General features: G+C 69.0%; 55 protein-coding genes and 7 pseudogenes (2 of these 62 cut by a window edge). 36 read left to right on the top strand and 26 right to left on the bottom strand.

What is annotated here, in order from left to right; translation table 11 throughout:
- Positions 1-154, top strand: partial view of an SDR family NAD(P)-dependent oxidoreductase gene (locus QF035_RS01355; RefSeq protein WP_307517579.1) — the 3' portion only. It extends 605 nt beyond the left edge of the window; 154 of the gene's 759 nt are visible here — the last part of the coding sequence; its start codon lies beyond the left edge, outside the window; its stop codon occupies positions 152-154.
- Positions 155-201: 47 nt separating this feature from the next.
- On the opposite strand, the gene QF035_RS01350 is transcribed toward QF035_RS01355, so the two are convergent.
- Both QF035_RS01350 and QF035_RS55585 read right to left on the bottom strand, forming a co-directional pair.
- On the bottom strand, positions 202-474 hold the full coding sequence (locus QF035_RS01350) for a Tn3 family transposase (protein WP_307517578.1): 273 nt from the start codon (positions 472-474) through the stop codon (positions 202-204).
- Positions 475-479: 5 nt separating this feature from the next.
- Positions 480-1,900: pseudogene (locus tag QF035_RS55585) on the bottom strand (DUF4158 domain-containing protein); the annotation flags it as partial.
- A 147-nt stretch (positions 1,901-2,047) separates the two neighbouring features.
- Between QF035_RS55585 and QF035_RS55580 the strand changes: the two are divergent.
- The 4 genes and pseudogenes from QF035_RS55580 to QF035_RS01325 all read left to right on the top strand — a co-directional run.
- Positions 2,048-2,233, top strand: a pseudogene (locus tag QF035_RS55580) (tyrosine-type recombinase/integrase); the annotation flags it as partial.
- Positions 2,230-3,669: a hypothetical protein gene (locus QF035_RS01335; RefSeq protein ID WP_307517574.1), complete on the top strand. Its 1,440-nt coding sequence runs from the start codon at positions 2,230-2,232 to the stop codon at positions 3,667-3,669. The pseudogene QF035_RS55580 and the gene QF035_RS01335, both read left to right, overlap by 4 nt.
- Positions 3,666-4,538 (top strand): tyrosine-type recombinase/integrase, encoded by an 873-nt coding sequence (locus tag QF035_RS01330; protein WP_307517572.1) that lies wholly within the window; start codon positions 3,666-3,668, stop codon positions 4,536-4,538. The genes QF035_RS01335 and QF035_RS01330 overlap by 4 nt, the downstream gene beginning before the upstream one ends.
- A gap of 4 nt (positions 4,539-4,542) precedes the next feature.
- Positions 4,543-4,677, top strand: coding sequence for a hypothetical protein (locus QF035_RS01325; protein ID WP_307517571.1), 135 nt, complete (start codon positions 4,543-4,545; stop codon positions 4,675-4,677).
- On the opposite strand, the gene QF035_RS01320 is transcribed toward QF035_RS01325, so the two are convergent.
- Positions 4,674-5,090, bottom strand: coding sequence for a hypothetical protein (locus tag QF035_RS01320; protein ID WP_307517569.1), 417 nt, complete (start codon positions 5,088-5,090; stop codon positions 4,674-4,676). The genes QF035_RS01325 and QF035_RS01320 overlap by 4 nt on opposite strands.
- A 321-nt stretch (positions 5,091-5,411) precedes the next feature.
- On the bottom strand, positions 5,412-6,254 hold the full coding sequence (locus QF035_RS01315; RefSeq protein ID WP_307517567.1) for a DUF6461 domain-containing protein: 843 nt from the start codon (positions 6,252-6,254) through the stop codon (positions 5,412-5,414).
- Positions 6,255-6,932: 678 nt separating this feature from the next.
- Here QF035_RS01315 and QF035_RS01310 point away from each other — a divergent pair.
- Together QF035_RS01310 and QF035_RS01305 are read left to right on the top strand one after the other, a co-directional pair.
- Positions 6,933-7,589, top strand: coding sequence for a M15 family metallopeptidase (locus QF035_RS01310; RefSeq protein ID WP_307517566.1), 657 nt, complete (start codon positions 6,933-6,935; stop codon positions 7,587-7,589).
- Positions 7,590-7,665: 76 nt separating this feature from the next.
- A complete protein-coding gene (locus QF035_RS01305; protein WP_307517565.1) occupies positions 7,666-8,205 on the top strand; it encodes a GNAT family N-acetyltransferase in 540 nt (179 codons plus the stop codon).
- 424 nt (positions 8,206-8,629) lie between these two features.
- Here QF035_RS01305 and QF035_RS01300 read toward each other — a convergent pair whose 3' ends face one another.
- Together QF035_RS01300 and QF035_RS01295 are read right to left on the bottom strand one after the other, a co-directional pair.
- Positions 8,630-9,562 carry a hypothetical protein gene (locus QF035_RS01300; protein WP_307517563.1) on the bottom strand — a complete coding sequence of 311 codons (933 nt, stop codon included), beginning with the start codon at positions 9,560-9,562 and terminating at the stop codon, positions 8,630-8,632.
- 168 nt (positions 9,563-9,730) lie between these two features.
- On the bottom strand, positions 9,731-10,363 hold the full coding sequence (locus tag QF035_RS01295; protein ID WP_307517561.1) for a class I SAM-dependent methyltransferase: 633 nt from the start codon (positions 10,361-10,363) through the stop codon (positions 9,731-9,733).
- Between the two features lie 443 nt (positions 10,364-10,806).
- On the opposite strand from QF035_RS01295, the gene QF035_RS55575 reads away from it, so the two are divergent.
- Positions 10,807-11,085: an alpha-L-rhamnosidase C-terminal domain-containing protein gene (locus tag QF035_RS55575; RefSeq protein WP_373466594.1), complete on the top strand. Its 279-nt coding sequence runs from the start codon at positions 10,807-10,809 to the stop codon at positions 11,083-11,085.
- Between the two features lie 136 nt (positions 11,086-11,221).
- On the opposite strand, the gene QF035_RS01280 is transcribed toward QF035_RS55575, so the two are convergent.
- From QF035_RS01280 to QF035_RS01265, 5 genes and pseudogenes are all read right to left on the bottom strand, one after another.
- A complete protein-coding gene (locus QF035_RS01280; protein WP_307517560.1) occupies positions 11,222-12,436 on the bottom strand; it encodes an MFS transporter in 1,215 nt (404 codons plus the stop codon).
- A gap of 37 nt (positions 12,437-12,473) precedes the next feature.
- A complete protein-coding gene (locus QF035_RS01275) occupies positions 12,474-13,469 on the bottom strand; it encodes an LLM class flavin-dependent oxidoreductase (RefSeq protein WP_307517559.1) in 996 nt (331 codons plus the stop codon).
- A 167-nt stretch (positions 13,470-13,636) separates the two neighbouring features.
- Positions 13,637-13,867, bottom strand: a pseudogene (locus QF035_RS55570) (aldehyde dehydrogenase family protein); the annotation flags it as partial.
- A 571-nt stretch (positions 13,868-14,438) separates the two neighbouring features.
- Positions 14,439-15,371 carry an SDR family NAD(P)-dependent oxidoreductase gene (locus QF035_RS01270; RefSeq protein WP_307517557.1) on the bottom strand — a complete coding sequence of 311 codons (933 nt, stop codon included), beginning with the start codon at positions 15,369-15,371 and terminating at the stop codon, positions 14,439-14,441.
- A gap of 73 nt (positions 15,372-15,444) precedes the next feature.
- Complete coding sequence (locus QF035_RS01265) at positions 15,445-16,332, bottom strand: SDR family NAD(P)-dependent oxidoreductase (protein WP_307517555.1); 888 nt, start codon at positions 16,330-16,332, stop codon at positions 15,445-15,447.
- A gap of 70 nt (positions 16,333-16,402) precedes the next feature.
- Between QF035_RS01265 and QF035_RS01260 the strand changes: the two genes are divergently transcribed.
- Positions 16,403-17,335 carry a LysR family transcriptional regulator gene (locus tag QF035_RS01260; protein ID WP_307517554.1) on the top strand — a complete coding sequence of 311 codons (933 nt, stop codon included), beginning with the start codon at positions 16,403-16,405 and terminating at the stop codon, positions 17,333-17,335.
- 420 nt (positions 17,336-17,755) lie between these two features.
- A complete protein-coding gene (locus QF035_RS01255; protein ID WP_307517553.1) occupies positions 17,756-20,233 on the top strand; it encodes a WD40 repeat domain-containing protein in 2,478 nt (825 codons plus the stop codon).
- 972 nt (positions 20,234-21,205) lie between these two features.
- Here QF035_RS01255 and QF035_RS01250 read toward each other — a convergent pair.
- Both QF035_RS01250 and QF035_RS01245 read right to left on the bottom strand, forming a co-directional pair.
- Positions 21,206-22,051, bottom strand: a complete 846-nt coding sequence (locus QF035_RS01250; RefSeq protein WP_307517552.1) for a MerR family transcriptional regulator — start codon at positions 22,049-22,051, stop codon at positions 21,206-21,208.
- Between the two features lie 471 nt (positions 22,052-22,522).
- Positions 22,523-23,059, bottom strand: coding sequence for a TetR/AcrR family transcriptional regulator (locus QF035_RS01245; RefSeq protein ID WP_307517551.1), 537 nt, complete (start codon positions 23,057-23,059; stop codon positions 22,523-22,525).
- A gap of 75 nt (positions 23,060-23,134) precedes the next feature.
- On the opposite strand from QF035_RS01245, the pseudogene QF035_RS01240 reads away from it, so the two are divergent.
- The 3 genes and pseudogenes from QF035_RS01240 to QF035_RS01230 all read left to right on the top strand — a co-directional run bounded on the left by QF035_RS01240 (position 23,135) and on the right by QF035_RS01230 (position 25,935).
- Positions 23,135-24,186, top strand: a pseudogene (locus QF035_RS01240) (aldo/keto reductase).
- Entirely contained in the window at positions 24,183-24,902 is a 720-nt protein-coding gene (locus QF035_RS01235; protein WP_307517550.1) for a DUF998 domain-containing protein, read from the top strand. Before QF035_RS01240 ends, QF035_RS01235 begins: the two are co-directional and overlap by 4 nt.
- Positions 24,903-24,912: 10 nt before the next feature.
- Positions 24,913-25,935, top strand: coding sequence for an NAD-dependent epimerase/dehydratase family protein (locus QF035_RS01230; protein ID WP_307517549.1), 1,023 nt, complete (start codon positions 24,913-24,915; stop codon positions 25,933-25,935).
- Between the two features lie 291 nt (positions 25,936-26,226).
- Here QF035_RS01230 and QF035_RS01225 read toward each other — a convergent pair whose 3' ends face one another.
- A complete protein-coding gene (locus QF035_RS01225; RefSeq protein WP_444968425.1) occupies positions 26,227-28,707 on the bottom strand; it encodes a Helicase associated domain protein in 2,481 nt (826 codons plus the stop codon).
- Positions 28,708-28,970: 263 nt separating this feature from the next.
- Between QF035_RS01225 and QF035_RS01220 the strand changes: the two genes are divergently transcribed.
- From QF035_RS01220 to QF035_RS01210, 3 genes are all read left to right on the top strand, one after another.
- On the top strand, positions 28,971-29,279 hold the full coding sequence (locus tag QF035_RS01220; protein ID WP_307517547.1) for a helix-turn-helix domain-containing protein: 309 nt from the start codon (positions 28,971-28,973) through the stop codon (positions 29,277-29,279).
- Positions 29,279-30,859, top strand: coding sequence for a helix-turn-helix domain-containing protein (locus QF035_RS01215; protein WP_307517546.1), 1,581 nt, complete (start codon positions 29,279-29,281; stop codon positions 30,857-30,859). Before QF035_RS01220 ends, QF035_RS01215 begins: the two co-directional genes overlap by 1 nt.
- 104 nt (positions 30,860-30,963) lie before the next feature.
- Positions 30,964-31,536, top strand: a complete 573-nt coding sequence (locus QF035_RS01210) for a transcriptional regulator (RefSeq protein ID WP_307517545.1) — start codon at positions 30,964-30,966, stop codon at positions 31,534-31,536.
- A gap of 760 nt (positions 31,537-32,296) precedes the next feature.
- Here the strand turns inward: QF035_RS01210 and QF035_RS01200 are convergent.
- The 3 genes and pseudogenes from QF035_RS01200 to QF035_RS01190 form a co-directional block, all read right to left on the bottom strand.
- Positions 32,297-32,840 (bottom strand): annotated as a pseudogene (locus QF035_RS01200) (DUF72 domain-containing protein).
- A 330-nt stretch (positions 32,841-33,170) separates the two neighbouring features.
- On the bottom strand, positions 33,171-33,497 hold the full coding sequence (locus tag QF035_RS01195; protein ID WP_307517542.1) for a hypothetical protein: 327 nt from the start codon (positions 33,495-33,497) through the stop codon (positions 33,171-33,173).
- Positions 33,494-34,126, bottom strand: coding sequence for a diguanylate cyclase (locus tag QF035_RS01190; protein WP_307517541.1), 633 nt, complete (start codon positions 34,124-34,126; stop codon positions 33,494-33,496). Before QF035_RS01190 ends, QF035_RS01195 begins: the two co-directional genes overlap by 4 nt.
- 211 nt (positions 34,127-34,337) lie before the next feature.
- Between QF035_RS01190 and QF035_RS01185 the strand changes: the two genes are divergently transcribed.
- From QF035_RS01185 to QF035_RS01170, 4 genes are all read left to right on the top strand, one after another.
- Positions 34,338-34,820: a hypothetical protein gene (locus tag QF035_RS01185; protein ID WP_307517540.1), complete on the top strand. Its 483-nt coding sequence runs from the start codon at positions 34,338-34,340 to the stop codon at positions 34,818-34,820.
- Between the two features lie 107 nt (positions 34,821-34,927).
- A complete protein-coding gene (locus QF035_RS01180; protein ID WP_307517538.1) occupies positions 34,928-35,254 on the top strand; it encodes a plasmid stabilization protein in 327 nt (108 codons plus the stop codon).
- 40 nt (positions 35,255-35,294) lie between these two features.
- A complete protein-coding gene (locus QF035_RS01175) occupies positions 35,295-36,479 on the top strand; it encodes a zinc-dependent alcohol dehydrogenase (RefSeq protein WP_307517537.1) in 1,185 nt (394 codons plus the stop codon).
- A gap of 66 nt (positions 36,480-36,545) precedes the next feature.
- The gene (locus QF035_RS01170; protein ID WP_307517536.1) at positions 36,546-37,535 is read left to right on the top strand and encodes an SDR family NAD(P)-dependent oxidoreductase; all 990 of its coding nucleotides are present in this window, start codon (positions 36,546-36,548) and stop codon (positions 37,533-37,535) included.
- A 644-nt stretch (positions 37,536-38,179) separates the two neighbouring features.
- Here QF035_RS01170 and QF035_RS55565 read toward each other — a convergent pair.
- Genes QF035_RS55565 through QF035_RS01160 form a run of 3 tightly spaced genes read right to left on the bottom strand, consistent with a single transcriptional unit; the run spans position 38,180 to position 39,194 of the window.
- Complete coding sequence (locus QF035_RS55565) at positions 38,180-38,404, bottom strand: CBS domain-containing protein (protein WP_373466912.1); 225 nt, start codon at positions 38,402-38,404, stop codon at positions 38,180-38,182.
- Complete coding sequence (locus QF035_RS01165; protein ID WP_307517535.1) at positions 38,347-38,562, bottom strand: hypothetical protein; 216 nt, start codon at positions 38,560-38,562, stop codon at positions 38,347-38,349. The genes QF035_RS55565 and QF035_RS01165 overlap by 58 nt, the downstream gene beginning before the upstream one ends.
- The gene (locus QF035_RS01160; RefSeq protein ID WP_307517533.1) at positions 38,559-39,194 is read right to left on the bottom strand and encodes an ANTAR domain-containing protein; all 636 of its coding nucleotides are present in this window, start codon (positions 39,192-39,194) and stop codon (positions 38,559-38,561) included. Before QF035_RS01160 ends, QF035_RS01165 begins: the two co-directional genes overlap by 4 nt.
- Before the next feature lie 646 nt (positions 39,195-39,840).
- Here QF035_RS01160 and QF035_RS01155 point away from each other — a divergent pair.
- The 4 genes from QF035_RS01155 to QF035_RS01145 all read left to right on the top strand — a co-directional run bounded on the left by QF035_RS01155 (position 39,841) and on the right by QF035_RS01145 (position 41,012).
- Positions 39,841-39,999 carry a hypothetical protein gene (locus QF035_RS01155; RefSeq protein WP_307517531.1) on the top strand — a complete coding sequence of 53 codons (159 nt, stop codon included), beginning with the start codon at positions 39,841-39,843 and terminating at the stop codon, positions 39,997-39,999.
- A 69-nt stretch (positions 40,000-40,068) separates the two neighbouring features.
- A complete protein-coding gene (locus tag QF035_RS55560) occupies positions 40,069-40,599 on the top strand; it encodes a GAF domain-containing protein (protein ID WP_373466593.1) in 531 nt (176 codons plus the stop codon).
- Between the two features lie 39 nt (positions 40,600-40,638).
- The gene (locus QF035_RS01150; RefSeq protein ID WP_307517530.1) at positions 40,639-40,776 is read left to right on the top strand and encodes a hypothetical protein; all 138 of its coding nucleotides are present in this window, start codon (positions 40,639-40,641) and stop codon (positions 40,774-40,776) included.
- Complete coding sequence (locus QF035_RS01145) at positions 40,758-41,012, top strand: hypothetical protein (protein WP_307517529.1); 255 nt, start codon at positions 40,758-40,760, stop codon at positions 41,010-41,012. The genes QF035_RS01150 and QF035_RS01145 overlap by 19 nt, the downstream gene beginning before the upstream one ends.
- Here the strand turns inward: QF035_RS01145 and QF035_RS01140 are convergent.
- Positions 41,002-42,534, bottom strand: a complete 1,533-nt coding sequence (locus QF035_RS01140) for an ISKra4 family transposase (protein WP_307517527.1) — start codon at positions 42,532-42,534, stop codon at positions 41,002-41,004. The genes QF035_RS01145 and QF035_RS01140 overlap by 11 nt on opposite strands.
- Positions 42,535-42,579: 45 nt before the next feature.
- On the bottom strand, positions 42,580-43,134 hold the full coding sequence (locus QF035_RS01135) for a hypothetical protein (RefSeq protein WP_307517526.1): 555 nt from the start codon (positions 43,132-43,134) through the stop codon (positions 42,580-42,582).
- Between the two features lie 63 nt (positions 43,135-43,197).
- On the opposite strand from QF035_RS01135, the pseudogene QF035_RS01130 reads away from it, so the two are divergent.
- Positions 43,198-43,647 (top strand): annotated as a pseudogene (locus QF035_RS01130) (GAF domain-containing protein); the annotation flags it as partial.
- A 72-nt stretch (positions 43,648-43,719) separates the two neighbouring features.
- Here the strand turns inward: QF035_RS01130 and QF035_RS01125 are convergent.
- Both QF035_RS01125 and QF035_RS01120 read right to left on the bottom strand, forming a co-directional pair.
- Positions 43,720-43,992, bottom strand: coding sequence for a DUF4190 domain-containing protein (locus QF035_RS01125; protein WP_307517525.1), 273 nt, complete (start codon positions 43,990-43,992; stop codon positions 43,720-43,722).
- Positions 43,993-43,996: 4 nt separating this feature from the next.
- Complete coding sequence (locus QF035_RS01120) at positions 43,997-44,161, bottom strand: hypothetical protein (RefSeq protein ID WP_307517524.1); 165 nt, start codon at positions 44,159-44,161, stop codon at positions 43,997-43,999.
- 111 nt (positions 44,162-44,272) lie between these two features.
- On the opposite strand from QF035_RS01120, the gene QF035_RS01115 reads away from it, so the two are divergent.
- The 3 genes from QF035_RS01115 to QF035_RS01105 all read left to right on the top strand — a co-directional run bounded on the left by QF035_RS01115 (position 44,273) and on the right by QF035_RS01105 (position 45,970).
- Complete coding sequence (locus QF035_RS01115; protein WP_373466592.1) at positions 44,273-44,455, top strand: hypothetical protein; 183 nt, start codon at positions 44,273-44,275, stop codon at positions 44,453-44,455.
- A gap of 325 nt (positions 44,456-44,780) precedes the next feature.
- Positions 44,781-45,818, top strand: a complete 1,038-nt coding sequence (locus tag QF035_RS01110) for a hypothetical protein (protein ID WP_307517523.1) — start codon at positions 44,781-44,783, stop codon at positions 45,816-45,818.
- Positions 45,818-45,970, top strand: a complete 153-nt coding sequence (locus QF035_RS01105; RefSeq protein ID WP_307517522.1) for a hypothetical protein — start codon at positions 45,818-45,820, stop codon at positions 45,968-45,970. Before QF035_RS01110 ends, QF035_RS01105 begins: the two co-directional genes overlap by 1 nt.
- 11 nt (positions 45,971-45,981) lie before the next feature.
- Here the strand turns inward: QF035_RS01105 and QF035_RS01100 are convergent, their stop codons facing one another.
- Positions 45,982-46,290 (bottom strand): hypothetical protein, encoded by a 309-nt coding sequence (locus QF035_RS01100; RefSeq protein WP_307517520.1) that lies wholly within the window; start codon positions 46,288-46,290, stop codon positions 45,982-45,984.
- Positions 46,291-46,397: 107 nt separating this feature from the next.
- On the opposite strand from QF035_RS01100, the gene QF035_RS01095 reads away from it, so the two are divergent.
- The 6 genes from QF035_RS01095 to QF035_RS01070 all read left to right on the top strand — a co-directional run bounded on the left by QF035_RS01095 (position 46,398) and on the right by QF035_RS01070 (position 52,712).
- Positions 46,398-46,643 carry a hypothetical protein gene (locus QF035_RS01095; protein ID WP_307517518.1) on the top strand — a complete coding sequence of 82 codons (246 nt, stop codon included), beginning with the start codon at positions 46,398-46,400 and terminating at the stop codon, positions 46,641-46,643.
- A gap of 363 nt (positions 46,644-47,006) precedes the next feature.
- Positions 47,007-48,131: a helix-turn-helix domain-containing protein gene (locus QF035_RS01090; protein ID WP_307517516.1), complete on the top strand. Its 1,125-nt coding sequence runs from the start codon at positions 47,007-47,009 to the stop codon at positions 48,129-48,131.
- A gap of 906 nt (positions 48,132-49,037) precedes the next feature.
- Positions 49,038-50,096, top strand: coding sequence for a hypothetical protein (locus QF035_RS01085; RefSeq protein ID WP_307517514.1), 1,059 nt, complete (start codon positions 49,038-49,040; stop codon positions 50,094-50,096).
- Positions 50,097-50,325: 229 nt separating this feature from the next.
- On the top strand, positions 50,326-51,567 hold the full coding sequence (locus QF035_RS01080) for a helix-turn-helix domain-containing protein (RefSeq protein ID WP_307517512.1): 1,242 nt from the start codon (positions 50,326-50,328) through the stop codon (positions 51,565-51,567).
- A 240-nt stretch (positions 51,568-51,807) separates the two neighbouring features.
- Positions 51,808-52,227 (top strand): ATP-binding protein, encoded by a 420-nt coding sequence (locus QF035_RS01075; RefSeq protein ID WP_307517511.1) that lies wholly within the window; start codon positions 51,808-51,810, stop codon positions 52,225-52,227.
- A 68-nt stretch (positions 52,228-52,295) separates the two neighbouring features.
- Positions 52,296-52,712, top strand: a complete 417-nt coding sequence (locus tag QF035_RS01070; protein ID WP_307517509.1) for a hypothetical protein — start codon at positions 52,296-52,298, stop codon at positions 52,710-52,712.
- On the opposite strand, the gene QF035_RS01065 is transcribed toward QF035_RS01070, so the two are convergent.
- Complete coding sequence (locus tag QF035_RS01065) at positions 52,684-53,037, bottom strand: hypothetical protein (protein ID WP_307517508.1); 354 nt, start codon at positions 53,035-53,037, stop codon at positions 52,684-52,686. The genes QF035_RS01070 and QF035_RS01065 overlap by 29 nt on opposite strands.
- A 549-nt stretch (positions 53,038-53,586) precedes the next feature.
- Between QF035_RS01065 and QF035_RS01060 the strand changes: the two genes are divergently transcribed.
- Both QF035_RS01060 and QF035_RS01055 read left to right on the top strand, forming a co-directional pair.
- On the top strand, positions 53,587-54,231 hold the full coding sequence (locus tag QF035_RS01060) for a hypothetical protein (RefSeq protein WP_307517507.1): 645 nt from the start codon (positions 53,587-53,589) through the stop codon (positions 54,229-54,231).
- A 146-nt stretch (positions 54,232-54,377) separates the two neighbouring features.
- Positions 54,378-55,150, top strand: a pseudogene (locus QF035_RS01055) (IS5 family transposase); it runs 54 nt beyond the window's last position.

Genomic DNA, 55,150 nt, shown 5'->3' with positions numbered 1-55,150 from the left:
CGCCGAGATGCGCCAGGTTCTGGCCGGACAGACCGCGCTCGGCCGCGTCGGCAACCCTGAGGAGATCGGCGACGCCATCGCCACGCTGGCCTCCGAGGGTCTGCGCTGGGTCACCGCCCAGCGAATCGAGGTCTCCGGCGGCGCCCTCCTCTGAGCGACCGGGCGACGGCCTCTAGAGACGCAGGCAGCGACGGCCCCGATTCACGCCCAGCCGGTCTCGTCCTCGTCCAGCTCCGGCGCATCGGGGTCCCGAAGCGGGCGCAGGACGCCGGCGGCGGGGGTCGAGTCGGTGAAGCTGTAGCGGCCGAACAGGTTCAGGTTGCGGTGTTTGAGCGGGGAGAGCCGGGCGGTGTCCTCCTCGCGGAGTTCGTGTCCCTCAGCCTGGAGCTGGGGGACTGCGGCGTCGATGTAGCGCGTCATCCAGAGCACGATGGCGTTGAGGACCAGACCGAGCGCGCCGAGCTGGTCCTCCATGCCGTCAGTACGTCCTCGCACACGGCCTCCCACTCCGGGCCCTCCAGCAGGCGCGCCCGCGGGTTGGACCAGCGGAGCGACGGAGCGGCGAACACATCGCGGTAGTTCAGCGCCCGGTGCAGCTGCCCCAGCACGCACACCACGTACGCGTCCCGGTCCACCGCGCCCTGCGGCAGGTCGGGGTTGGCGTAGACCGCCTTGCGCCAGACCGGCGGCACCAGCTCGTCGTCGACCTCGCGCGGCAGCAACGGCTTCACCCTCACTTTCCGCCGGGCCAGCGCCGGAAGCGCCCGGACCCCGGCGAGGACCCGTTTGCCGCCACTGGCCGCGGACAGCGCCTTCGACTCGCCCAGCAGGGCGAGGAACGGCTTCACCGTGTTGTACCGGGTCACCAGCGCGGCCCGCCTCGTGACCCCGGCCGCGTCCTCGTCCTCGGGCACCATCGAGACCACCGTGGCCGCCGCGGTCATCACGGCGGCGCGCGGGGCGGCCTCCTCCAGCACCGCCCACAGCGCGGCCACGTCCACATCCGTGCCGTGCTCCTCGACCAGCTCCAGCTCCTCGAACAGCACCTTCGCCGCCCGCGCGAGCATGCGCGACGCTTTCTCCAGCTGCGGCAGTGTGGACAGCCGTTCCTTCTCCCGTCTTCCGCTTCGCCGTGTTCAGCAGCCGGGAGGCCATGAGGACCTAGAACCGGTCCAGAGCCTCGTCGATCGCCTTCGCCTCCAGGTGCCGCATCACCGCGGTGAGCATCGCCGTGCGCTTCGGCTCCGCCGCCCGCTCCAGCAACGCCGCCTTCCCCCCCCAACGCGTACCGGGCCAGCGCCGCCATCCGGTTCGGCGGGATCTGCGACAGCTTCAGCCGCCCGAGCTGGAACGCACCGACCTCGTCCACCCGCTCCAGCGCGCGGGCGAACGCCGTACCCGTCGTCCGCGTCGGCGGCCGGCGCAGCCGCTCCAGCTCCGACAACCGGGAGCCCTCCGGCGTCTTCAACGTCTCCACCAGATCACCGGGCAGCGACGCATCCGCGCGGCGAGCGGCTCCCGCGACGGTGGCATGCAGCCGCTTGTCCGCGCCCGCCCTCACCTCCGACACCTGCCGGGCCAGCACGCTCACTCCCGGCACCAGCACCCGGTTGCGGCGCAGTCACCCCACCGCGTTGTCGAACAGCGCCTTCGGCCCCTCGGCGTGCGTCCACACCCGCCCGTGCAGGAACGTACGGAACCGCCGCGACCGCTCCGGATTCTCGTACTCGTGGTACTCGTAGGCGTCCCGGATCTCCCACGCGTGCTCGTACGCCGTCTTCGGCCGCTCGGTGTACCGCTTAACCACCGACGGGTCCTCGATGCCGAGCTACGCGGCCAAGTGCTCGACCACCGGCCACGGCGCGTGAAGCGGGTCGTCCGGGAGGAACCGGCCGATGTAACACGGACTACCTGTTCGCCGAGTACCGCGAGCTGGACTGCGACTACGTGTTCGTGAACCTGTGAAGCGGAACCATCGGCACGCCAATGGGGTACTGGGCGGCGATGAGCCTGGTGAAGCGGCTACGACGGCGCACAGGGGGTCGACTTTCACCCCCATCTGTTCCGGCACACTCACGCGACCGCGCTGCTGCGGGCGGGCGTGCGGCTGGAAGTGGCGAGTGAGTTGCTCACGCACCGCTCGGTCCACACCACGGCGGACACCTACAGCCACCTGAACACGGATGACTTGGCCGAAGAGCTGGACCGCGTCGGCTTCAGGGGCTCGTGGTGAGCGCCGACGGCCGCCTGGCCGCCGTCGTCCCGTTCCCTGGAGACCTGAGGGCCGCAGCCCTGCTTGGTGTGGTGCGGCCGGAGTTCCGAGTCGAGCGTTTCGTGCCACCAGCCGGGCACTTTCTGGCGCCGACTCCCTGCGTGATCGCCCCGTGCTTGAGGAAGAACGTCTCGCACGGGTTGTGCGCCGCGCACGACGCGGCCTGGCGGAAGGCCGGTCGGCCCGAGCGGGAGGCGTGGATCGCGGACCCAGCGAACTGGCCGGCCGGGCTGAGCCCGGACGTGGCACTGTGCCTGGTCAGCGGATGCCGGTACTCCGGCGGACTTTCGGGCCTGTGTGACCTGCACCTGGCCGACCTCAACGGCCTGCACTCGCGGGGCCAGCGCATCAGCGTCCGACAGTACGCCGCCGCCGCGCCGGCCCTCTCCCGTCCGTCCGTGAGACGGTGCGGGTTTCCGAACTGCGGCTACGAGATCAGCCGCAGCGGTTTGCGCGACGGGCACCACTACCGCTGGACGAAGGTCGGGCGGCCGCCGCTGGCCGCCGAGCTGACGCTCCGCAACGTCCCCAGCTTCTCCGTCGCGGGCCTGCCGCCGCTGGCGGAGCTGGAGTTCCAGTACCTGCTCCAGCTCCGCACGGACCAGCGACACTCCAAGGTGGTCCCCAGTTCCTGGGTCCGCGCGGTCAACACCGTCATCGCCGAGGGCGTCTCCTCAGTGCGGGACCATCCCGCCCACCACTGGCGTTGCCTGTCGCTGAACTACACCACCGTCCCGCAGCTCTTCACCGATCTGCTGGAGGCCCTCGGCGCCCTCGACGGACCAGCGGAGGAGTGGGACAGGGACGTGTGGCGCCCCGAGCGGCTCGGCTACAGCATCGAGGAGCGCCAGCGCGTCGCCCCGCTGGACTTCACCGGCATCACCCAGCCCTGGCTGAGGCAGACGGTCAAGCGATACCTGCGGCTGCGGCTCGCGCGCACGGAACTGCGGTCGGCCGCGCGCAACCTCCACGACTTCGTGCTCTTCTCCCGGTTCCTCGCGGAGGCCCGCCCCGACCGGCAGAACGACCCAGCTGCGCTGGACCGGCCGTTGCTGGAGTCCTATATCGGCTGGGTCGGCCGCAGGACGGTGGAGCAGAAGGGACCGTACTTTGGCCAGCCCGTGGCCCCGGGGAGTCGCAGCCGCCTGCTGTCGGCGGTCTCCACGATGCTCGAAAACGTGGCGCCGCTACGACTGGCAGCCTGCGCTGCCCGCCGACGCCCGGATCCACCGGGACGAATACCCGCGGTCGCGCGGGCTGAAGGCCAACTTCATCGACGAGCACGTGATGGAGCAGATCGAGTCCGAGGAGAATCTGGCCCTGCTGGACCCCGAGACACGCGCACTGGTGCTGATCTGCCGACGAGGGCCTGCGCATCAGCGAATCCCTCACCTTGAAGGCCGACTGCCTCAAGAAGACCCCGTCGGGCCGCTGGGCCCTGGTCCACTACAAGAGCAAGGACAAGAGCTTCCGGGCCATCCCCGCCTCCCGCGTAGTGGTGGACGCGATCAGGGAACAGCACGGCCGGGTCCGGGAACGGTTCGGCGGCGCCTGCCAGTGGCTGTTCCCCAAGGTCAGCGGGAACCCGGACGGAAAGTATCCGATGCCCTACGGCACCGTCGACACCCGATTCGACGCCTGGCTGAAGCGGATTCGCCTCATCGACTCCAACGGCGACGCCGCCGCGGTCAGCTGGCATCAGTTCCGGCACACGCTGGGCACCAGAATGGCGAATGCGGGCGTGTCCGGACGCACCATCCGCGAGGTCCTCGGGCACACCTCCTGGGCTATGCAGGAGCACTACTCGCGCATCGCGGACGACACGCTTCGCCGCGAGTACGAGGAGAAGTACGAGGTCCGCTTCAACCTCAAGGGCGAGACCGTCAAGATCCACCGCGACAGCGACCTGTCCGGCGTCGAGTGGCTCGCAGAGAAGATCGGACGCCGCCTCCACGCGGTCGCCGGCGGCTGGCGCGGACGGCACATCTCACGTCCGTGCCCCAAGACCGCAGCCGACGGCTGTTACTTCTGCGACGACTTCCAAAGCGACCGGCAGTTCCTGCCCGTCCACCACGACACCCTCGCCCGCACCCGTGAGCTGCAATCCGACGCCGTAGCCGCCGGCCGATCCCGCGCTGCCGACATCAACGCACGGCTGGCCACCGCGGTCGAGCACGTCATCGCGCGCATCACCGACCAGGAGAACAACGGACTGGCCCCGGCGTCGGACGGCCTCCCTGGCGGCCGAGACGAAACGAAGAGGTAAGCAGATGCGGGGGGTGCGGGCGCTGCGGGACGCCAAGCGGAAACTGAACGAGGAGAACGAACGGTTCCGCAACGAACTCGCCGTGGCCCTCGGACAGCTCCGCGACCTTCGACGAGGCATCCCCACCCCACGCGGTTAATGCCCGGTCTCGGGGTACGGCCCGGCAGCGGTGAACCGGCGGATCCGGTCCTGTTCGGCGGTCTCGTCGGAGGTGTCGAAGTGCCGTACCTGGTTCCACCAGCGATCATGGTCATAGCCCTCGCGGTGGTTGAACTCGTGGGCCGTACTGCGTAGCCGCTGCCACTCGCGCACGATCGCGGCCCGCTGCCACCTCTCGGGCCGCTCCACTGCGAGCAGTGTGTACAGGAGCCCGGCCGAGTCGCAGACCAGGCGGAGCAGAGCCCGTATGGCGAAGGACGTCTCACCAGTCTCGCCGACCTCTTCGTACACCCGGCCCAGCTGGACGTTGAGGAACGTCTCCAGGGCACGGACGTCCTCGGGCCTGAGGTCTTCGGCGTAGGTGAGGGTGCGTTCGGACGGAGGGGTGGTCATGCGGGTGGGTCCTCCCTTTCGTGCGGTGCCAACTGGATCAGCCCCCGCAGTGGACAACTCTACGGAGACGGAGCTGACACTGTCAGCCACACAAAAGACCAGCTGAGAATGGCTGACGAGCCAGAAAGGTCCAGATAACCGCTTGCTCATCAGTCAGAAACTCCACCGGCACGAGCACCGCAACCAGCCCCGACACCGGCCCGGCGATCTTTCCGCGAACCCCAGCGGAGCGCCCAGCCGGTGTGCTGGCCGAACATGATCGTTCTCGGCGCCAACGGCTGTACCGATGTTCCCCGAGGCCGGTACCCCTCCACGCGCTCGCTACTCACCTGTCTCGTGCTTCGAACGATCCATGGACGGCGGCTCGTTGTAGGTGATCACGACCGGCGCGTTCGCCTCCGCCCGTGCTCGGTCCGACGCCGTCGCGATCTCCTGGTAGGTCCATTTCCTGTGCAGGCGATCGCCGTGGGCATCGGTGATGTCGATGACCACGCCGGTCCACTCCCCGGCAGGCTGTTCAGGCACGAGTCCCAGCTCGTATGTAGCGTCCTGGAGGAGGGATTCGGTGATGCGTATGCCGGTGAGTCTCTCGGCCAGGGCGAGGACCGCCGCCTTCCGGTCGACGTCCGGGGCGCTCTCGTCGTGCTCTCCCTCGCAGGTCAGAGGGAAGCCAACTTCCCTCAGCAGGGGGACCAGTTCATCGGGGGTGCTGCCGTCGCGCGACGAGGGGCCCTCGAACGTCGTACGGAGCTCACCGTCCTCGAACCAGTGGAAGAGGTGGATGGGCTTGCCGCCGTTGGTCGAATGCGCCAAGACCCGGCCGCCCTTCGCCAGCATCTCGACGCACGGCGCCGCGATCCCCAGGCCACCGTCGAAGCCGAGGACGAGTGTCCAGTCGCCGTCCTCGCCCGGAGCGCTGAAGGCGCCCGCGACGTAGGACTCGTCCCAGTAGTCGCAATCCACCTCGGCGCGGTGAGCGTTGTCCGCCTCGATCAGCCCGGCCGTTCCCTCCCCGGCACCGCGTGGTTCTGCCTCCATCGCACGCAGCACTTCGCGGGGGGTTCGCCCCCGTATCAGTGTCAGGGTGTATCCGCTCTCCATCATGTGGCGGAAGAGCGGCGAGGTGCGGATCCAGGCATAGTCGTGCGCGGTCACCAAGTTCATACGGCGCAGTGTGCCTGATGCCTGTGACAACGCCTGGTGCGAGCAGGTTCCTACAGTTGGAGCTGGAGCTGTCGCGCCCGCATCACTGCCTGAGCTGCGTGCAAGCGGCTTTTGACGTTGCTTCAGAGACGTCAGGAGGTGCGCGATCTCACGGATGGGTAGATCCGCGCAGTCGCGCAGCACCAGGACCTGCCGGTGCGCCGGGAGCATGGATTCCAGTTCCTCCGCCACCGCCAGGGTGAGAGGGCGCTGTTCCTCGGAATGCTCCACAGACGGCCGAGACCAGCTCTGGGCCTGGCGCCGACGCAGCCCGGCGTCTTTGCTCCGTGAGCGATGTCAGTCACTGGCCACACGGGAGGCGACAACGGTGAGCCAGGCCAGGGGATCACGCACCTCCGGTCGCGTCGGGCCGGCCCGCTCCTCACACAAATTGAGCCTGCCCCGGTTCCTGGTAGCCCGGTCCCACCCCACGCTGAGGAAGCCGCCTGAGATCCCGGCATCCACCAATCCACCAGGGTGATCCAGATCAACCGCTGCGAAGCGGACCTCGGACAGCCCATCTCCGAATGAGCCGAACGCGGCACGGCCATGAAACTGACCCGATTTGGGAAACGCGTAGTCGCGGCAGCTCGGAAGATCCAGGCTGAAGAGGGCGCAAGGCCACGAGATGATCGCGTCATGACTGAGATCGTTCTGATGTCCGACCCGAAGGTCGCAGCCGTGCCTGTTCAGGAGTGCGGTGAGCCGCTTGTGGATGTGCGCCGAGACAGTCCCTTGCTGGTCGACGAGCGGAAGTGGCAGGACTCCGCCGGCGCCTTCGCCCACCTGCGGGCAGGAGTGCTCGACCGTCTTCTCACGGCCCAGGCACAGCTGCCTCAAGCGATGCGGCTCCTGTTTGTCGAGGGGTATCGCCCACCGTCCCTTCAACGCCACTACTTCGACGAATACGCAGCCCAACTGCGGGCTGAGCATCCGGAATGGACCGCCGAGCAGGTCCGCTCAGCAGCCAGCCGTTACGTGTCCCCGCCCGAGATCGCACCGCACAGCGCTGGAGCCGCCGTCGACCTGACGCTCGCCGATGTCGACGGCCATGAACTCGACATGGGCACCCGCATGAACGCGACTCCTGAGGAGAGTGCGGGCGCCTGTTACACGCAGGCCGACAACATCAACGACGCTGCTCGCTCTCACCGGCACATCCTGAGTACTGCGCTCACCGCTGTCGGCCTGGTCAACTACCCCACAGAGTGGTGGCATTGGTCATACGGAGACCGTTATTGGGCCTTGGAGACAGGAGCGGCAGCCGCCCACTACGGGCCCAAGGAACTCGACTAGGTGCTGTTTGGGTTCGGATCCAGGTGGCGTCAGGCCTTTCCCGTTCGGCTGTTTGACCATCTGTTAGCGTGCGCGGATGGAAGATCTGGGACCTGTGGCTTGGCCGCCTGAGCCAATCAGGACCGAGAGGCTCGTGCTCCGTGAGCCCGAGGACCGGGACCGTGCAGCGTTCATCGAGCTGCTGGCGTCACCAGAGGTGCACACCTACCTCGGCGGCCCCCGGCCGCGTGACGAGCTTGAGCGCGAGATGCCCGGGGCGCCCGAGCGGTGGCCCGGGAGTTTCGTCGTTGATCTCGACGGAACGATGATCGGCCAGATTCTGCTCAGGAGAGCAACAGGGCACCATCGCCCGGCTGCCGCAGGGAAGACCGATCTCGGCTACCTGTTCCTGCCACGAGCGTGGGGAATCGGGTACGCCGCCGAGGCATGCGCGGCGGCACTCGGCTGGCTCGCCGACACGCTTCCCGGCGAGCCGGTGGTGCTCACCACCCAGACTGCCAACGTCGGCTCGATGCGTCTCGCGGCGAAGCTGGGGTTCAATGAGGTAGAGCGGTTCGAGGCCTGGGGCGCCGAGCAGTGGCTCGGCATGTGGTCCCCGGTCACGCCGTCCAGTTGAGTTTGCGACGGAGCCGCCGGGGGAGTACCCGCCCGTCCACGCGCGAGCGGCCCGCAGCCGCGCTTGCCCGCGCGCATGCCGGGCGTCACTTCTAACTGCAGACTTTGTACCTGTACCAGAAGCAGTTCGGAACCGGGTGTCGGCAGCGACGTCAACCAGGCCCTGGGCATGGTCAACCTCGCGTTGCTCGACTGGTTCACTTCCTTCGACCCCGAGCAGGCCTGCGCCGACGATCGCGGATTCCGGCACCCATAGCGGTGGCCGCGCCTGACACTGGTGCGGCGTTCGGCGGAGACGGCGCCGTGCGGGCTGATGGGAGACGGCAGCGTCGGCGGACGTGCCGGAAGCGGCTCCCCGGGTCGCCTGTTTGACGCGCTCGGATTTGAGCGCGCAGGCATCGTCGATCCGAGAGATTCGGCCGGACTCAGATGAAGTGACAGCCGTGGCCGGCTGTCACTTCGCGTGCGATGCGACGCCACTGGTCCTCCCCGCCGGGCAGGGGCCAGGACCAGGTCGGCTGTTCCGCGGTGTTCAGGTCGTGCAGGAGGCGGACGAGCTGTGGGCCGGCGGTGGCGGCGCCGTCCGGGACGGTGGGGCCGTGGACGGCGCGGAGTTCGGTGAAGCGTGCCAGCTCGTCCTCATAGAAGCTCACGGCCTCATCGACGCGCGCGGCCAGGTCGTCGCGCGGCACCGTGCGGTGCAACTGCAGCAGCGGAGGCTCGATGGACTCGGCGATCGCCGCGGCGAGCCGCGCGTGACTGTCCAGGATCAGATGGCAGTCCAGGCCACTGACCCACCACAACAGGACGGGTGGGAGTGTGCCTTCACGGGCCTGCTTGCGGTATGCCTTGACCCGGCTGTCGTCGGTATCGGGCATCGGCCGCAGCGGAAGGACCTCCCACGCCCCGGAATGGACGAACCAGTCGATGTATCCGTCCGGATGACCGTCGACGAGCATCGAGTTCCAGTACTCGGCATGCGAAGTGTTGGGGTGGCGCCAGCGCCGGAGCGGACTCTCACACGAGAGCAGCCACCGGCCCTCGTGCAACGGGCTGTCCGGTGAGTCGATGAGGTACTGCGCGAAGCGGTGAGCCCACCGTTCCAGGCTGCCCGTCAGGGCGCGCGCCACATCGGCGCGCAGCGGCGGGACGAAGGAGCGGTACGCGTCGGTGCGCCAGAAGTCCACGCCCCCGAGCTGCTCTTCGACAACGGCAAGCAGCACAGGCCGCGACGTCTGGGAGATCAGCGGTCGCGGCCCGGCACTGAATACACACAGTCCCGGCTGATGTTGGTCGTGCACGTCCAAGGACAGGCCCACCCACGTGCCGTCGTTCCGCGTGACATTGCTGCGCTGCATGCCGAGAGAGCATAGACGGCTGCCGCATGGAATCTGTCGTGCCGTTGTTGTCGCTGGAGGGGAATGGCCGGCCGGGGGTTCCGCGAGGGTTCGGCCGCTCGTTGGGACGTGCGAACTGATTCGCTTGTCCGGAGTCTGCGGTTGAGGCGGGCGTGAGCAGTGGTCCCGTCAGCGGTTGTTGCGGAAGACGAGCAGATAGCGCCAGAAGAGGAGCCTGCGGATGCTGCATCCAGGCAGTAGGACCGCGGCCTTCTGACGGATCTGCGGCAGGGGAATGGTCGGCTGGCTCACCGGCGCTTTCACCTGTCCTCGACCGGTCGAAGCGGCGGCTGGGCGAATCTTGTCCTTCACTGCGACAGTCAGCCTGGCGACGGCGTTGACGGGCACGGCTGCCAGGCTCCAAGCCCAGTCGAGCCGGGTCTTCTCCGGATAGCAGCCCAGGATCACGAGGACTCCGCCGGGCGCGAGTGCCTCACGTAGTGCGGTGACGGTGTCGAACGGCATGTGATGGATGCTGGCGAGGCATGAGATGAAGTCGTAGTGAGCTTTGGGCAGTTCGGCTTCGGTGACGTTCGCGTGCTGGGAGCGTGGGCTCCCGTCACCGGCTTTCCGCCCCGACAGCGCGCGGGCCTCGGCGATGGCCTCTTCCGACGGGTCGATCGCATCGACATCTATGCCCAGGTGAGCGAGCCGACGAGCGAGCCGGCCGGTTCCACAGCCGACGTCCAGGGCCGCACCGCAATTCCGCGGCACGTGGCGCAACAGCAGACGGTGGTAGTGGTCGTTGTGATCAAAGGGCATGGTCCGACCCTGCCACGGCGGACGAGTACGCCGCACGACTGGTCTGCTGCCGTCAACCCCGACCGGGCCGCGAACCCGGTCGGGGCCAGGGAGCCCAAATCCGCTCGCGTGTGACATGGCGTGCCGATCTGCTTTGAGGGGTTCGGTCGTTGGGATGGTCGTGGAGTTGTCGTCGCAGGCCGCGCCCGGAGTCGAGAAGGCAGCCGTGCAGGCCGTCGAGCGCGCGTGTCATCGCGCCGACACGGCGGGGTTCACGGACTGATCGCGGCCGCCGCCGGGACGCCCTGGACGCGGTGGACCCCCCGCCGGGGCGCTCGCCGAGCTCGGTCCGGAGGCGGCTCAGGCTCTCGCCGCGGTGGCGGCGACCGCTGACGTACGGCGCATCCTCGGTCTCGCGGTGTCCGGCGAGGAGACTCCGGCTGCTGGGGGGTCCTTGCCGGGGAATGGCTGCAGGCCCCGGAGGCGGCGCGGGCTCGGCCCTGGACACGGTCCGCGGAAGGCGTGCATCCCACTGGACACGCCGAGACGACGGACGCATCCACCTCAAGGTGACCATCCCGAACAACACCCTCGCCGAGATCTGGGTGCCCACTCAGGGAAGGAGCGTCACAGCCCCGCGGGGTCCGGCATTCGTCCGCGCGGACACCAGTGGCGGCAAGCCGTACCGGGTCTACCGGGCCACCGCAGGTACTTACCACTTCAACGCCCCACGCCCCAGGTGACCCGCATCAACGTCACCGTCACGCCCTATCGCGCCGACCTGATCGAGGCGGCTGAGTAGTGGAGTGCCCCTGACGTGTCGGCATGCTCGGGTCTGTCCCGAGAGGCCCGGGCATGGTTTCGAGATGTAACCACTTCTCACAGCTGGGCTGTCGACTCGGTGGCGGGGGAGGACGCGACGGAGCGCGTGCCGACAGCGGGTGCCAGGATGATCGCCACGGCGGTGAAGGCGAGGACGACGATCATGGCGACGCGAAGGCCGTAGTGATCGCCGAGGAAGCCGAGGCAGGGCGGTCCGACGAGGAACGCGACGTAGCCGATCATCGCCACGAGGCTGACCCGTGCGGCTGAGTTGGGCCCGGAGTCCGCGGCCGCCGAGAGGGTGACCGGGAAGCCGAGCGAGGCTCCCAGGCCCCAGAGGAGAACGGCTGCGCCGGCGAGGGCGGCCGAGTCGGCGAAGACGACAACGGCGATTCCGAAGGTCGCGCAGATGGCGCTGGCTCGGACAACGGGGGCGCGGCCGAGGCGGTCGATGAGGAATCCGCCGGCGAAACGGCCGATGGTCATGGCGGTGGCGAAGCCGGTGTAGACGGCTGACCCCAGGGCGGGGTCCACGCCGTGGCCGTCGACCATGAGCAGGGGCAGCCAGTCGTTGGCGGAACCCTCGGCCAGGGCCATGGCCAGGATGACCCCACCGATCAGCAACAGCCGTGGGTCCTTCCAGACTCGCACCGGGGTCTGTGTGGTGCTTGCGTCGGACTGCAAGCTGTCGTCTCGGGTCTTGCCAACCTCATGGGGAATGGCGCGGAATGCATAGGCGAACATGGCTGCCGTGACGGCGGCCATGGCGGTGAGGTGCCACTGCACCGGGAAGGAGACGGCGGTACACAGGATTCCCAGCGCGGCCCCGACGACGGTTCCCAGGCTGAAGAAGCCGTGGAGCGTGGGTAGTACGGTCCGTCCTGTGATCTGCTCGACGTCGGCGCCATCGATGTTGATCGCGACCTCTCCACCGCCCATTCCGGCACCGAAGAGGAACAGTCCGGCGGTGGTTGCCGGGGCGGAGGAAAGCGCGGTCCCCAGGCCGATCACCGCCATGCTGAGGATGATCAGCAGCGTTGCGGCGCCCATGACGGGCCGGGTGCCGAACCTGGCCACGAGCGTTCCGGAACTGAGAATGCCGATCATGGATCCGACTGACAGCCCGAACAGGACGATGCCCATCTGCGCGGTCGAGACGTCGAGTCGGTCCCGGATGTCGGGTGTCCGGGTCACCCATGAGGAGATCGACAGGCCGGGTATGAGGAAGAAGAGGAACAGTGCCGCCCGGCGGCGGCGCGTGGCCGGGTCCATCAAGAGCTGTGCTCTTTCACGTGTGTTGGTCGACTGTTCACAGGATTGCCGCCAGTGACTCCAGCGACGCCCGGTAGTCGGGACCCACGGGGGCGAGGATCGCACTCGTGACACCCGCGTCTAACAGGCCCGCCAGAGTGGACCGTGCCTGTTCCGGTGTGCCTGCCACGGCGAGTTGTCGTACCCATTCGTCCGGCAGGGCGCGGGCGAACTCCTCGGCGCTGTCACAGCGTGAGCGCAGGGCGACGAGGTCGTCGTGGAAGGGAAGCGGGGCGATGTGGGGCCGCCAGTCCGGTTCTGCGACCACGGCGAGGGCGGGACGGGCGGTTGCCAGCGCGACGGCGGGATCGTCGTCGATCGCCGCGATGTTGTAGGCGACGAGACGGTGGGGGCGGGTGGGTGCGATGTGCTTGAGGGCTTCTGTCACGTAGGCCGGTGTCACCGGTTCTGCGAGGAGAGTGCCGTCGGCCACGTCACCCGACACGGCCAGGGACTTGGGACCGCGTACGCCCGCCAGGACGGCGGGGGCCACAGCCGGGGTGGAGCTCTCGTGCAGTCGTACTCCGTCGATGTGCACGTACTTCCCGTGCTGATCCACGGGTTGGCCGCTCAGCAGCGACTTCAGGACGGTGATGTACTCGGCCAGGAGAGTCAGGGGGCTCTTCGGCCATGCGCCGACGCTCCGCATCCAGGACGGCATGCCGTGACCGACAGCGATGTCGAGGCGGTCGGGGTGCAGTTGGGCGAGACTCGCGATCTCCATCGCGGTGAAGGCCACATTGCGGGCGCCGGCCGGCAGGAGTCCGACGCCGACCCGGATCCGCGTGGTGGAGGCGAGGACGGTGGCCGCCTGTACGAGTCCTCCTCGGTAGCCGAGGTCTTCGACCACCCACAACTCGTCGAAGCCGTGTTCCTCCGCACGCCGGGCGAAGGGGATGATGTCCCGCGTCGGAGTGTCGCGGGGCAGGAGGACGCCGATGGTGCCGTCCCGTGTCGTCATGGTGATCTCGACCTCCGCAGGTTCACGCCGCATGGCGGCTTGGTGCTTCGTCGCGCGCCGGTCAGCCCTGGCTACGGGCCTTCGACGTCTGAATCCCGGACTGGACGCGGCAACAAGGATGCGTGCTCGGAGTCAGGTTCCGAACACGCATCCCTGCCGGTCTGTGTCACCGCCGGGACGGTCCTGTTGTCAGCGCAGGGCTATCCAGACGGTCTTGAGCTGGGTGTACTGCTCGAAGGCTTCGAGACCGTCGTCGCGGCCGCCGAATCCGGAGGCTTGTAGCCGCCGAAGGGCGTGCTGATGGCGCCTTCGCTGTATTCATTGACAGCGACGGTACCGCCCCGGACACTGCGGGCCAGTTTGAGGGCCCGGTCGACGTCGCGGGACCAGACGGTGGCGGCCAGCCCGTAGTCGGTGTCGTTGGGGATGGTGAGTGCTTCCTCGGGGCAGCATCAGCAGACCGGCCCGGACCGGCATCCGCCGACGACCGGCCCGGAGATCATCGGGTGCCTCGCACGATAACCCCGCCCACCGACACTGCTTGGGGCTCATACAGTGCCGCGCTGAAACTCAGTGGCAGGTAGCGAGGAGCGGCCACTGGTTGGCAACGGAACCAGGGGCATGTGCGACGTGGTTGGCCTGTCAGCGTCTGATTCTGCCGCGTGCGGCGAGAGCGGCGAGTCCGAGATGGATGGGTTCGCTGAACCGGCTGAACATCTCGATCCCGGTGCCAGCAGTGGTGGTCCCGGCCGCTGGCGCTGGAAGACGACGGAATTCAGTACGACGTTCCGGGCTCTTTCCGCTCAGCTGAGGGCCCAGCGCTTGCTGGGGGAGAGGGCCGGACAGGGTGGGGTCGGCCTTGTCGATTACGTAGGTGGAACCCGTTGAGGGGGGCGGGCATGGCGCCGGTCGCCGTCGGTGTCGGGTTGGGCAGGCCGCACAACATCGTCAGCGCCACGGCGCCCGCTGTCCCAAGGCCGCGGGCCTGTCGTCCCCGAACGGTCAGGCGGCGTCGGCGAGGAGGTCCTGCGACAGGTCCCACAGGCGCCGGGCGCCCGCCGGGTCGACGGCGTAGCGGGCGGCGACGCCGTGCAGGCTGCCGGAGCGCCGGTCGACGATCTCACTCTCGTTGCAGTCGACGAAGTAGCGGCCGCCCACCCCGTCGAGCAGCGGTGAGGTGGCGAGGAGCGCCGAGGTGGCGGCGCCCTGTCCGACGGTCTTGATCAGCTCGGCGGGGACGCGGCCGCTGCCCCGGCCGCCGGTGTGTCGTTGCAGGTTGGTGTAGATGGCGCCGGGCATCAGGGCGTTGGCGGTGATGTTGTCGTCGGCCCAGCGGCGGGTCGCTTCCACTGCGAAGAGGACGCCTGCGGTCTTGGACTGTCCGTAGGCGAGCCAGGGGTCGTAGGGGCGGAAGGCGAAGTTGACGTCGTCCCACACGATCGGTGACTGCTGGTGGCCGGTGGAACTCACCACCACGACACGGGCGTTGCCGTCGGCGGCCAGCGCGCCGCGCAGGCCGGTGGCGAGGGCGAAATGGCCCAGGTGGTTGGTGGCGAACTGCCACTCCCAGCCCTGCTCCGTGTACTGCTCGGGGCAGGCCATGACGCCCGCGTTGTTCACCAGGATGTGCAGCGGGCCCTGCCAAGCGGCGGTGAAGGCTGTGATGGACGCGGGATCGGTCAGGTCGAGGTGCACGGCCCGCACGTCCTGGTTGCCGGTCGATCCGGTGATGTCCTTGGCGACGCGTTCGCCCGCCGCCACGTCCCGCACGGCGAGGGTGACGGCCGCACCGGTGGTTGCCAGGGCGCGGGCCGTCTCCGCGCCGATTCCGGAGGAGGCGCCGGTGACCACCGCGCGGCGGCCGGTGAGATCGATTCCTGACACGACCTCGCCGGCGGTGCTGGCGAAGCCGAACGGAGTGGTGATGGCACGCATGAGTGGATTCCTTGCTGAGAGGCTGGACCTTGAAGCGCCCACGGGCGCTGCGGACGGGCGGCGGTTCGCGTGGTCAGGGGACGAGCATTCCGTCCTGCTCGATTGGAGGCGTGCCGTCGTGCCAGGGCAGGACCTTGCCGAAGCGCACCAACTCGCCGTACAGCGCGGGATCGACGTGCTCGGCGAAGACCAGATCGAGGACGGCCTCGGCGGCCCGGGCGGGAGGCTGGGCCTGGCTGTAGTCGGTGAACCACGGGCGTGAGGTCGCGGTGTCGACCATGCCGGGGCACACAGCTGCCACGAGCGTGCCGTCGGCGAGGTCACGGGCCCGGCGTTCGGCGGCGACGGCCCGCACGGCGGCGACCTGGGCCACCTTCGAAGGCACATTCAGCCACCGCGGCCAGCCTGCCTCCTGCGCGGTGTTGTGGTGGATGGCACTGCGCCACGACTCCACCGCGTACTCGACCTGGTCCAGGCTCGCCCCGTCGAACAAGTGGTGCAGCCGGCCGTCGAGGTGCCCGAGCGTGCCCAGGCTGCTGGCCACCACGAGCAGCCGTCCACCGGGGCGCAGCACGGGGCCGAAGGAGCGCAGGATGGCGTGGGTGGCGGCGTTGGAGACGTCGATGAACTCGTCGGCCCGCTCCGCCTGTGACTCCTCGGGAAGCAGACGGGCGACCGCGTTGGAGATGACGACGTCCACCCCTGCGTACCGGGCCCGCAGATCCTCGGCGAGACGGGCGATGGCGTCGGTGTCCGTGACATCCAGGACCCGGCCCTCGACACGGGCACGGGTAGCGGACGACTGGGTGACTTCCCGGGCGGCGTCCGCCACACGCTGCTGACTGCGACCGGTGAGCAGGACCAGGTCCTGCGGATCCATGCGGGCCGCCAGTCCATCGCAGAAGGCCCGGCCGAGCCCCTGGTTGGCCCCCGTGACGAGGGCGATGCGTGAAGTGGTCATACGTCCACGCTAGAAACCCCTGATCCATGCGTCCAACGAAAGTTCGGCACAGCTAGTATGCGTAAACATCATGGACTTCACTGATGTGTCACTGACCGCACTGCGCGTCCTGCGCGCCGTGGCCGAACAGGGAACCTTCACCGCGGCCGCGGCATCGCTCGGCTACACCCAGTCCGCGGTGTCCCGGCAGATCGCCGCGATCGAACGGGCGGCAGGCACCGAACTGCTGGAGCGGCGGCGCGATGGAGCTCGGCTCACCCCGGCGGGCCGGGTCGTCATGCGCCGGGTGACGGTCGTGCTCGACGAGATCGCCGCGACCGCCCGGGACCTGTCCGGCCTGCCGGAACAGGCCGGAACGGTCCGACTGGGGTGGGTGCCGAGCGCTGGCGCCGTGCTCCTGCCCCGAGCCCTTGCCGATCTGCGCGAAAGTGATCCCGGACTCGAAGTCGTCGGCCGCGAGGGCGGCACCCCGGCACTGGTGCGCGCGCTGCGGGCGGGCAGCCTGGATCTGGCCCTGCTCGCCTCGGCCCCGCCCTTTCGGGCGCCGGACGCCGAGTCGCCCCCGCTGGCACTGCAGACACTCACCGAACGCCCCCTGCGTCTCGCGCTGCCCGCCACACATCCCCTCGCCCGCGGCGAATACGTCGACGTGGCCGATCTGCGGGGGCAGCGCTGGATCGCCGGGTCCTCGTCAGGAGAGGACCGCCTGATGGGGGTGTGGCCGGGTCTGGACGAGCGTCCCGAGATCGTCCACACCGCCCGCGACTGGCTGGCCAAACTCCACCTCGTCGCCGCAGGCTGCGGGCTGACCACCCTTCCGGCCTCACTCGTCTCCGCCGTACCTCCCGGAGTACGCGTCCTCCCCGTCCGCGGCGGCCCGCAAGAACAGCGGCGCCTGCTCCTGGCCCGCCTCCCCGCCCCGCCGACCCAGGCCGTGACACGGGTGGCCGCTGCCCTCCGCGCGGCGGCCCTCGACGCCCACACGCCCCTTCCCTCCGCATGAGTGCAGTGGCCCAACACAGCTGCTCCGGGTTGGTGCTTACGCGCGCAGCGCCTCGCCGAGTCGCGATGGTGTGCCGTCTGGCCAGGGCGAGCACGGCGCGGCAGCGTGGCCGCGGGTTCCGCGAGCGGGTGCGTGCCGGCGAAGGCGTCACCGTGACGGAAACGCACTCGACAAGGGAAGGTAGTCATGCCAACTCCGAAGGCCAGTAACCCCGTTGCGGGGCTACGAAGACGGCAGTGGGGAGGACACCGCTCCCGGTGATCCCGCACGGCTGACTATCCGGCGTGTATGTCCGGCCCGACAGCCAGGAAGTGCGCGACCGCCAGGATCTGAACGCCAACGCGGGCGCGCTCAGGAACACATGCCGAGCGGGCCGCACGCCGAGGGTCGTTGTCAGTGCGGCCCCATAGCTTTGGGGCCATGACGGAAAGATCTGATCACGTGTCCCGGGAAGCGACTTCCTCGCATGAGCCGGCCGCTTGGCGGGCGGAGTGGACGTGCGGTTCCGCGACCGACCCTCGGCTGCTCCGCTCCTTAAACGGTCACGACGCCCCCGTGGTGGCGGTGGCGACGGCGGTCGTCGACGGGCGTCCGGTTGTCGTCTCGGCGAGCCGTGATGCGACGGTGTGTGTCTGGGACCTGGCGACGGGGGAACGGCTCCATACGCTGACGGCAGCTCCTGCCGACCCCATGTCGTCGTTGTCGCCCGAGTTGGTGACCCTGGCCACGGTGGTGGTCGACGGGCAACCCCTGGTCCTCACCTGCCACATCGACGGGACCGGAAGGCTGTGGGATCCGGCGACGGGGCGTTCTGCGGGCGAACTGGCCCTGGGGCTGACGCAGTTGGTCCTGGACGGCCGGAACGTGGTGCTGGCCGTCCAGGCGGACCGGACGCTGAGTGTGTGGGACCAGGCAACCGGCAGTCGGCTCGGCGTGTTCCCCTGGATGGTGGACATCGGGGTGCTGGATGGACGCGAGGTCGTTGTGACGTGCCCACCGGACCACCAAGCGCAGGTGTGGGACCTGGCCACCGGCCGCGAGGTCGGCGAGTGCCTGCCGGCCGAGGGACCGTGGACACTCGACGGGCGGGACATCGCCGTAACCAAAGAGGAGGGCCGGGCAGGGCGTGTGTGGGATCTGGACCGCCACGTGCTTCTGGCAGCCGACCTGCGGGAGTTGCTGGCGGATGCCGAGTACGAACACGCAGTGTCAGCCCTGGCGTCCATGGACACAGTGTCAACCCTGACGGTCGTCGACGGCCGGGTCGTGGTCCTCGACACCCACTACGAGGGTCCACCGGAGCTCGTCGGCGACCTCGTCCCCGTCTTCATTCCCTACGGCCCGTCCCCGACCCTGACCCTCGAAGGGCGCAGTGTCGCGCTCGCCGTGGGCGTGGACCAGACACTGCGCTTGTGGGACCTGCCGACGAGCCCCATGGACTCCACGGGCCCTGACGGTACGCGGAGCATACGCAGCATCCCTGTGGAAGCAGCCGCAGGGAAAGAGCTGATCAAGGGCGGTCCAGGAGACCTCGTCGACCTGGCGAGCCTGCTGTCCGCCCGGACGAACGGCCTGGTCGTCGCCAAGTCCGGCTGGGAAATCCGGGTGAGGGACGCTTCAAGGAGCCTGGTGCTGGGGGACACGCCCGTCTCCCTCGTCCCCGGCCCGGACGGCACCGTCACACCTTTGCACACGCTGGACCCGCCGGCCGAGGGCAGGGTGCTGACCGGTCACACCGATCGGGTGTGGGCCATCGACAGTGCCCCGGTCGGGGCGCGCACTCTGGCAGTCACGACATCCCGCGACCGCACCGTGCGGGTCTGGGATCTCGCCACCGGGGAACAGGAGGGTGAGCCCCTCACAGGGCACGACGGCCAGGTGTGGGCCGTCGCCACCACGGTGGTGGACGGACGATGTGTCGCCGTCACCGCAGGGGAGGACCGCACGGTGCGCACCTGGGACATCACCGCTGCCGGAGGGGACGGCGGCCGGCTGCGTGCCGGACACACCGGATCCGTCCTGGCGGTGACCACAGCGGTCTTTGACGGTGTTCCCATAGCTGTCACCGCAGGTGCCGACCACACCGTGCGCACCTGGGACCTGATCACCGGCTCGCAGACCTGCAACCCCCTGAGCGCAGAGGTGTCCGCCATGGCGACGGTGGTGGTGGGCGGGGACTCGGTCGTCGTCACGGCCACGCCCGACGCCACCCTGCACATTGCGGAGCTTGCCACCGGCCGAGCTGTCCACCGTCCGTTCCCCAGCGGCCACGGCAGAGTCCTGGCCATGGCCTCGGCGGTCGTGGACGGCCTGCCCGTCGCTCTCACCGCAGGCAGCGATCGCGCCGTGGGCGTCTGGAACCTCACCACCGGACGGCCCTTGGTCGCACCTCTCACCGGCCACTCCAGCCGTATCACCGCGGTTGCCGCTGCGGTCCTCGAGGGACGGCCCGTGGCGGTGACGGGCAGCTGGGACAAGACGGTGCGACTGTGGGACCTCGCCACCGGCCGGCAGCTCGGCGAACCCCTGACGGGCCACACCGACTGGGTGACCGCCGTGGCCACCGCCACCCTGGGCGGAGCTCCCATCGCGGTCAGCAAGGGCCGGGACCGGACGATACGCGTGTGGAATCTTTCTACGGGGCAGCAGATCCGCGACGCCCAGGCCGCCGAGTCAGGCTCCGGCAACACGCTGGCGGTCTCAGCGATGGCCGACGGACGGCTCGTCGCTGCCTTCGGCGATGACCGCACCGTGCGGTTCCGCGATCTCACCGCAGGGTGTCCAGCCGGTAGCGGCCACCTGCTCCCCTTCCCCGTGCACTCACTCGCGGCGGCTGCGGGCGGGCGCTTCGCGGTGGGGTTCGGTGACGAGGTCGGGGTGCTGTCGAGGGCGTCCTGACAAGTCAGGGGCCCTGCCAGGGTGGCGGCGGGCTTCGTCGGGCAGCAGGTGTCGTCTCCACAGGGTCCGTCGGCAGGAGGGACACAGGGGATGCGGGGGAGTGGACCTGGCCGTGGTCATCGCCCTGCGCCGGACAGCGCGCTCGCGGCCACCGTTTCCGCGGCCAGGGGAAGCTCGTCGAGGTCCGGATCGGGGTGATGGGCGCGGTACGAGAGGGCGTTGCTGTCTGACAACCAGGGGGCAGTGGCGTCGGCACGCTCTGCTGCTTGCCGAGGTGCCGGGTGAGAGCCCGGCGGCAGTGGCAAGGTGCGTCCGGAGCAGTGTGACGGGATGGTGCCTGCTGGGTCAGGTCCAGTCGGATCTGCCGCACATGCCCGTGACGGCCCGTCTGATCCCTGCGAAGAGTCCTGCGGCCATGGTCACGTCGGCCCCTGCCACGGCCATGTCCGCCCGGGCGGATCCGGTGCGGCATCAGCGACAGGAGCGGGGCCAACGGCGCTTTCGTACGCCGCACTTCTTGCATAGTGCCATGCTCCGGTTCTCCTCGATCTTCGCTTTTCTGATCAACTGTCGGCCGGCTGGTTGGCTCGCGCAGGTGACCTGTGGCGGTCGGTCCGGCCGCCGGCCGGGGCATCTCCTCGGCGGATGGGGCGGTGTCACGTGTGTGGGTGATGGCAGCTGGCCGGTTCGGCGGGATGCCGGCAGAAAGCCGGTGGAGAGCGGTCGTTGAGCGCGGACGGGCTTGTGCCGTCGGACGGGCATGGCGCTGATGGGGATTTTTGAAAACGGCCAGGGATGCTCCTCGCATCACTTGCTCTGGTGTTCAACGAAGTGGGGAGTTGCAAGGAGCGTGGCCCGGGTCGTCGGCTTGGGTTTCCCGCTCGTGGAGTGTGCGGGCCGTGTCGAGACGTCCAGACGCTGGCTTTGTGTCGGTGGCCGATCCGGGATCCTCACGCACGGCCACACCAGCGATCAGCTGCCTGCGGAGAGGTCCCCGTAAAGGAGCCGTGTCGTGAGTTCTATGCACCGTGTCCGGGCCGCGGAGAAGCCATAGGGCATTTTGGTGACCGCTTCGAAGGCGCTCATCTGGGTGTCCTCCTCATCGCCCGTCAGGTCGGCGTCGTAGATCTCGAAGAGCTTCTCCTCGGCCTCGTCCAGTCCGGCCGCTGCCATGGCCTGTTCCAGGGCCTTGTGGTGGGCGCAGTGCTGCGCGGCGAGTTCTTCGACCTGCGGGTCGTGGGGGTCGACGGTGTCGTCGAGGGCGGCGTCGGCCGCGTCGAGGCGGTCTGCCTCGGCCCGTAGGCCGGGATGGGTCGCCAGAGTGATGAAGACGCTGGCCTGAATTGCGGCGCCCAGCGGCCCGAAGATCCGTTCCGTGACCAGCAGGGCGTCCAGGTCGGAGGGGCGCAGTGCGCCAGAGGGCAGGTGGCTGAGCCTGTCCGTGACCAACGGGGAGAGCAGGCCCAGTGGGCTGCCTACGGCTCGCAGGCGCTGGACTGCCGCGCGCTGACGCTTGATGTCGGCCTCCTGGGCGGCCAGGGTCTCCTCGAGTCGGCCCAGGACGTCCTCAACGTCCCGGGCTTCGTCGAAGGCGGCCCGCATGTCGTCCAGGCTGATGCCGGCCTCGGACATCTTGCGGATCCACAGCAGGCGGATCATGTCGTCGTAGCCGTAGCGGCGGCGTCCGTCTCCGCCTCGCTCGGGCTCCGGCAGCAGACCGATCTGGTGGTAGTGGCGGATGGCGCGCGGGGTGGTTCCGGCGAAGGCGGCGGCATCGCCGATCTTGACCTCGCGGGGAGGCGTGGCGGAGGGGTACATCGCAGACAGGGCCTTTCGTGCTGTGGTGCCCTCGACGACACCACATGCCGCTACGGCATGTGCAACTACACACCACCCGGACCCTGACGGGCTAGCGGGCCCTCCCTCGTCATGGGTGTCCTGTCCCAGGACAGGCCCGGAAAGGGTGGGGAGATCCGTCGAACAGGTCTGATGGCACCCCCAGCAGGGGTTGGGGATTTTTTCAAGGAGCCCCGTCAGCGCGGGCTGCCTCGCGGCGGCTCTGGTGGTGTCGCTGGTTCTCGATGGGGTTGTGTACGGCGTGTTCAGTGGTGGCGGCGAACGGGCGTCGCATCTCCTCGTCCTCTTCGAGGTACCAGTCGTGCAGTGCCGGATCCGCTTGACGGCCGGCTCGACGACGCCACCGTTCTCCTGGCCGAATGGCGCGCCGGTCACCAGCACGAACGGGACTGTAAATCGTTCATTTGACGGCCCGTGAGTCGTGCGCGGCGTCTACCGGTCGGTGCGGAGTCCGTCGAGGATGAGCCCCAGCATGCGGGGTGCCCGGTCCTGGGGGCTGGACGCGGCGCGCCACAGTGCGCCGGTGAGCTGGAGGAAGTCGCCTGGGTCGGCGTCCGCGCGGATGCTTTCGTCCTTCTTGCCGGCGTCGAGGAGCTGTGTGATCGCGGCGATGACCGGTCCGTAACTCTGTTCGCTGATCGCCTGGTGCGCGCCAGGGCCGAGGGCGTCACCGAGGCCGTGCTTTGTGCGCATGGCCTCGACGAGGTCGGTCGTCCAGTGGCGGAGCGCTTCCAGTGGCGGCATCTGGGCCAGCAGGCCGGGCACGGTGCCGGTGATGCGTGCCACCTCGTCCTGGTAGACGGCCAGGACCAGCGACTCGCGTGTGGGGAAGTTGCGGTACAGGGTGCCCGAGCCGACTCCCGCGCGCTGGGCGATCTGGTTTATCGACGTGCTGCCGTCCGCCGTGAGCGCTTCGCGTGCGGCGGCGAGGATGCGCGCCCTGTTCTCTCGGGCGTCTGACCGGACCATGGGACCTCACGTTGCTAAGTGGGGAGCTCTCCACTACGGTATGCGGGGAGCTCTCCACTTACTCTAAGGAGCGTCATGCATTACATCAAGCTCGGCACGACCGGCCTCGACGTGTCCCCGATCGCGATCGGCGCGCGATGACCTACGGCGAGCCCGACCGCGGGCACCCCGTCTGGTCGAAGGGCGAACAGGACGCGCGCCCGCTCATCAAGCACGCGCTGGAGGCGGGGGTCAACTTCTTCGACACCGCGAACATGTACTCCAACGGTTCCAGCGAGGAGATCCTCGGCCGGGCGCTCAAGGACTTGGCCGACCGTGATGCCGTGGTGATCGCCACGAAGCTGCGCCACCCGATGCGGCTGGGACCCAACGGCCGTGGCCTGTCCCGCAAGGCAATCATGACCGAGGTCGACCACTCGCTGCGCCGCCTGGGCACGGACTACATCGATCTCTACCAGATCCACCGCAACGACCACTCCACCCCCTGGGAGGAGACCCTCGAAGCACTCAGCGACCTCGTGCGTGCCGGCAAGGTCCGCTACCTCGGCGCCTCGTCCATGCACGCATGGGAGTTCGCGAAGGCGCTGCACCTGCAGAAGCAGAACGGCTGGGCGCGTTTCGTGTCCATGCAGGACCACTACAACCTCCTCGCTCGCGAGGAAGAGCGCGAGATGATCCCGCTGTGCCTGGACGAAGGCGTGGGCACGATCATCTGGTCGCCGCTGGCCCGGGGCCGCCTCACCCGCGCGTGGGACGACGCCCGCTCGACGGTGCGATCCGAGACGGACGGTGCCTACGCGGACCTGCTCTACTCACCGGCCGAGGAAGCGTCCAACCACGCGATCATCGACGCGGTCGGGCAGGTCGCGAACGCCCACGGCGTCAGCCGCGCACAGGTCGCGCTCGCCTGGCTGCGTCGCCAGCCGGTGGTCACCGCGCCGCTGGTCGGTGCCGGCTCGGTCCGGCAGATCGAAGAGGCCGTGGCCTCGCTCGACATCGAGCTCACCGACGACGAAGTGCGCGCCCTGGAGGCCCCGTACACCCCCCGGTACGACTGGCAGGGCGTCTCGGACGAAGCCGAGATGGAGGCCATCCGCAAGCGCGTCCCCGGCATGGCACTCGCGTGAACCCCATCGTCCGCTCCGGCGCTGCTGCCCGCGCCGGAGCCCTCCTCATCCTTCTGGGCCCGCTCGTGTCCTGGGTCGCCGAGTTCATCACCGCCGCCGCTTGGCAGGATCCGCCGTACTCGCCCCTGTACAACTGGGTCAGCCACCTCGGCCTGACCGGTCCCCCGCAGACCGCCTTCGGGCAGGTCGCCAACTCCCCCCTCGGCGCCGTCATGGACGCCGGCTGGGTGATCTACGGCAGCCTCCTGATCATCGGCGCGTTCCTCGTGTTCGACCCGCGCAAGGGCACCCGCCCGATCATCATCATGATCCTCGCCGTCCTCGCCGGCGTCGGGGTCTCGCTCGTCGGCATCTTCCAGGGCTCCAACGCCAACGTCGACAACGCCCTGATCGCGTTCCACACCTTCGGCGCGCAGAGCGTCATGCTCGCCGGCAACACCATGGCGATCGTCGTCGGAGCCGGCGGGACCCGCATCGGTCTCACCAGGGGCCGGTCGATCGCGAGCATCACTCTCGGCACCGCCGGACTGATCGCGTTCCCCCTCTTCATGACCGACGTGTTCACCGGCTGGATGTGGAACATAGGCCTGTTCGAGCGCGCCGTGATCTACCCGATCATGATCGGCCACGCCCTCCTCGGAAGCAGTGTGGCCGCTGCCCAGCGGCATCGTGCGACGCACCCGCTGGCACCCCTGTCTGCACGAGTCGTGAGCTGAGGAGAGACAGATGACCCAGGTCCTGGTCACCGGAGGAACCGGGTTCATCGGGAGCTGGTGCGTCCTGACCCTGCTCGACGCCGGGCACACCGTCCGCACCACAGTTCGCGACCTGCGGCGCGAGCCGGCACTGGGCTCCTGGCTGCACGCGGCCACACCGTTCGACGACGACCGCCTCACGGTCGTACGCGCCGACCTCGAACACCCCGACGGCTGGGACGCTGCCGTCGCCGACTGCGACTTCGTCCTCCACGTCGCCTCGCCAACCCTGCGCCATACGCCGGCCAACGACGACGAGCTGGTGGTCCCGGCACGCGAGGGCGTCCTGCGGGTGCTGCGCGCCGCCCGCGACGCCCGCGTGCGACGGGTCGTCCTGGCAAGCGCCTTCGGCGCCATCGGGATCGGGCACCCCCCGCGCTCGACCCCGTTCACCGAGGAGGACTGGACCAACGTCGACAGCGATATCCCGCCCTACCAGCGGTCCAAGACGCTCGCCGAACGCGCCGCCTGGCAGTTCGTCCAGGACGAAGGCGGTGGTCCGGAACTGGCAGCGGTACATCCCGTGGGAGTCCTTGGACCACTCCTCGGCCCCGTCGACCCACCCTCCCTGCGTCTGGTGCGCAGAATGCTCGAGGGACAGGTTCCTGCGTGCCCTCCCTTCGGGATGGGCTTCGTCGACGTGCGCGACGTCGCGGATCTGCACCTGCGCGCGATGACCGATCCGGCAGCCGCCGGCGAACGCTTCCTGGCCATCGCCGGGCACAGCCTGCGCGTCGTCGACATCGCACACATTCTGCATGACCGCCTCGGTGAGCGCGCCGCGAAGGCCCCCACCCGTGAACTGCCCGTGTGGCTCGCACGCACACTGGGCATCGCGAACCCGGAACTGCGACTGCTCAGGCACCAGCTCGGCCGGGATCTCAACGCCACAAGCGCCAAGGCGGAGAAGCTTCTCGGCTGGCGAGCACGTCCCATCGAGGACACCATCGCACAGACCGCCGAGAGCCTCCTCACCCACGGCATCGGAAAATGACCGGCTCGCAACCGACCGACGCGGCAGCCCTGGGCGCCGAAGATGCGTCGAACTGGTGACGCGGCGCGCCATCTGCCGCCGGCCTACGGGGCCGGCTGTTTGCCCGCCGGGTGAGCTGAGGGTTCTGCGGTGCTGAGGGGCAGCGTCGTAGCAACCGTCGCGCCCGGGTTGCAGGTCGTCCCGACAGCCTGCGGCCGACATGCGCGAACAGGGCTGCTCGATGGACAACACGGGCTGCCCTGCGCTCGCCGGTTCGCGAGTGCAGGGCAGCCGTCGCAGTACGGAGCGTGTCTACCAGCGCATGCCGAGCTCATCCAGTTCCGCGCGGCGTTCGGGGGTGAGTTTGGCGGCTCTGCGGCGGGTGTTGTCGAGCCATCCGCCCAGTTTCACCTCTGTCCCGTCCTCCATTTGTTCCACGTGCTTGCGTCCCGCGTGCAAGTGACCTTCGCGGGTGTGGAATTGGCGGGCTGCGGCGAGGTGGGTGGCCCAGCGGTCGGCCTGTGTCCGGCGCGCCGGCGGCTGTTCCGTCTCGTCTGCGGGTTCTATCCCGAGGGCGTTGGCCAGGAGCCATTGCTGTGCGGGTAGCAGCCGGTCCCAGCCCGTATGCTGCGCGGCGGCCCAGGCTCCGAGGTCTTCGCCCTGGACGATGACCTTGCCGCGCCCGGTGGGCAGGGTACCGCTGGCCTGGATGCGGGCGAGGGTGAGACGGAAGCATCGCTGCCATCCGATCTTCCATGCAGGGCACCACCCCGGATCGATCGCCTCCAGCGCTTCCATACGGCTCTCGGGCAGCTCGCCGATGCTGGAGATGCCAGTTTCCCCGGCCGCGCGCCGTTCGGTGTTCTGACGTGTTTTGCGGGCCGCTGCGCGCTGATTTTTGGTCCACGTCCCGATGGGGAAGTCCTCCCAGACGGCCGTGGCGGGCGGGAGCAGGTGACCGTGTACAGCGGCCCATTGGCGGGCGACGGTGAGGCCTTCGGTGAACGCGGTGTCCCACGCCGACCACACCATGCCGAGCGTCTCGAGTTCGGTGACGCGGGCGGCTTCGAGGGTGCCGGCGGTGTAGTAGCGGCGCAGGTCGGCGATCCACCGGCCCAGTGGATAGCCGCCGACCGCGCCCCATTCGGTCGGGGCCGTGTACGTGTAGGGCGCGCGCAGCTCGGTGTTGCCGGTTTCGCGCAGCCATCGTGTGGCGGCTTCGATGCCGCGCCGCCAGTACGCCCCTTCGGGGTCGATGACCCGCAGCCGGATGAACTGGGTCAGCGCGAACGGATCCCGCTCCTCACTGAACCGCAGCACCCCGGCCGCCGCCCCACTCACCCGGGGCACGTCCTGCTCCTGGCCGTCCGCGTCAGGGGTGAACTCGCGCTCTGCGTCGTCGGGTTCGGCTGCGGGGCCGCTGTTGCGCAGGCGTGGATCGGCGAGGGCTTCGATGGTCTCGGTGTCGTGTGCCCGGAGTGCTTCCAGGACCTTCGTGAGGGTGCTGTAGGCATCCGAGGTCAGCATGTCGTCCGGATCTTCATCCGGTCCGAGAAAAACAGGAACGATCAGCGTGGCCAGTTTCCCGGCTCCCGGCTGCATTCGCAGCGCGCGCCCGACCATCTGCACGATGTCGACCATCGACCCACGCGCATCCGCGAAAAGCACCGCGTCACACTCGGCGGTGTCGACGCCTTCACCGAGGACCCGGACGGAACTCAGCACCCGCAGCACGGCGGGAATGTCCTCACCGTGATGCGCTGCCGCTTCGAGGAGATCGGAGGCGAACTCCTCCAGCACCCGCCGCCGGTGAAGGGGCGCGTGCCCGCCGTACAGCCAGTTGGCCCACACCTGCTCCGCGGCCGGGAAGGTGCCGGGGTCGTCCTGGGCGAGCCGGGCCGCGACCGCCGGTACCCCGGCCGCCATCGCCTCCGCTTCCCCGATCCGGCTGTGGAACGACAGGACCCGCCGGAACCGTTCCTCGACAGCTGCGCGCATCAACCCGGCCTGAACGGCGGCAAGCCGGGCCCCGCGGACCGCCGGGGAGCCGGTGTCCTCGCTCGTGAGAGCGGCATACAACTGTGGGTCGCGGATGTCGAGACAGAGCACCTGGTAGGGCGCCACCAGCCCGAGCCGGATCGCCTCGCTGAGCCGGAGCTTGTAGGCCACCGGACCGAACACGGGGGAGTCCTCGTCCATGCTCGCCACCAGGCGCGGCCGGTCTGTCTCGGCTTCCCAGATCCGGGCCGTGGCGGTCATGTACAGCCTGCGCACCGCCGGGATCTGCTGCTGGTCGTGCACGGCAGCCCACGGCTTGGCACCGTCACCACTGGTCCGGTGCGCCTCGTCCACGACCATCAGGTCCCACACCGGCAGGCCGGCCGTATGAGCGCGCTGGAGGATCCCCAGGCCGACGGAGGCGTACGTCGCAAAGACCGTCACCGACCCCAGCCCCGACACCCATGCGACCAGCTCGTGCGGGTCGGTCGTGCAGGGCACCCCGTCGCTCTCCTGTGGCCGCAGCGAGCACACCCCCGCCATCGCCCCCCGGCGCCCGCCACGGCGCCACGCGCGGGTCGTCTGGGTCAGCAGGTCGAGGGTCGGTACCAGGACCAGTACACGCCGTGCGGCAAGTCGGCGTGATGCTTCCACGGCGATCAGTGTTTTGCCGGACCCGGTGGCGGCGACCACCTGCGTTCTCAGGCCATCGGCGGGGAGACGGCCGTCGGTGGGGGACTGGAGGTGCCTGGCCACGCTGTCCACGGCTTCGGCCTGGTGGGGACGGAGCGTCATACGGGACATGGGAGCCTTCCGGGGCGAGCGGCGGTGTCCAGAGCGATTGTGCCCGCCAACCACAGGGCGGCGGAGCCGTCCGGCCCCGCTGATGCCGTTCTGTCTGTCCATCACGCTCCGGACCCAGCGGCCCGGGCCTGCGACAAGTCCACCGGCAGACGTACAGCGCCCGACCCCCGCCTCCCGCCCAGCCCCTGCACCGCCTTCAACTCGCCATGCGTGTAACGAATAACCAATGAGTTAGAACCAGTATTGTGGTCTCTATGAGTATGAGCCTGGACGAGCGGGTGCGGTCTGCCATTGCCGCCCTCCTCCATGCGGCCGGCGAGTCGCAGGCCGGGCTGGCTGCCGCGTTGGGGGTGAGTCAGGCGCAGGTGAGCCGCCGTCAGTCCGGTGCGGCCGTGTGGAGTCTGGCGGACTGTGAGGCGGTCGCTGCGCATTACGGGATCACGGCGCACGATCTCCTGGCGGGTCCGACTCGGGCAGCCGAGGCACTTCCCGCGGAACGCCGTCGTGTGCCCGGCCGCAACGTCCCCAGTGCACGCTCTGCGGCTGTGGACGGGGGCGTCTGATGGCGGAGTTCGATGCGATCGACGCCCTGCTCGCCGCAGCCGGGCAGGGGGTCCCGCTGCCGTCGGCGGAGGAGCGGCGCCGGCTGCGCGAGGAGCTGAACCTCTCGCGTGCACAGCTTGCGCAGGCCCTGGGCGTGAGCCCGTCGACGGTCGGGGGCTGGGAGTCGGGGCGGGAGCCGGGCGGTGAGGTGCGGGAGAAGTACGCGTACTTCCTCGAGGGTGCCCGCACCAAGCTGGATGCCGCCGCGGCTGCCGGAGCCCCCGCCGATGCCGCCGTCCCCGTCCCGGCTGCTGGGGACGCCCTCGCCTCCGGGGATGACAGCCCGGCGGACGCGGACCGGACTGTCGGCCCAGACGACGCCGACGTTGGCGTCCTGTCCGTGCCACAGCCGTGTGTGCTGTGCGGGCAGCCGGCCCGGCACCAGGTCGAAGGGTTCACCCAGCACCTGGACCCCGCCGAGTGCGGCACGGCCACGCCCGCACCCACCCCGCCGGAGGAGCCCGCGGCGCTCTTGAAGGAGCCGCGGCAGCCGGCGGCCGCCCGGAAGTCGGTTCGGGCGGTGTCCGGCGTCAAAGTCGTGCCGGTCGGGCGGCGGGTGCAGGCGGCATCCGACACCCCGGATCTCATCGGCTCCGCGGTCGCGGCCGCACTCGCCGAGCATGCTGGTGATGTCGAAGCGGCGACGGCTGTGTTGGTGAAGCGGGCGATCCCGGATGCGATGGCGCTGTTGGACCACACGCGTAAGGGCGGGCGTTACGACGTGGTCGCGCATCCGTGGCTGCCGGACATCCTGCGCAAGCAGACCGCCCGCGGCGCCGACCAGATCTGGGAGGCCCGCCCCAAATGGACCCGCCCCGAACTGCCGCCCGGCGAGCACGAGATCACCGCCCTCGACATCAACGGCGCCTACCTGTCCGCGCTCAAGACCCACCTACCGCTCGGCCAGCTGGAACACACCACCGGCGACCACCACGACCGCCGCCGCGCCGGCCTGCACCTGATCACCCCGCCCGTCTGGGACCACGACACGGTCCTGCCCAACCCGGTCGGCAACCGCGACGAACCCGGCCCCCTGTGGGTCACCGAACCCACCCTGCGCCTGCTGCTGCGCGTGTCCGGCCCGAAGTACGGGCTGTGTGACCCGCCTCAGATCCATGAATCGTGGACGTCGGGGGCGACCGAGGGGCTGCTGGAGAAGTTCCGCATCGCCTTGAAGGACGCCCGCGACCGGGCGATCAGCGAGGACGACACGGTCACCCTGGAGTACGTGAAGGCGATGTACTCCAAGTTCGTGTCCACGCTGGGGGAGTCGAACTACAACCGGGAGCTCTACCGCACCGACTGGATGCACCTCATCCGCTCCCAGGCGTTCGCGAACCTGTGGTGGAAAGCCCACCGCGCCTACGACGAAGGCCTGCTGGTCGTCCGCGCCATGGGCACCGACGAACTGCACGTGGCCGGCGACTGGCGGGCAGTGTTCCCCGAAGGCCGCGGCGTGGCCGAAGTCAAGGTCAAGGACAGCTACACCGTCGGCAACGACCCAGACCAGCCCCCGCAGCCCTCTGAGAACTCCACCTGAGTTCGATCACCCGGCCCGGCGTCAACGGGCCCCTGCCGGGACAGGCGATCGGCCCTACCAAGCCCGTACAGTGATCCACCAACCCAAGGGATCCGGAAGAGACCATGCCTGAGCGGAACATCGAGTTCGGCAAGTACGGTGCCCGGGGCATCAAGGGCTACGAAGCCGTCGCCCGGCAGCTGGACGCGCTGGCCGGCTACATCGCCACGCCCGTGACCGCCCGCCGCGGCCTGCTCGCCCGCCTGCACTACCTCACCCGCAGCACTCACGCCCGCGATGCCGCCCGCGCGGCTGGCCTGACTGTCACCGACCGCACCGTGCGGGCTTGGCTGGCCGGCACCCGCACACCCTCCCGCCGCAACCTCGCCGCGGTCGAACAGGCCTACCGCACAGTGCGCCGGGAGAACGTCGCCCGCTACCTGACCGCCCGCCTCAACAGGGAAGGCCGCGGCACCCGCGTGGAAATCCACCCGATCAACCAGTCCGCCGTCGACCGGCCCCGCCAGCGGGCGGTGGAGTTCCGCACGATGAACGTCCGCCGCTGGGACCGTATCGTCGCCGCGTGGGCGGCCGGCGACGCCCGGGACCTGGACGACGCGTGGGTCGAACAGGTTGTCGATCTCGGTTCGCAGTGGGGGCAGTACGAGTACGTGACGAACGTCGGCTTCGCCGCCTGACGACGCTGTAGAGTCTCGGCTTTCGTGGCATTTTCTCATTGGATCTTGGCATGTGATGGCATGTCGGTGAGACGTGCTGGTCAGCGGATAGACCGGTGGCTGAGCAGCTGAAGAAATGCCATACGTCTGAGACGGAAGGCGTGGCAGTCTCCCTACTACGGCTCGGAGCCCGCCCCGGGAGGAACGGGCGGCGGCCGCCGCGTGCCCCGTCCAGCTGGCCGTGCCCTCGCCGGCCAAGCCACTGGAGCACTCCCATCAGGCAGTCGGGAGCGTGGTCCGACGCGGCCTCAGAATTGCCCCGAGGGACGGACCGGGCTGTCGGTGACTTCCGCGGGAGTGGAAGGGGAGCCCGGCGCTTGCGGGACGCGTCGCAGGTTCGCTCTGCTGCGGGAACGGCCCTCGCTGTCGTGTCACGAAGACGGTGGGGCGGGCGGCCTACTGCCGCAATTACAGGCCCTGAACGCCGCAAACGTGAACTGTTACGCGGAGCTGGCCTCGAGTGCGCCACGGCCCCACTCCTGCTCTGGGCCAGGGGGAAGCCGCAACGTCGTGCGCGGCCGGGTAGGCCAGCTTCACGGGCAGGTTCTGAAGGGCAGTACGACGCGTACGGCCCGAACGAGCGCGGCAGCCCTGCCAGGCCGAGCCAGAGGTGATCACCCCGCTATGCGTGTGCCTGGTGTCCGACGAGGGCTCCGGGTTGACCGTGGATGAGGTGATTGCGGTGACTGGCACGGAGACGGGCTCGCTGAGCTGTCGTCGATCACGCACGCCAGTGGCCTGCGCGCAGCAGGCGGTCCATCTGCTCCGCGGCCCGCACCGAGGCGCCACCGCAACAGTTGTTGAAGACCACGTGGACCCGCTCCGCCTGCCCGGCCAGCTCACGCAACCGAGGTAGCCACTCGGTGAGTTTCTCCTTCGGAGTACGCGTACCTGCCGAGCCGCCCGGCGCGCCGCAACGGCCCTACTCCCTCAGCGAACCGCGACCACACCTCGTCGAGCACACCGCCGTCCCGCGCATCGGCCGACAGCCCTTCCGGCATCATCGACTCGCGGGTGGGATGCCCGGTCAACAATGAGAACGCCTTTACGCCAAAGGCGAATCCGTCCGGCGTGCGCTCCACCCACATCCGGCTGACCCGTTCTTGAGGCAAGGCGTAGTACGACGCGTCGGCCTCGACGACCGGAAACCGCCCGGCGTAGTACCGCAGCCGTCCTTCCGCATCCCGCTGACCGGCCGGATACCAGCCGCTGCGCACCAGTGCCGGATCGGTCCACGAGCAGGTGCCCACGAGGATGTCGCCCATACGAGACCGGTACCCACAGGACACGAGCCTGCCCCTGAGGCTCCGTGCGGTGCCAGCCTGACTCCACCTCGGCTTCCTGCCGGGCGGGGAGCAGGGCTCCTCGCCCGGTCTTCACCCCGCGCTTTCCGGGTCCGTCCCACCCGACCGCACGGTCTACGTCATCACGGCCTGCCCGGTTCGGCCTCGACCGGGGCGCTGATCGGACCGGCCGCGTTTCACCGGCTGGTCAGCGGACGGCGGATCAAACCGCAGACGACCGGGCCTCATCGGGATCATCCTCTTCTGGTACGTACTGTGTTGGTTCCTGTTGCCCCTTTGGGTCAGGGGCCGCTACACGGTGACCGAGATCCGGTCGGCCAACACCTCGAGGAGTCCGTCGTCGGGAGACAGCCGCAGCAGGCCCCGCTCCGCGTCACAGACGAGGACGCGGCCGTCGGTCTGCGCGGTCGATCCGAGCGGACGGCCCCCGGTGTGCGCTACCTGTTCGACAGCGTGTGGTGGCGCCGGATCAACGCGCAGAACGCGGCCGTCCTCGACCCCGGTCAGGAGCCGGCAGTGGCCGTCCGGCGTGACGTGCTCCGGCCCTCGACCGGCGAGGATCCGGTGTCGTACGACCAGTGTGCGCGGTTCGACCCGGGCGGTCCGGGGCCGTGTCACGCGGCAGTTGGCCGAGCACGCAGGCAGCGAAGCATTTCCTCCGCGTAGGGCAGGGCCACGCCGGCGCCGATGACCGCCGCCAGAGCGGCGAGGTATCCGGCGGACAGCGGATGCCTCTTGGGGAGCAGGCGCCAGTCGTCGGCCCCGCGGCCGCCGCGCAAGGTGGCGCGCACCTCCTCGGAGTGCAGGCATGCGGTGAACGCCATCGCCGTCAGGGGCAGCACCTCGAGAAAGCTGTGAATGTGCTGTTCGACGGGGCGTACCTCGCGCTCGCCCGTTGCGAGGGTGACGTCCCACAGGGCCGTGGCCGAATGCGCGAGGGCCGCGCCGCCCATGACGGTGAGGACGAGCGGGTTGATCCGGGCGAGCAGGCCCATGGCGACCGGGATGCCTGCCTCCGTCATCATGAGCGCGTGCACGGCGGATTCCTTGGTCCCGCTCGTCGTCTCGATGTGCGTCCTGCGGTGCATGATCCAGTCGGCCACGGCAGGTACGACCCACAGGGGCAGGACTCCGTAGAGCAGAAACCGGCGGTTGGTGTCCTCGGCGTCGGTGGCGTGCATCGGGACGCTCAGATCAGCGCCGCGGCGCCAGTGACGCCACGAGCGGGAAAGCGTGCGCAGAGACATGGGGACCTCCTCCGGAGGGCTTGAATGCGAGAGCTGCACCGCAATGGGTGTCACCGGCGCGGTACCCCTCGGGACGTGTCCGACACGGGCAGCGGTGGGCAGGACCGCGGCCTGGGCGAGAAGCCGCAGACGGGAGCTTTACCTTCATGGACCGGGGCACCCGGAAGATTCCGGGCTATTGCGGTCCTGTCTGAAGAGAGGCGAGAGGCAAATGTCGTCAGTCGCACCTGCCAGCTTCTCCACCGATCTCGATGATCTGACGGAACAGGCGTCAGCGCTCGCTGAGAGTGGGCGAATCCGTCTCGTCCCGCACATGCTTTCGCTGCCCGAACAGCACACGATGTCGCTGCGCAGTGTCGAGGCCGGGGAGGTCTCGGGCGAGGGATTCCTGGATCTGGCTTCGCATGTCGGTTCTCGGTTTCTCTACGCGGAGTTCGACTTTGTCGACGCCGCCGCGATGCTGGATGCGTCGGCCCGAGGAGCACTGACCGAATTCACTGGTCATGAGGCGTCTCGCTGGTCCGTTCTGCGTCGGCGTATCCGGGAAAACGACGGACGGTGCGCCAAAGCGCAGATGGCCTTCACGGATGGCATGGCGCTGTTCACATGGGTTGGTGAAGCCGATTGGCTCGGTGATATGGCGGAAGAGTGGGGGATCTTGTGTCGGGCAACGACGCCGGATCGGATTACGTAGCCGACGGTGGGTACTCGGGGTGTTCCCTGGTATTGGCAGTCACGTGGCGAGATGCCGCACGATGTGAGCCCCTGGAAGGGGGCCTTTGCCCGACGAGAGGAACGGTCATGCCCGCAGGAGCGAGCCGCAAGAGGGAACGACAGTACGAACACGTCAAGGAGAGCGCGAAGCAGCGCGGGGAGTCCACGAAGCGAGCCGAGGAGATCGCCGCTCGCACCGTGAACAAGGAGCGGGCCCGCAGCGGTGAGTCCCGTACGGCCAGCCGCACCTCCACCAAGGACTCCAAGTCGGCTTCCGAGCGAGGAGGCGAACGTTCCCACAAGGGAGCGCAGGGCCGCACCAAGGACCAGCTCTACGCCGAAGCGCAGCGCAAGAACGTCAAGGGCCGCTCCTCGATGAACAAGGCGGAACTGGCCAAGGCAGTGGGCCGCTGAGCCCCACCTGCACGCAACGTATTTCGGGAGGCGTGTCAGCATGCGCGCTCTGACATGGCAAGGCAAGCGCGACGTACGTATCGATGAGGTCCCCGACCCTCGCATCGAGAAGCCCGACGACATCATCGTCCGTGTGACGTCGACAGGTATCTGCGGATCGGACCTGCATCTCTACGAGGTCTTCGGCCCCTACCTCGACCCGGGGGACATCCTCGGACACGAAACGATGGGCATGGTGGTGGAAACCGGGCCTGAGGTCACCGGTGTCGCCGTGGGGGACCGCGTGGTCATCCCGTTCAACATCTCCTGCAACACCTGCTGGATGTGCCGTCGAGGACTGCAGTCCCAGTGCGAGACGACGCAGGTGACGTCCATGGGCAGCGGAGCCGCCCTGTTCGGCTACACGAAGCTGTACGGCCAGGTACCCGGCGGCCAGGCCGAATATCTGCGGGTCCCCTTCGGCAACACCCTGCCCATCAAGGTTCCGGACGGCCCCCCGGACGACCGTTTCGTCTACCTGTCCGATGTCCTGCCCACCGCCTGGCAGGCCGTGGAGTACGCCGGCATCCCCCCTGGCGGCAGTGTCACCGTCCTGGGCCTCGGCCCCATCGGGGACATGGCGACCCGGATCGCGCGGCTGCGCGGCGCGGAACAGGTCATCGGGGTCGACCTGGTCGACGCCAGGCTCGAACGCGCCCGGCGGCACGGCGTCACCGCCCTGGATCTGGGCGAACACGACAAGGGCCCGGGAGACGCCGTACGTGATCTCACTCAGGGCCGCGGTTCGGACGCCGTCATCGACGCGGTCGGCCTGGAGGCTCACGGCGCCCCGGTGGCCCAGGCCGCGCAGTGGGCCACCGGACTCCTGCCCGACAAGCTTGCCCGGCCCCTGATGGAGTACGCCGGCGTCGACCGTCTGGGTGCCCTGCTGACAGGGATCGACGCAGTGCGCCGTGGCGGCACGCTGTCCATCAGCGGCGTCTACGGCGGGGCCGCCAGCCCGTTGCCCCTGCTCACGATGTTCGACAAGCAACTGCAGGTGCGCATGGGCCAGGCGAACGTGTGGCGTTGGATCGACGACATCCGCCCGCACCTGACCGACGACGATCCCCTGGACGTCGACGGGTTCGCCACACATCACCTGCCCCTGCGCGAGGGCCCGGCGGCGTACGCGACGTTTCAGGCCAAGGAGGACGGCATGGTGAAGACACTGCTGAAGCCGTGAGTGCAGGCCATCCGGGGACGAGACGTCCGGCGGTGCGAACCGCTTCAGCTCGAGAAGGGCAACGACATGGTCGACCGAACCCGCTTTCCTCCTCGGCTCAAGGGGCCGGGGGCCCTGGTCACCGGCGGGTCCCGGGGGCTGGGGTTGTTCATCGCCCGGCACCTGGCCGAGCGTGGATGCATCGTGACCATCGCCGCCCGGGAGGCGGCCGAGCTGGAACGTGCGGCAGGCCAGTTGCGTGAGGAGACCGGCGCGGCCGTGCACGTGGCGGTGTGCGACGTGCGCGACCGAGCCGCCGTGGGCGAGATGATGCGTGTGGTCCATGAACGCGACGGTCTCGACATCGTGGTCGCCAACGCCGGGGTCATTCAGGTCGCCCCCGTTGAGGCAGTCGGTCCCGAGGAGTTCACCGACGCCATGGAGACGATGTTCTACGGCGCTCTGTACGCGTCGTTGGAAGCGCTGCCCTATCTTCGCGAGAGGCGTGGGCGCCTGGCTCTGATCGGTTCTGTCGGTGGCCTGCTCGGCGTGCCTCACCTGCTGCCGTATTCGTGCGCCAAGGCCGCGGTCGGTGCTCTCGCCGAGGGGCTGCAGGCGGAGACGGCAGCCGTGGGTGTGAGCGTCACCGCGGTACATCCCGGACTCATGCGGACCGGCTCGCACCGGCAGGCGGAGTTCGGTGGCGACACGAGTGCCGAGTTCGGCTGGTTCAGCGCTGCCGCAGGCGCTCCGTTGCTGTCCATGGACGCCGACCGGGCGGCCCGCCGGATCGTGGACGCGGTGATCCAACGACGCGTCCGGCTGGTGCTCACCGCGCCGGCCAAGGCGGCGCAGCTCGCGCATGGCGTGGCTCCCGGCCTGACGACCCGCCTGACCGGCCTCGCCGCGAGGCTCTTGCCGTCAGCGCCAGGCCAAGGGCCATTACGCCCGGGCCATGAGGCCGGGCTGCCGCGCCATTGGATCGCACGAAAGATCCGGGCCTGGGGCAGTGCACGGAATGACCGGGCTGTACGCGATGCCAACCAGCAGGAGCCCGGGCCCCGCACCAGTTCCTGACCTCGTCCCATGAGGCAGGGCAGCACAGGTTGCGCCGACTTCTTCAGCGTTGTGGAGGAGGCGGTCTCTCCGTCGTGCGAGCGAGGCCAGCGGTGTACGACCCTCAGATCGCCGGATTGACCCGGCAGAGGAGGTCGATCACTCGCCAGGTGGGGCGCCGCCGCGGGGTCGTTCTCATCCTGTCGCTCGAACGCCGGGTCAATGCCGTTCGGTGGCCGGCCAGCCGGCGAGTCCGAGCATGGCGATGCCGGTCAGACCCCTCCCAGATGCACGTCTCCCGCCTCTGATCACCCTCAGCTGCGCGCCGGTCCGCGAGCTTGCCCGCCGGGGCGTCGACGCGTATCCGCTAGCTGCCTCCACCACCGCATGCGGCAGTCGCACATACCGCGGCACCACGGCCCGCCGTGCCGGTGCAATGTCCGCCGATGAGGGCGGCACAGCCCCCGGTGCAACGTCCGATCTTGGCGCAGCGAGTGCTCCATCTCGCGCAGCAACTGGCGCCCTCGGTAGAAAGGTGGGTGTCGTCCATCGTCAATTGCCCACCGCGTATCAGAACGGTGAACGCGAGGAGTGGCAAGGCGAAGCAGCCGAACACGGCCGCCGTAGAACTGCCGGGCCGCCCCGGCAGTTCGGCTGCTGTTCGGTCAGGGAGACACTGTGCCCTGGCTCGGACTCGGTTTCGCCCTGCTGATGTCAGCGAGAGTCGTGTCAGCGTTGTGGTGTTTGGCGAGGTCGCCGATGCCAATCATGCCGATCGCTCGGCCGTTGCTGACGACCGGGAGCCGACGCACCGCATGCCGACGCATCAGGGTCACAGCGTGCTCCGTATCCTTCTCCAGACCGATGCATACGGGATCAGGCGGGCACACCGCGCCCACATCGACGATCCGAAGGGCGGTGCTGTCGGCGACGACGCGCACGGCGAACTCCGGTCGGTGACCAGGCCGAGCAGCTGGTCGCCGTCGCGGGCCAGTTCGTTGCCGATGTCGTTTTCGCGCATCAGCTGTGCGGTCTGCGCTCCGTTCATCCTTCTCTGGTCGAGGAGGCGGTTTGCGGGGTTCGGAGCCTGGTGACGGCAGCGGTTATATGTTGCTGGAACGGCTCGGGCATTTCGTCACCGTTGACAGCGTTGACCAGCTCTTCGGCGACGTAGCGCAGTTTGGTGTTGGTGTGCTGCGACGCCTCGACCAGAACTGTCCATGCTCCTTCCGTGCTGAGCCCGAAGGAGGCCATCAGGACGCCGCGGGCCAGGTCGATGACGGGCCGGGTTCGGAGAGCCCGCTTCAGATGCGTGATTTCTGTACGGAGGTCCTCTTCGCCTTGGGGGTCGCTCGCAGCCCGCGCCTCGGGGCGGGACGTAGCACCGGGGGGTGCACCGTTGCCATCAGCAGCTCTATCGACCCAGCCCGGTGCGTCGAGAAGGGTCCGGCTGCCGGTTCCCGCCCGGGGGCGCCCGTCGGCACTAGCGGTTTGGACGGCGAGGTCTTTGGCACTCTGGCGGGCGTGTCGGCGAACGCTCGCAAGAGCGTCGATTCCGGAACCATCATGAAACTCCGCGCCGTTCAGATCGGCCTCGATGCCGTGGCTCGAGCGGTCAAGGGCATTGCGCAGGGCACCTTCGAGCCCCTGCGAGGTGACGGCGTCGATGTCGCCGGACACAATCACGGTTGTCCGGTCGCCCGTCGCGGCATGCGTGTCGATCCTCAGCGAGGGCCGTGGCCACCTGCCGCGCACTGTATCGCCTCCCCCGGGGGAGGCGGTCTCGGCTTTTGCTGTGAGCTGCGGAGGAAGTTTTTGTCCTGACATGAGAGTCACTCCCGCGGCGTAGGTGTGTCCTCCACACTCCAGCGTCAGCCGGAGAGCTCGATACGTCAAGTTATTCAGGAAAATTCATTCGCCCTTTTGGACTCGTGAATTGAGTCGTTTTGCCCCTGCAGGCACAGGGCGGGCGCCTGAACCGCATGTTGTTTGGGCTTCCTGAAGGGTTTTTCCGGACCTTGAAGGGGGACCCTGCTGCAGCATTCGGGGCGAAAATCTGGCCGGCCCTTCGCGCCCTCGTTAGCCCCGCGGGCTAACTTCAAGGGCTCCAAACGCGTGGCTCGCGGGGCCATGGTTTGGATCGGCTCATGCGCTGCTGAGCTCTTCTCCGGAGGCCGGGAGTGCCGGACCGATCGTCGTCGGCCGTGGCACGGTCGGCTTGTCAGGCTGCTGGAGTAGTGGGCAGTGGCCATGGGGCAGCTGGAGCCCGCCGATGGGGCAGGATCGGGTGAAGGCAGTGCGATGTGGCCGTGGGGAGGTGAGGGTGGTGACCGATGACGAGATGCTCGGTGGCGGAGACGCCGAGCAGGAGAGTGACGTCCGCGGGGCTCGGATTGCCCGCGAACTCATCGCCGTCGTGCGCGGGCTACCGCCGGCCGAGGTGCCCGAGCTCTGTGCCGAGCCTGCATGGGACTGCTGCCTGTGATCTCGGGGATGTCCATGTCGATGACGGGGAACGGTTACGAGACGGGGGCGGTGCTGTGCGCGCGACGGGGTGGCCGCACGGTTGGCGGAGCTTCAGTACACCCTGGGCGAAGGCCCGTGTATGGGGGCTGTACGGCTGCGCGCGCCGGCCTTCGCGACGGATCTGACCCGTGCTCCAGACAGTCGCCGGTGGCCGCTGTTTTCCGTCCAGGCGACCAGGGCGGGTGCGGAAGCCGTCTTCTCGGTCCCGTTGGGTAGCGCCAGAGGCGCGCTGGGCACCCTTGACCTGTATCGAGGCACCGCGGGGTCGCTGGGCGGCGATCACGTACACACCGCGCTGCTGGTCGCTGACGCCGTCACGCTGACTGTCGCAACCCTTGATCACGCTCCTGCGTGTCCCGACGGAGTCGTAACGTGGATGGAGGGAGCCGAGTCCGATCGGGAGGAGGTCCACCAGGCCACCGGAAAGGTGATGGTGCATCTGGGAGTCAGCGTTGGAGAGGCTCTTTTGCTCTGCGCGCCCGGGCCTTCGCGGAGGGCCGCACCTCGACCGAGGTCGCGCGGGCCATCATTGACCACCATGGACATCCGCAGTGACTGAAGAAGTAGAACATGGGGCCACACCGCCGGGGAGGCGAGCATGAACCGCGAGCGGGAGCTGGCGAAGGCGTTCGTCGACCTGTCGGACACCTATGCGTCGGAGTTCGACCCACTGCATCTCTTCCATCGCCCGGTCTACGCCTGCCGGGGCTGCTGGAGGTGGACGCGGCAGCCGTGATGATCGCCGACGCCCCCGGCGGTCTGAAGACGATGGCCGCCACTGACGAAGAGGCCGCGTTCGTCGAGCTGCTGCAGACCGAGACCGGCCGCGGTCCCTGCATGGACTGCTACCGCACCGGCGTTGCCCGCAGCATCCCGGACATCACTGCCGAGCGTGAGCGGTGGCCAAGTCTGGTCACCGCTATGTCCGATGGGTGTGGCTCTCCTTCAGGGACGTTCCTGATCAGGCCGTGAGGTCGTAGTTGTGCTGGTCGGGGGTGGGGTAGAGGCGTTCGTGTTCGCGGGCGAGGTGGTGTCGCCAGTAGGCGGCAAAGTCGCCGTTGTCGATGAGGGCTCGGAGCGTGAGGACGGCTTCGGCTCCGTCGAGTCCCCAGCGGCTGCCGGTGATGTCGAGGCGGTCGCCGATCAGGTGGCGGCAGGCGCCTTCGATCGGGCCGGTGGCGATCGGCCAGCCGGCTGCGAGGGCGGTGTCGTAGCGAAGCTGGTCGAGGTGTCCGGTGAGGTAGCGGACGCAGGCGTCGGCGCTTTCGCGCCTCGTTCCGTGCAGGTGGGCCCGGTCGGCCTCTGCCGTGATCTCGGCGGCGGCTCGGTCTGCCTGCCCGTGGAGGACCGTGGTGAGGTGAGCGGCGACCCAGACTTCGGCGTCGGGAGTGCCGGGCTTGTGGAAGCAGTGGGCCGCTGCCCAGACGTACTCGGCCACGTGCACGAAGTCGAGCAGGACGTGCACCTTGATATGGCGTCGGTCGGCTTCGGCTCGGATCAACTCCAGTTGGTGGCGGGCGCCGTCGACCAGGACAATCCAGTCGCGCAGATGGTCCCGGTCGCGGGCTTCGGCCTGGTCAAATGCGGCGGCGATCACGTGCTCGGGCGGGTGGACGAGGGAGGCGGTGAGCCACTTGCGCTGTGCTCTTGGCCCCGGGCGAGGCGTCCGTGTGGTGCTGCGGCCCTCGGGCGGGGCGATCACGTCATGGGGCCGACGCGGGGCCGGGTCGGTATCGAAGACGCAGGCCAGGGTGGCCATCCGCTTGCGGTGCGGTTTCTCGCCCGGAGCCAGCCGGGTGCGCAGAGCCCGCCGGCCGTTCAGGTGTGCTTTCAGTGTCGCGGGCCGCAGAGCCTCGGGCCGCATGACGACGCCCTTGCCGTCGACCTGCATCACGAGCGCGGTCGCGGCGGTCGACGGGTGCGGAATCGTGCACCGGTAGAAGTCATCGACGTCCACCGCTGCGGCGACGACCAGCAGTTCGGCCTGCCGTTTGCCCAGAACTCTCCCGCAGCTGCGGTCAATTGCCTCCTTGGCCTGGTCGTAGGAGCCGCGAACGGCTTCGAGGACGGCGAGCCGACGCAGGCCGTGGGAGTGCAGGTGGGCGGGCAGTGAGAGTTCCGCGTCGGCCGGGTGCACGCTGCTCTGGCCCTTGCCCCGCCAAGCGCACCGCGTGATGGTGACCGTGCCGAACACGCAGGCCAGCAGGCGGGAATGTCCCGTCTCATGGTGCGGGCGTACGTGTCCGTCCGCACCACGGACCACCTGGTCTTTCGTCTGCAGCAGTTGTTCCCGCTCCCGCTTCTCCCGCAGATCGAGATGCGCTTGGAACAGCAGCCGCAACAGTTCACGGCCTTGAAGCCCGACAAGGTCCTCGAGTTCGTGATGGGACAGCGCGGCCGACTCCGGCCCGGCCAACGCGCCTTTCAGGCAGTCGAAGGCCCTTGTCGCGGCAGTGAATGGATCGATGGCATCGAAGGCGTCGTAGGGTTCCACCGGCTCTTCTTTCAGCGACTTCGGTTTGGTGTGGTACCTCCGAAGTTAGAGAGAAGAGCCTTTATCGTTCCGCGAGTTCGCCGATTCCCCGCCCGACCCCGGATGTGCGGGGGCGAACCGTCCGGGCTGGTCCTCGATCAGCCAGCCCCGTTCCACCAGCCGCTTCAGCTTCCCCCGCGTCCCCTCGATCTTCGCGGTCACCGCGGGCAGCCCGATCCGGGGCACGATCTGCTTGGCCTGCATCGGCCCCGACGCGTCCGCGATCACCTCCACGATGTCCCGGTACACATCCGGCAGCACGACCGTCGTGAGACCTTCCCGCCAGTGCGGCACCATGACCGCCCCCACCACCCGCACCTCGGGCTCCACCGGTGCCTTCGCCGCCACCGGCTCCCGCAACGGCGCAGTCCCGGCCACGTCCTGCCCGGACAGCTCAGCGAGCACCTGGGCCACCGTCTCGCGCGTCACCCGCAGCCGCGACCACACCTCACGCTCACCCACCAGCCGTGAGGTCAACTCGGCTATCTCCGCCTCGAGTTCCTCCACCCGGACACGGGCAGCCGCCTCCCGCGCCTCCAACTCCTCGATCAACGACACCATCGACGCCCCCCTACTTCACCCGCCACAGTAGAAGGACGCCTACCCCGCCCACACCATCAACCAGCGTTCTCCCAGCTCAGGGCTTCCCTGGAGGAGAGCCACACCCATGTCCGATGCCGGGCACTGCAGACCGTACCGGTGCGCCTCGACCAGCGCCTGTTCGGATCCCTCACTCTGCTGTGTACCCGCACGGGGCACCTCTCCGACGACGACCTGCACCTCGCACAGGCGCTGGCGGACTCTGCCGCGCTGGCTTTCATGCACTGGTCCTTGGAACCGGCACGCAGCGACGACCTCGTCACCCGCGTGCACAATGCCATCGCGGCCAAGGCCACCTTTGACATCGCCAAGGGCATGGTCGCCGCGTACGCAGGCGTGGCCATCAGTGAGGCGACTCACCTGCTGACCGACTACGCGACCTGGAACCTGGTCCGACTCGGTGACACGGTGCAGGCGCTGGTGAGCCGCACGATGGAACCGGCTGTCATCCTCGTCCCCCGGACCCGCGGTTGATTGTGGTCCCTCCGGGATCCGCATCGGGTCATTGCCCGGTCCGTACATTGATGTTGATGCCGTGGCCAGCCGTCAGCCGACGATGCTCCACGACGTGGCGCCGTTCGCCGCCATGAGGACAGCGAGGATCGCGATGTCCGCAATGCCGAGCCACAGTCCGAGCAGGGCCCGGAAGCGGCGGGGTGTGTCCCGGCGCAGGGCGAGGGTGGCCAGGGCGATGGCGATCGGGCCGAGGACGAAATTGAGGACGAGCAGTCCGACGAGTCCGAGGACGAAGGAGGCGACAGCCATGCCTTCGGTGTCCCGCCTGCCGGTCTCCCGCCGCGGAGGTGCTGTCAGCCGCATGACGTCACGCCTTTCCAGTCCGGTCGCGCCTACGGCGCTCGCGCACGGCGAACATCGCCAGCCACAGGGCGATGACCACGCCGGACACCAGGGTCAGGGGCCAGGGGAGGTAGGCGGCCGACCCGATGACGACGGCCAGGATGAGGAAGGCCACGACAAGGAAGAGCATGCCTACCTCCGTTCGCGAGGGGACACGGACACTGCTGAAGATGGACTTTGCATGAGCATGCAGACACGGGTTTCCCTCGGCGCCGACGTCACACTCCTTCCCCGGTGAAGGTTGGAAACCGGGGAGCGAGACATCGACGCAGGACATGTCGTCATCGCAGCGCGGTGGCCGGCGTTCGCACAGCGGAGCGGCAGGCCCACGTACGACCAGTTGTACGCGCAGGTCAAGAGCTGCAACATCAAGGGCCGCTCCTCCATGAAGAAGGCGGAACTGAAGCAGACACTCGGGAAGTGAAAGGGAGCGCCGGGGCCATCGTCGCGTCGCCAGGTATGCGACGCAGCGCCACTTCTCTCCTGAGCCGCCCGCAGACGCTCAGTTCAGCTGCGAGCACCTGTTTGAACGGAGACGGCAGGGGCACTCAGGGCGTGGCTGAGCGGCCGTGAGGGAGGGCCGCGGACCCGGTGTGACCGGGTCCGCAGTCCTCCTGCAGCCGAGAGGTACTGGCCTGGCCGTCGTTGAGCCGCAGCTCGGCGGGCCGCCCCGGCCAGCACGGCGTCTCGGCCATCTGTCTCCCCAGCCGAGGTGCGGCAGTTGGAGCCCTCCGGCGTATGAGGACACGGTGCTCGCCGTCGTCCACGACTACTCGTTCCCCCGCTGCCCTGACATCCCGCAGTGCATCGACCCCTCCGAAGAAGGCGTCCAGACCTGGCGGGTCGACATCGTCACGGGCGACACCACCGTTGGCAGCCTGCGGGTCACGCGGGGCCTGTACTGGAAGGCCGCCAACCTGCGCGAGCGGATGGCCGACGAGCAGTCCTTCCTCGCCCTGGTAGCGGAGCAACTACTCGATGAGGACGGCAAGTTCCGCCCGGAGTTCGAGGACTTCGTCGACATGGCCTCCAGCGTCCTGGTCGTCGACGACCTGGACGTCGCCGCACCCTGGAACGACCCCTGGATCATCGCCGGCCGGGCCGCCAGCGTCATCGACCGGCTGACCGACAACCAGTTCGCCGTGCTCTTTCCCCATGCCGCCTCCCACAGCACCGGCGTCGCCGTCCTCGCGGAAGCCGCCACCCTGCTCAGTGCCGAACCATTCTCCGATGACCTGCTGATTATCGACACCGCACTCGCTGCCCCTGAGGAAGCCGCCCACCGTGTGCGGGAACGGCTGCGCGACCGTGCCCGCTACGGAGGGTCCGATCCGTGGAACGAGGACTGGGACGAGGACGCTGAAGGCGACGAAGGCGAAGAAGTCCTCACGGCGCGCACGAGGGCCGTCCTGCGCCTGGCTCTGCAGGACCTGTCGGACCAGGCATGGGAAGAGGCCGCGGCACTCGGCGACGAACCGCTGCCGCGCGGCGCCGGCGGTCTGTTCGGCTCGCTGCCGCCGGTGACGCTGCGCCAGGACGGCACCTGGCGTCGGAACATGGCCAGGTCCTTCGACGACCTGGTCTCGGATCTCTCGTCTGATGCAGACGTCGAGCCGCACTGCACCGCCGAGGAGATGGCGCTCCACCTGGGCATCGCCCGAGCCGGGGACCTGACGCGCAACCGGCCACGCCGCGTACAGGAGACCGTAGGGGAGCTACCCGAGCACCGCCGCGACTTCGACTGGCATGCCTGCTCTGACCTCCTGTTCCAGGCCACGACGTCCTGATGCTCTTCGATAACTCCCTCGACGGCATCGAAGACAGCGACAGCCAGGTCAACCAGGCACTCGGCATGGTCAACCTCGCAGCTCAGGACTGGTTCGACCCCTTCGACCCCGAGCAGGCCCGTGACCCCAACCGCGGCATTCGTCAACCGTGACGGCAATCTGCTCAGACGGGTTCCAGGAGGTCGACAACAGAGAGCCCGGTTTCGCCGTTGACGAGTTGGAGAGCGACTTCAGCACGGGCCGCGAGTCCGAGCGGGTCGAGGTCTTCGGCGTACGCGGCGTGCACGATGCGGTCCAGGCCCGCCCCGACCAGCGGGGCGGCGGTGCGCAGTGAGGCTTCCAACGCCACGCCCTGGGTGGCTCCGCCGTGCAGGATGATGTTCCGCGTGCGGTACAGCCGCCGCAGGGCGATCCGGAACGCGCGGGCAACGTCGCCCAGGAACGGACGCGGGTCCTTCACCAGGTCGGCCATGCTCTTGCCGGAGTCGCATTGGCCAGGCCACTGCGGGCATGGGCCATTCGGATGACCCTGTCTGGGTGGGCCTTCCCAGCGCCCCCGGCTGAACGGATCATGACGTTATGGCCACGAAGGCTTCCAGCCTGCCCCCGTCGAGTCCGCACCCGAGCGGTGCACTTACAGGCAGCGGCGCGCTCCAGACCGTGCAGGACCTGACGGCGAACCCCACCGTGCAGCAGCTGCTGAGCGGCATCGCAGGCGGCGTCTCGGGCGCTGTCGCTACCAAGGTGCTGAACCGTCCGTCGCGCAGCGACGGATCGGCCGGTGCTTCCGGCAGCAATCAGCAGGGCCCCAGCCCACAGGAGTGACGACGGCTGGCCACGCCGCATGAACGCGTGAGCAATGCGGTGAGGGGCTGGGACTCCCGCACCGCACGAAATCCTTAGCTGGCAGCCGGAGCCGTTCGAGGGGTTCGTCAACGTCAGCAGTGTGCGCGTGCGGCGACAGCGCCGGCTCGCACCATTGTCACGCACCCGGAGCACCCGGAGGCCTGCTCCGTGGGACCCGCTCCACGCCACACGCCAGCGAGCCGCAGAAGTTGCCCGCTCCCCAGTGTGATTAATGTGGCGTGCCATGGGCATACGGGCTCTGCCCGTCTTCCAGCAGGACGGGTGCGCCTTGTCCTGGCAGCGCACATGGTCCGGGCGAGTGGGTATGCGAGCGATCTGGATATGCGAGAGAGGGATGAGACGACCGGCGGCCCGATCGGGGAGCGCTTGGCCGCCTGGCGCGTGCACCGGAGAATGTCCCGGGAGGACCTTGCGTCCCGAGCCGGCCTGGAGCTCGGCTACATCGTAGGCCTGGAGATGGGCACCGATTGGATGGACCGCCGCGGTCGGCTCGCCACGTTGGCCGGAGCACTGCGGTTGGACGTCGCGGATCTGACCGGGCAGCCCTATCCGCCGCGTGGAGCTGAGCACGTGGCCGTACGAGCGGTCGCGTTTCACCTGCGCCGTCGCGTTCTGCGATGGGATCTGGGGACATCACCCGGCCCCCGGCTGGACGAACTCGAGGAGCGGGTCCGGGACGCCGCAGCGGCCGACGCATCAGGAGACGAGTACCGTCTCGCTCTCGCACTGCCCGAGTTGATCGACGCGGCAGACCTCGCAGTCTCCACGGCGGCACCACGCGAGCACGAGGAGGCGAACCGGCTACGGGTGCAAGCACATGTGCTGGGCGCCGGGCTGCTGCGGCGGCTGGGGTACAAGGACTTGGCCTGGATGCTGCTCCACCGTGCCCGGCCCGGCGTCCAAGAGCCTCTCCAGGTGCTGGTCGAGGAGGTACATCTTCTGATCGACCTCGGCCTGCCCGAGTACGCACTGTCCCGAGCCGGGCGCGCCCAAGAGGCCGGAGCGGGGCAAGAGTTGGTCCCTCTGACCGCTCAGGCCCAGGCCATGGCAGGTCGCCGCCGCCACGCCGAACGGCTCCTGGACACGGCCGCCGCGCAGGCCGCGAATGCACGGGACGTGGCCGTGGTGAACGCCGCCCGTGCCGCTGTCGCCGTCGAATGCGGCGATCCCGAAGAAGCCGGTGCCCACGTCCGCGCGGTGGACCAGGACCTGCTCGACGACGCCCCTCGGTCCAGCTTGCTGGTAGTCGCCGCAGCCGCCGCGGCCCGGCAGGACCATGCCGGGCAGGCCGCGACGCGGCTTCTCGAGGCCGACGCCGCGGCACCTTCTCGGCTGCGGCTCGACCCGCTGGCCAGGGACCTGGTCGCCGCGCTCGCCGTACAAACTGCCGGCACCTCCCAGGCCGCTGCGGTGGGAAATCTGGCCGAGTCCGCCGGTCTGCGGTGACGGCACCGAGCCACAGCAAATACGCGTGACCAGCGGCCAGTTGTCCGAATCGCAAAGCCGTCATGGGCCCGTGGCTCTACGCTTTTCCAGTGCCCGGAAATACCCAGCCAGACGGCAGCGCCATCACCCAAGGGAGACCGTGGACGTCCCGACGTTGATCCTTTTGGGGGCGGCCGGCGGTCTGCTGCGTGGGGCCGTGGATCTGTACACCCGATTCGTGTCCTGGCAGGCCGCCCGCCGCGACGCGCGGCGAGCGGCCACCCAAGCCCCGCTGCTCCAGGAGTACTTCGACCCCTCCACCGATATCGTCGCGGCGTTCGTGCACACCGTGATGGGTGCCGGGGCCGCAGTGCTCTTCGGCACCACGGGACAGATCAGTGGTGAGTACGCCGCTCTTGTCGTGGGAATGTCGGCGCCCATGCTGCTCACCCAGCTCAGCCGCGTGCAGTCGGTGAACGAGGCGGTGACGGGCGACCGGCAGCCAGTCGGTGCGGCGGAGGGCACCGGCGAGAGCGGGGGGCCTTCACCCGTCAGTGCCGCAGGCGTAGCTGCAGCTGACTCTGGTATCGCAGAAGCCCCCGGGGGCTCAGCCGCGGTGGCACCGCACGCCTCCCCACCCCGAACAGACTCCTGGCCCGCGCCCTCCCCAGGCCAGGCCCAGCCCTCCGCTCTCGCCGACGGCCCGCCCTCCCGCGAGCGGCCAGCGCATTCGCCCGGGCTGCCCCCCGCAGCCACGCGCACGCCGGAGCCAACACCCGGTGAGACTCCAGCGGATCGGACGCGGCTTCCAGAACCCACACGTCCCGGGGACGCTTCCTTCCCCGGGGGCGACGGAACGGGACCTGGCCTTGATAGCCGAGGCACGCCACGATGGCGGCAGGGGCCGGCGCTTGGGGAGGAGGGGCTGTGAACAGTGTCCCGCAGCACCTGCTGAGCGAGGACCGCCAAGAGTACGAGCGGATTCTCGATCAGGCGCTGCGCTCCGCACCACACCGTCCGGAATTCGCCACTACCGGCCAGAGGCTCAACCCCGAGCAGTTGCGGACCATGGCGCTGAACGCCACCGCTCTCATCACGGTGGCCGCGGCGGTCGAGTACCAGCACTATGTGAAGGTCCGCGAGGAACTGCGCCACATGGCGCCGTCCACTCCTTCGGTCCGCAAACGGCCCATAGGCACCACGGGCCTCTCGACGTCCACTCCTGCCCCGTATGCCGTCTCTCCTTCCGGCATGCGCCCGGCAGGTCTGGCCCGTCGGCTCGGTGCGTCCGTCCTGGGCATCGGGCGACCAGGAAGCCGCCGGATCAGTGACGGAGTCTCTGCGCAGCGGTGGGCCGGGATGCCCTATGGCCGCCGGCTGCTGGCAGCTGTGCTCGGCCTGCGCGTACGGCCAGAGACACCGACTCCGGTGGAGACAGAAGCGTCGCGCACACCCATCCCCGAAGTGGCCGGGCCTAGAGGATTCGTCATGGTTGCCGCTCCCGCTGCTGTTCTGACGGGAGCCGTCACCGCAATCTTCTTCCTTGTCAGCCTCCTCCTCAAGATGTTCAGCGCCGAGTCCGCAGCCGCCCGGACCATGATCGCCACCGGGTGGTGGCTCGGAGCCGTGACCGCCGGCGGGATCATCGTCTATGCCGTTGCCAGACTGTTTGCCCCACAGCGGCTCCACGCCGAGCTCTCAACGAAGGCCGCTCTGCCTCGCCGCGGCGAGCCCACCAGGGAGGGTATGGACCGCTATTTGGGCAAGGTAGAGCAAGTGGCCCAGGCCAAAGAAGCCTGGCGGAACGCCTTGCTGGAACGCGGCATCCTGCCTTTCCTACAGGAAGCCCAGGGCGGGCCCCGCACCGCGCTGAAGCGCCACACGGCACCGCCGGCGCCGACGCATCGCATGCCAACGCTCACCGACGAGCGCATGAGCCCCGAGTACACCAGCCCGGACGTCGGAGGATCCGGCCAGCCGGAGTGACACGCCGACACAGCGCCACGCCCTGCTTCTGCCGTCTCTGTGAGACAGCCGGTATGAAACTCGCGCCTCCCACGAGAGGCTCCGGCGCCGGAATTGAGCATCAGCCACAGGTCATGTGAACAGCCTCGTTGTCCAGACCGGGCGCGGCGTCGACCGTCTTGAGGGAATGACCCCTGTGGGCGGGAGGCCCGCTCTAGGCTACGGCTGAGGCACGGAGTTGGGCGGGGCCATGGACGAACAGCAGGCTCGGAAGATCGGAGCGCGCCTTCGATCGGCCCGCCGGCAGCGAGGGATGAGCCTGCGGAAGCTCGCGGAACTGGCTGACGTGTCTGTCGGGTACCTGTCGATGGTGGAGAACGGTCTTCGTCACTTAGACCGCTCCAGCCTGATCACAGCCTTTACCGAAGCCCTCCACATCGCTCCGTCCGAGCTGACCGGCCAGCCCTTCGCCCCGGTGGACCCGAACGCGAGCGCGGCCCACGAAGCGATTCCGGCTCTGCGCCTGGCGCTAATGGGAATCACCATGGCCACCCCGCCGGACCGCCGGCCCCCCAAGGCACCGGCGGCCGTACTGGCCGACCATGTGGCGAGGGCCAACCGGCTGTACCACGCTGCCGAATACGGCACCCTTGCCGCTGGCCTGCCCACCCTGCTCGCCAGCCTGCACGCAGCCGTTGAGGCCGCCGACGGACCGGCTCGGCACGAGTTGCTGAAACTGCTGGCGGACGCGTACCACCCGGCCTGCACTCTGCTGCTGAAGAACTTGGGCTACACCGACCTGGCGTTCATCGCCGTCACCCGTGCTGCTGAGGCGATCGCGGAGCTGGACGACCCCGTCTACTCCGCTCTCAGCGGCTTCTTCCACACCCACGTGCTGATGTCGGCCGGCAGCCCCACGCAGGCCCTCGCCCAAGCCACGGCCGCCGCCAACGCCCTGGAAGCACACTTGACCAGCCCGGACGCGCACGCGCTGCTCGGCGAACTCCACCTGATCTCCGCCACCTCCCTCACCCAGGACCGGCACCGGCCCGGGAACACCCGCGCCGAGGAGATCCGAGGCCACCTCGTCGAGGTCGCCGACCTCGCCGGTCGCACGGGCGAGACACGTGCCCACCACCTGAACTTCGGCCCCACCAACGTCGGTATCCACCAGGTGAGCCTGAACACCGACCTCGGCTTGCACGGTGCGGCTGTCACTGCCGGCCACAACGTGCACCCGGAGGTCCTGGAGGAGGCCCCCGGCCGACAGGCCGCCTTCCACGCAGACCTGGGCCGGTCGCTGGCTCGCATGGGCGGCCGGGAAGCCGACGCGGTCGCCTCCCTGCTGACCGCCGAGGAGATCGCCCCCCAGCGCATCCACGCCAGCGCTCCGGTGAGGAGCACCGTCGAATACCTCAGCGACCGGCAGCTGCCCGCTCACGTCGCACGGGATCTGCGCGGGCTGGCCCATCGCGTTGGCCTGCCGCTCTGACCGGCGGCACTTCTCGACTGGACGCGCAGAACCCTACGCACCCGCACACCTGATCCGTATACGGCGGGGGCGCTCGGACGTACCCGGACGCCCGGCCCCGGCGGGAGTCCTGACCAGGCCGAATGGCCCTGCTTGAGTTCCGGGGGCATGGGTTCACCGTCGTGAACACCCCAGCGCGCCAAGGCCCTTACCTTCAGTTACGGGCCGGGCGGGTCCCGCCCTGAGAAGGTGAGGCGCGCGATGCCCCGTACTCCGGTGCGTCATGACTTCCCGGTGATCTCCACGCCCGGGCACGTCCCGGTGGCCCGTCACGAGACGGCCAAGATCCTTATCGGCTGGGGCATGTCCGACGAGGTCGTGGACACCTCCTGTCTGATCATCACCGAACTGGTCACGAACGTCGTACGGCACGCCGCCGTTGTGTCGCCCACTGCCACCGTCACCCTCGCCGTCGAGGATGAGGGCGGTCTGGTGCTGGCTGTCGCGGATGCCCACCCGTTCAAACCGAAGCCCCTGCTCGCCGCGCACGGCTTCGGAGGGCGCGGCCTGCACCTGGTCGACGCTCTGGTACGCGAGGCCGATGGCAAGGCCGAAGTCGTCCCGGACGCCGCCACCGGAGGAAAGCAGATCATCATCCACCTGCCTCTGGCCCTCGACTGATCACCGTGCTGCACCGGCAACATCCGCTGCCGGTTCGACAACTCCCACCACTCGAAAGGGACATCCAGATGCTCACGTCGGTCCGCCACCTCGACCAGTTGGCCCGCGAATGGAACATCAACCCCGAGGACGTACTGCTGATCGCGCTGAACGCGTCCGGCGCCCGGTCTCCGCTCGACAAGCCCCGCATGCACTTCCAGTTGCGACTGGACTCCCGCCCCGACACCCCGCTGTACCTGATCCTCTCGCTCGGCCGCCACGACTCCCCGTTCGAGCTCGACGAGCACGAACTGCGGCTGGGCGGGGAGAAAGTCGGCGAGGTCGACGGCTGCGAATGCGTCATCGCCGCGGTCTGCGGCCCGGCAAGATCGGCCGTCACCTGCTCGAACAGGCCGCGCGAGACGGCGAACGCGTCCTCGGCCGCGGCCAACGCACCGCCGGCCGTCACGGCCGCGCTCACCGGGCACCCGCGGCGGCCAGCGTGAACAGCCCCGGCTCGGTCTCGAGCAGGACACCACGCTCGGCCAGGCGCTTGAGTTTCGAACGCATCGTCTCCACCCGCGAGGCCGTCGCCTCTTCCCTCAGCGCGGCGCACACCTCCTTGCACCGCAACGGGCCGGCCGTCCCGGCGAACACCGCGGCGATCCGCCGGTAGGCCGGCGAGGTCACCGTGGCGTCCCCGCCCGCCTCGGCAGCCACCAGCAGCGCCGCGGCCCGGGCCAGCCCGGCCACCGGAACCGGCTCGACCCCCGGCGGAAGCGCCCCGGACGGAGCAGCCAGCACCTCCTCCACCGTCTGCCGGGTGATCACCAGCCGGGACACCTCCGACTCGGCCGCCTCCAACTAGTTCGAGTGAATCGGCCGACTATTCCGTTCGGTGCTGGTGGTGAGTCCTTTACGGTCTCCGCATGGATCCGGTGACTGCAGGGGGAGGTCCTGCGGGTGGGCGTCGGTTGAAAGGCGCACCTGATGGTGGGGGTGGGGAAGTCGCCGGACGTGCTCACGGTCCGGGCGGGCCGCTGCCCTTGGACCAGGGTTGGGGGCTGGGGCGCGGTTGGTGTGGCATGTCTTGCTGGAACGGTGTTGGCTGTCACCGGGTTGTGGGCGGCCGCGGGTCCGGCGGGGGCGCGGATGATGGCTTTCGGGCCGTCCGTCGGCTGCTGGGCGTTGATGGTCTCCATGATGCTCCGTGCATGGGGGGCGAGCGGACGTGTGCGGACGCGTCTGCTGCTGTTCGCGGGTTCTGCCGCAGCCGGGGGTGTGTACCGGGCCGCGGTTAACGTGCTGTCGGCTCACCCTCCGGCGTGGGGACTGGATGCGCGACCGTTGGTCGGTTCGGTGGTGGTCACCGGAGTGACGATGGCGGTCGGCCTGGGGATGGCCGGTCTGGGGCTCGCGGCCGATGCCGGTACCGGTCGTCACATGTGGCTGCGGCGCGTGCTTGACGGGGTCGTCACAGCCGGGTCCGTGTTCATGACGGTATGGGTACTGCTGCGGGGGGCCGGTGACGGCTGGCGGCTGGAGACCGGAATGGTCGGCGTCCTTTGGACCGCGGAGGTTGTGTTCCTGAGTTTTCTGTTCGCCCTGTGCCGTCTCGTACGGGGCAAGCAGCGGGCCACTGTGTGGGTAGCGGTCGTCGGGCTGTCCCTCACGCTGATCGGCGACACCCTGCGACTGTGGACGGTCGGCCCGCTTACCCCCGAGGTGATGTCTTCCCAGCTGGCCGACGCCTGCTGTACCGCGGGACTGCTGGTGCTCGCTGCCGGCCCTTGGGTGCCCGGCGGGGCGAGCGTCCTGGGCGCCGGTCGGCCGGCGCTGCGATTGGGGATAGAGGGCGCCGCGGCGTTCATTCCCCTGACCGTCTGCACGGTCACGGCGCTGGAATATGTGTTGGCTCCTCTTGCCCGCGACCCGGTACCACTGTTGGTCGGCGGGACGGTACTGCTGGGCCTTTGGGTACGCCAGATGTTCCTGCCGAGCGAGAACACCGGAAAGGATGACTGAGTTCTCGTGCGGCTGTGATCACTGTCATGGAGCTGCTTCCGGCGGCATCCGCCTACACACACGCAAAGACCCCGCACTTAGAACTCCTAACAAAAAGCTGCAACTTACCTTGGAATGTTGGTGTCTGATGGGTTGTTAGCCTGCGCATGAGAAGGGGTGAACAGCCGCCGTGGATCGTGACGGATGAGCTGTGGGCGCGGATCGAGCCGTTGCTGCCGGTTGTACCGCGTCGCCCACATCACCCGGGGCGCAAGCGTCTGGACGACAGGAAGGTGCTGTCGGGCATCCTGTTCGTGCTGTACACCGGTATTCCGTGGGAGTTCTTGCCCCAGGAGCTGGGCTTCGGCTCCGGCATGACCTGCTGGCGACGTCTGCGTGACTGGAACGACGCGGGAGTCTGGCAGCGTCTGCACGAGTCGCTCCTGGCCGAGCTGAATGCCGCCGGCGCGCTGGACTGGTCGAGGGCGGTGATCGACGGCTCGCACGTCAGGGCGCTCAAAGGCGGCCCAAAACAGGACCGAGCCCGGTCGACCGTGCCCGAACAGGCTCCAAGCACCATCTGATCATCGAAGGGCACGGCATCCCGCTGGCGGTCTCGCTGACCGGCGGAAACCGCAACGACGTCACCCAGCTCATCCCCCTGATCCAGGCCGTCCCGCCGGTACGCGGCCGGCGCGGGCGGCCCCGACAACGACCGGTCACGCTCTACGCCGACCGCGGCTACGACCACGACAAGTACCGCAAACAGGTGCGGGCCCTGGGGATCACCCCGGTCATCGCGCGGCGCGGCGTCGAGCACGGTTCCGGACTGGGCGTGCACCGCTGGGTGGTCGAGCAGAGCTTTGCACTGCTGCACTGGTTCCGCCGACTGCGCATCCGCTGGGAGATCCGCGACGACATCCACGAAGCTTTCCTCAGC

It is taken from the genome of Streptomyces umbrinus (genome assembly GCF_030817415.1).
Lineage (GTDB): Bacteria > Actinomycetota > Actinomycetes > Streptomycetales > Streptomycetaceae > Streptomyces > Streptomyces umbrinus_A.
This window is presented reverse-complemented; position numbering and strand designations above follow the sequence as displayed.

Bases quoted from the DNA above. Each gene is read 5' to 3' on its own strand.
- QF035_RS01255 (WP_307517553.1), top strand. From the start codon at position 17,756: ATGACGGAAAGATCTGATCACGTGTCCCGGGAAGCGACTTCCTCGCAT.
- QF035_RS01295 (WP_307517561.1), bottom strand. From the start codon at position 10,363: ATGCCCTTTGATCACAACGACCACTACCACCGTCTGCTGTTGCGCCAC.
- QF035_RS01175 (WP_307517537.1), top strand. From the start codon at position 35,295: ATGCGCGCTCTGACATGGCAAGGCAAGCGCGACGTACGTATCGATGAG.
- QF035_RS01125 (WP_307517525.1), bottom strand. From the start codon at position 43,992: ATGCGGCTGACAGCACCTCCGCGGCGGGAGACCGGCAGGCGGGACACC.
- QF035_RS01080 (WP_307517512.1), top strand. From the start codon at position 50,326: ATGGACGAACAGCAGGCTCGGAAGATCGGAGCGCGCCTTCGATCGGCC.
- QF035_RS01315 (WP_307517567.1), bottom strand. From the start codon at position 6,254: ATGAACTTGGTGACCGCGCACGACTATGCCTGGATCCGCACCTCGCCG.
- QF035_RS01215 (WP_307517546.1), top strand. From the start codon at position 29,279: ATGGCGGAGTTCGATGCGATCGACGCCCTGCTCGCCGCAGCCGGGCAG.
- QF035_RS01275 (WP_307517559.1), bottom strand. From the start codon at position 13,469: ATGCGGCGTGAACCTGCGGAGGTCGAGATCACCATGACGACACGGGAC.
- QF035_RS01135 (WP_307517526.1), bottom strand. From the start codon at position 43,134: ATGGTGTCGTTGATCGAGGAGTTGGAGGCGCGGGAGGCGGCTGCCCGT.
- QF035_RS01280 (WP_307517560.1), bottom strand. From the start codon at position 12,436: ATGGACCCGGCCACGCGCCGCCGCCGGGCGGCACTGTTCCTCTTCTTC.
- QF035_RS01310 (WP_307517566.1), top strand. From the start codon at position 6,933: ATGACTGAGATCGTTCTGATGTCCGACCCGAAGGTCGCAGCCGTGCCT.
- QF035_RS01325 (WP_307517571.1), top strand. From the start codon at position 4,543: ATGCGGGGGGTGCGGGCGCTGCGGGACGCCAAGCGGAAACTGAACGAG.
- QF035_RS01260 (WP_307517554.1), top strand. From the start codon at position 16,403: ATGGACTTCACTGATGTGTCACTGACCGCACTGCGCGTCCTGCGCGCC.
- QF035_RS01185 (WP_307517540.1), top strand. From the start codon at position 34,338: ATGTCGTCAGTCGCACCTGCCAGCTTCTCCACCGATCTCGATGATCTG.
- QF035_RS01350 (WP_307517578.1), bottom strand. From the start codon at position 474: ATGGAGGACCAGCTCGGCGCGCTCGGTCTGGTCCTCAACGCCATCGTG.
- QF035_RS01320 (WP_307517569.1), bottom strand. From the start codon at position 5,090: ATGACCACCCCTCCGTCCGAACGCACCCTCACCTACGCCGAAGACCTC.
- QF035_RS01300 (WP_307517563.1), bottom strand. From the start codon at position 9,562: ATGCAGCGCAGCAATGTCACGCGGAACGACGGCACGTGGGTGGGCCTG.
- QF035_RS01170 (WP_307517536.1), top strand. From the start codon at position 36,546: ATGGTCGACCGAACCCGCTTTCCTCCTCGGCTCAAGGGGCCGGGGGCC.
- QF035_RS01210 (WP_307517545.1), top strand. From the start codon at position 30,964: ATGCCTGAGCGGAACATCGAGTTCGGCAAGTACGGTGCCCGGGGCATC.
- QF035_RS01095 (WP_307517518.1), top strand. From the start codon at position 46,398: ATGGCCACGAAGGCTTCCAGCCTGCCCCCGTCGAGTCCGCACCCGAGC.
- QF035_RS01250 (WP_307517552.1), bottom strand. From the start codon at position 22,051: ATGTACCCCTCCGCCACGCCTCCCCGCGAGGTCAAGATCGGCGATGCC.
- QF035_RS01265 (WP_307517555.1), bottom strand. From the start codon at position 16,332: ATGACCACTTCACGCATCGCCCTCGTCACGGGGGCCAACCAGGGGCTC.
- QF035_RS01105 (WP_307517522.1), top strand. From the start codon at position 45,818: ATGCTCTTCGATAACTCCCTCGACGGCATCGAAGACAGCGACAGCCAG.
- QF035_RS01150 (WP_307517530.1), top strand. From the start codon at position 40,639: ATGAACCGCGAGCGGGAGCTGGCGAAGGCGTTCGTCGACCTGTCGGAC.
- QF035_RS01180 (WP_307517538.1), top strand. From the start codon at position 34,928: ATGCCCGCAGGAGCGAGCCGCAAGAGGGAACGACAGTACGAACACGTC.
- QF035_RS01270 (WP_307517557.1), bottom strand. From the start codon at position 15,371: ATGCGTGCCATCACCACTCCGTTCGGCTTCGCCAGCACCGCCGGCGAG.
- QF035_RS01100 (WP_307517520.1), bottom strand. From the start codon at position 46,290: ATGGCCGACCTGGTGAAGGACCCGCGTCCGTTCCTGGGCGACGTTGCC.
- QF035_RS01225 (WP_444968425.1), bottom strand. From the start codon at position 28,707: ATGACGCTCCGTCCCCACCAGGCCGAAGCCGTGGACAGCGTGGCCAGG.
- QF035_RS01305 (WP_307517565.1), top strand. From the start codon at position 7,666: ATGGAAGATCTGGGACCTGTGGCTTGGCCGCCTGAGCCAATCAGGACC.
- QF035_RS01090 (WP_307517516.1), top strand. From the start codon at position 47,007: ATGCGAGAGAGGGATGAGACGACCGGCGGCCCGATCGGGGAGCGCTTG.
- QF035_RS01070 (WP_307517509.1), top strand. From the start codon at position 52,296: ATGCTCACGTCGGTCCGCCACCTCGACCAGTTGGCCCGCGAATGGAAC.
- QF035_RS01230 (WP_307517549.1), top strand. From the start codon at position 24,913: ATGACCCAGGTCCTGGTCACCGGAGGAACCGGGTTCATCGGGAGCTGG.
- QF035_RS01220 (WP_307517547.1), top strand. From the start codon at position 28,971: ATGAGTATGAGCCTGGACGAGCGGGTGCGGTCTGCCATTGCCGCCCTC.
- QF035_RS01245 (WP_307517551.1), bottom strand. From the start codon at position 23,059: ATGGTCCGGTCAGACGCCCGAGAGAACAGGGCGCGCATCCTCGCCGCC.
- QF035_RS01075 (WP_307517511.1), top strand. From the start codon at position 51,808: ATGCCCCGTACTCCGGTGCGTCATGACTTCCCGGTGATCTCCACGCCC.
- QF035_RS01120 (WP_307517524.1), bottom strand. From the start codon at position 44,161: ATGCTCTTCCTTGTCGTGGCCTTCCTCATCCTGGCCGTCGTCATCGGG.
- QF035_RS01165 (WP_307517535.1), bottom strand. From the start codon at position 38,562: ATGAACGGAGCGCAGACCGCACAGCTGATGCGCGAAAACGACATCGGC.
- QF035_RS01060 (WP_307517507.1), top strand. From the start codon at position 53,587: ATGGCGGTCGGCCTGGGGATGGCCGGTCTGGGGCTCGCGGCCGATGCC.
- QF035_RS55575 (WP_373466594.1), top strand. From the start codon at position 10,807: ATGGCTGCAGGCCCCGGAGGCGGCGCGGGCTCGGCCCTGGACACGGTC.
- QF035_RS01190 (WP_307517541.1), bottom strand. From the start codon at position 34,126: ATGTCTCTGCGCACGCTTTCCCGCTCGTGGCGTCACTGGCGCCGCGGC.